Source organism: Streptomyces sp. NPDC058246, assembly GCF_042881985.1.
GTDB lineage: Bacteria > Actinomycetota > Actinomycetes > Streptomycetales > Streptomycetaceae > Streptomyces.
The window spans coordinates 1-55614 of the sequence record NZ_JBHVWZ010000047.1; the positions used below are offsets into that span (position 1 = coordinate 1).

The following is a 55614-nucleotide window of genomic DNA, read 5'->3' on the forward strand; positions in this document are numbered from 1 at the left end:
GTAATTGGACCCTCCCCCCCCCGTTTCGCCCCGGTTGTTTCTTGTCCGAGGGGGCGGCCCGGGGGGGCCCCCCCCGGACGCCCTCGTTCCCACGGATCCAGACGTCCTCGTTCCCACGGATCCAGACGTCCTCGTTCCCATGGATCCAGACGTCCCCGTTCCCATGGATCCAGAGGTTCCTGGTCCTGGCGTCACGGTGACGAACACGTTCCGCGGCTCGGTCCCCGCGTACTCGTGGGCGAGCTCGGCGATCCGCCGGCAGCGCCTGCTTCACCCGCGTATCCATGATCGCGAGCGTACATACTAGTAGGTACAACCTCAAGGGCGCTAAGGGCGCTTAGCGTGCTGAGCCCCGATGCAGGGCAATGGGGCAACTGCCGCTGTGACGGGCTGCTCAATCCCGGTCGTCGTTCACCAGCGGCGTGAGGACCAGCATGGTGACGTCGTCACGAATGTCCGTGCAGAACCGGACGAGGTCCTCCCAGACGCCCTCGATGAGGGCCTCCGCCGTCTCCTCGTCGAACTTGGGCAGTCGGTCTGCCAGGGGGTAGAAGGCGCCGGACTCGTCCCGGCTCTCGGTCACCCCGTCGGACGCCAGGAAGAGCCGGTCACCGCGTTCGAGCTGGACGGTGCGCCTCTGGGGAGGGGACAGACCGATGAGCCCCAGTCCCAGCGGAGCTCCCGGTTCGAGGTGGAGTTCGAGGGCTTCCGCACCGCGCAGGAGCAGCGGAAGCGGATGCCCGCAGGACACCAGTCGCACCGCATCGGCGCCGGGTGAGAACTCCAGGAGTACGGCGGTGGCGAACATCTCGGGATGCTCCGTATCCGCGGAGTCCACGACCAGCCGGCGATCGAGTCGGGCCGCAGCCGCTTCCAGGTCGCGCTCATCCAGCACGGCCTCCCGGAACGCGCCGAGGAGCGAGGCGACCGTCCCGACCGCGGACAGCCCGTGCCCCTGCACATCGCCCATCACCGCCCGTACACCGTAGGGCCCGTCACGAACCTCGAAGAAGTCGCCGCCGACCAGCGACTCGCGCTGCGCGGCCTGGTACAGACCGGCACAGCGCACCGGGCCGACGCGCTCGGGCAGGGGTGGCAGGACGGCGAGCTGGGCGGCCTCCGCGACGGTCCGCACCGTGACCAGGTGCGCGTCCCGTCGGCTGCGCACCAGGGACACGAACACGCTCAGCACAGCGATGAAGCCGATGGTCAGCAGGTCGGTGTTGCCCGGCCGGTTCAGTTGCAGCTCAGGGATGTTCAGCAGCGCGACGACGATACAGCCGAACACGCCCGTCATCACAGGCCCGTAGGAGAGCACCGCCAGGGACGGAATGGCGCCCAGCAGGAAACCGATCTCCACCGGCGGGTGACTCACGAGTTCGATCGTGCACACCGCCACCAGCAGCGTGGGCGGCAGCACCCACACCCAGTGCGGGGGCGGCGAACCGCGCAGCCAGCCACGTTGCTCATTGTCCCGACGCCCGGAGGCGGCCCTGCCGGCCATAACGCTCCTCCCTACACCACCACGCTCCTCCGTTCGCCCCGCCCGCGCATTCCGGTCCGCTCGCCGACAACAACGCGTCATCGCAATGATCACGGTCGGTCAGCCCGGAGAGCTGTACGTTGGCATGCGGCCCGCGTGCGCATCCCTCCGCGGGCGCGGGGGCGCTCGGTGGAAGGTGATCCGGTGACTGCGATGGCCGGCTGGGAGTGGGACGACACCCTCTTCTCGGGGGCCGCCCCCTACTACCAGCGCGGGAGGCTCCCGTACGCCCCCGGGCTGGCGGACGTACTCGCCGAGGCTCTGCGGCCCGACGGCCTAGGGCGCCTCGTCGACGTGGGATGCGGACCGGGCACCGTCGGTCTGAGCCTGGCGCACTTGTTCCGGGAGATCGTCGGGGTGGACCCGGACGGCGGGATGATCGATGAGGCCAGGCGTCGCGCCGCCGAGGCGGGAGTGACCGCGAAAGCCCGGTGGGTGCGGATCCGGGCCGAGGATCTGCCCGCGGCTCTGGGCACGTTCACCGTGGCGACCTTCGGCCAGTCCTTTCACTGGATGGATCGCGACCTGGTGGCGGCGACCGTCAGGGACATGCTCCGGCCCGGCGGGGCACTGGTGCACATCTCGGACCTGAAGACCGAGCGCCGGACCGTCGACGGTCTCCCGCATCCCGCGGTGCCCTACGCGGCGATGGACGAGCTCGTCAGGCACTACCTGGGGCCGGTCCGGCGAGCCGGCCGCGGCGTGCTGCCGCACGGAACACCCGGTGGTGAGGCCGAGGTGCTCACCCGGGCGGGGTTCTCCGGTCCCCAGCGCCATGTCGTGCCCGGCGGCCGGCCGCTCGAACGCACGCCGGACGACGTCGCCGCGTGGCTGTTCTCGATGTCGTCCTCGGCCCCGCATCTGTTCGGCGCGCGCCGCGAGGACTTCGAGGCGGACCTGCGTCGCCTCCTGTGGGAGGCGTCCCCGTCGGGCCTGTTCTCCGAACGCCTTCCGAGCACCGAGGTGTTCATCTGGTGGAGTGGGCCGCACCGTGCCTCATGAGCGTCGGCCCGCTCTTCGCCCAGGAGCTGGGCGGCCGCGGCCCCCTGTCACCAGCCCGTGAGCAGCAGATGGTTGAGCAGCAACGCGAGAGTGGCCTGCGCGGTGAGCCAGGCGCGGGGCCGGGGGAGGAACGCGGACGCCGCCAGCAGCCACATCGCGAACGGCAGCCAGATGCGTTCCGTCTCCGCCTTGCTCATGCCGGAGAGGTCGGCGATGAGCAGCGCGAGCAGGGCGGCGAGGACGAGGAGGGCCAGTCGGGGTTCGGAGGCCGGGGTGCGCAGGGCCGGTCGGGGTTCGGAGGCCGGGGTGCGCAGGGCCTGTCGGGGTTCGGAGGCAGGGGTGCGCAGGCAGGTACGGATGCCCTTGCGGACGGGAGCCGCGCAAGCCCTGCGTAGACCCGCAACCGTGGCCGGGCCCACGATCAGTGCCGTACAGGCGAGATTCGCCCACACCCAGTAGCTGTACGGGCGGATGCCGCCGACCCCTTCGTAGTAGCGGGTGACCAACAGCCGATACGCCTCCCACCAGTTGAAGCCGGCCAGGGTGAACACGGCGGGGATCACGGCGAGACCGGCGAGGAGGTAGGGGAGGGGGCGGAGCCGACTGGAGCCGAGCAGCAGCACGGCGGCGGCGATGACCGCGAACAGCGTCAGGCCGTACGAGAGATACGCGGTGAGGCCGAAGAGGAGCCCGGAGACGAATCCGGTCGCCCCGGACCCGTGCCCGGTGACCGCCAGCGCGAGGAACGCCACGGCCCAGGCGGCGACCGCGGCGAAGTAGCCGTCCGCGGACGTGCCCACCCACACCGCGGCCGGGGCGAGGACGAGGAAGGGCGCGGCACGGCGAGCGAGAGCCTCTCCGGACAGCGCGCGCACAGCGACGAGCACCGCGACCGGCGCCGTCGCCCCGACGGTGATGCACCAGACGCCCGCCCAGCCTCCGCCGCCCAGCCCGATCCGGTCGAGGAGGACGAAGGTGACGGTGGCGGCGGGGGGATGCCCGGCGATGTGCGCAGGCCAGGGGGCGGGGGAGTGGGCCACGATGTGGTGGGTGAAGTCCCGCAGCGTGCCCGGGAGGTCGTGGAAGCGGCTGATGACCCGGAGGTACTCGTTCGGGGTCGTCAGCCGCCCGGCGATCCCGCGCTGCCAGCCGTCGACCAGCGCGAGCGAGAACGTCCAGGCCAGGGCGGTACCCCAGGCACTGAACAGCAGAGCCCGCCAGGGCAGGCGCGCGGCGAGGACAGGCCCGTACGCCACGACGGCGACGGCCAGCGCGATCGCGGCCGGTGTGCCCGGACCGACGTGCGGCTCCCACTGGGCGAACACGGGGGGCCAGCGGACGAAGAGTGAGTGGTCGCTGTGTTGGATGCCGTTGCCGACCAGGACGGCCACGACGACGAGCAGGGCGGCGGCCAGGGCCGCGGAAAGATCGCGGAGAAGATCGCGGTTCACACCGGCACGCTAGGCCGCGGGAGGCCCTGCGGAGCCGCCGCAGGTGTGGACGTCAGCGTTTCGTCATGGTTCACGGACCCTTTCGGGGGGTGTCCCCGTCCTACGGTCGGGTCATGCCACGCTCTCCCTCCTCCCCGGCGTTCTGGCGCAGCCCGCTGCGCGGCCCCTGGTTCACCTCCGTGCTCGGCGTCGTGCTGCTCGGCGGGATCACCATCCTGTTCGTGACCGGTCTCGTGTCGTACGCCGCCTACAACCCGGGCCTCTCGCCGGTGAACGACATGACCCCGGACAAGGGCCTCCTCGGCTTCTACCTCTTCTCCTGGCCGACCGACCCGACCTGGCTGTACCGCCTCACGCAGGGCGTCCACGTCACGCTCGGCATCGTGCTGATCCCCGTACTACTGGCGAAGTTGTGGTCGGTGGTGCCCAAGCTGTTCACCCTGCCGCCCGCACGGTCGCTCGCGCACGCGCTGGAGCGGATCTCGCTGCTCCTGCTGGTCGGGGGCGCGCTGTTCGAGTTCACCACCGGCGTACTCAACATCCAGCTCGACTACATCTTCCCCGGCTCGTTCTACCCGCTGCACTTCTACGGGGCCTGGGTGTTCTTCGCCGCCTTCGTGGCGCACGCGGTGCTGCGGGTCCCGGCGGCGGTGCGCAACCTGCGCCATCTGCGGGACGAAGGAGCCGACGAAAAGCAGGACGACGAAGGGAAGCTGTTGTCGCCCGACCCGGTCGAGCCCACGGTCTCGCGCCGTGGCGCTCTCGGTGTGGTGGGCGGCGGGTCGCTGCTCCTGCTCGCCACGACGGCGGGCCGGAGCTTCGACGGCCCGCTGCGCGAGACAGCCGTACTCGCGCCGCACGGCGGCCCCGAACCGGGCACCGGGCCCAGCGGCTTCCAGATCAACAAGACGGCCGCGTCGCGCGGGATCGACGTGACGGAGACGAGCGACGAGGCGTGGCGGCTGACGGTCCGGGCGGCCGGGCGGACGGTCCGGTTGAGCCGGACCGATCTGCTCCAACTCCCGCTCCACAGTGCCGCGTTGCCCATCGCCTGCGTCGAAGGCTGGTCGACCTCCGACCAGTGGTGGCGGGGCGTGCGACTGCGGGATCTGGCCCGGCTCGTCGGATACGAGGAGGCCACGGCGCCCGACGTACTGGTGGAGTCGCTCCAGCGGCACGGCGCGTTCCGCCGGGCCGCGCTGCGTGACAACCAAGTGCGTGACCCGCGTTCCCTGCTCGCCCTGTTCGTCAACGGTGAGCCCCTGACCCCCGATCACGGCTACCCGGCGCGGATCATCGTCCCCGCCGCACCCGGTGTCCTCAACACCAAGTGGGTGGCCCGGATGACGTTCGGAGACCTGTGATGCCACGCGACTCTCGGAGCCCTCTGCGCCGCGACCACCGGAACCTCCTGCGACGCGACTACCGGAAACTTCTCGGCAGCCCGCTGCAACTCCTGCTGCTCGCCTGTTCGTTCGCGCTCGCGGGATACGCGGGGGTGCGGCTGCTCGCGGACGACTGGTTCGGGGTGGCGCTGTGGTTCGTGGGTGCGGCGGTGCTGCACGACCTGGTGCTGGTGCCGTTGTACGCGGGGGCGGACCAGGTCCTCACGCGGGCGCTCGGCGCGGCAGGCCGCCGGGAGTGGATTCTCTTCGTCCGTGTCCCGGCGGCGCTCTCAGGTCTGCTCCTGCTGATGTGGTTCCCGCTGATCACCGGTCAGGTGGCGGACGAATACCGGTCCGCCACCGGCCTCTCCGGTCACGGGTTCCTGGCCCGCTGGCTGCTGATCACGGCGGTGCTCTTCGGAGGTTCGGCGGTGCTGCTCGTGCTGCGGTCGAGGCGATCTCCGCGATCGCGGCGGTTGCGCAGGGCGACGAAGGAGCGGCCGCCGGTCATCCACTGATCGACCGGGCGCCAGCCCGCGCGCGCCGCGTGCCGGAGCAGGGCCGGTGTGCCCAGGCGGGCCCAGGGGAAGTCGGGGCCCGCGGCGCCGCGGGCGTCGGTGACCCGGACGATATGGACGCTGACACGTTCGTCGACGTCCACGTCCGGGAGCGTCTCGGCGATCAACAGCCCTTCGGGCGCGATGAGTTGGCTCATCCGGCGCAGCAGGGCGGCCGGGTCGCCGCCGATGCCGACATTGCCGTCGAGGAGGAGTGCGGTGTCCCAGCGGCCCTCCGCCGGGAGCGGTTCGAACACGGAGCGCCGCAGCGCCTGGCCGCCGAGCCGCACGGTGTGTTCGACGGCGGCCTCGCTGACGTCGACCCCGAGTACGGGCCGCCCCCGGGCCGCGAGCTCGGCGACGAGCCGCCCCGGCCCGCACCCCACGTCGAGCACGGCCCCCTCACAGCGCCCCAGCACCATCAGGTCCACCGCGTCGGCACGCGCGCACCACCGCTCCACTTCCAGGGGCAGCAGCCAGCCGTCGGCCCGCCGCAGGAAGAGCGGGCCGCGCCCGGCGCCCAAGGCGTCGGAGTAGGGATCGACGGACCATGGGCGCGCCGTCTCGCGCGGGGTGCTTGGCCCGGGGGATGCGGGTTGGCGTGGGGTGCTTGGTCCGGGGAGTGCCTTCTTGCGTGCGGCGCTTGGTCCGGGGGGTGCCGTCTGGTGTGCCGCGCTTGGTCCGGGAGATGCCGTCTGGTGTGCGGTGCTCGCTCTCGGCGGCGGGGTTTCGTGCGTGGTGCTCGCTCTCGGCGGCGGGGTTTCGTGCGTGGTGCTCGCGCTCGGCGACGCGGATTCGTACGTCTTGCTCGCGCTCGGCGACGCGGATTCGTACGTCGTGCTCGCCGCCGGCAACGCGGATTCGTACGTCATGCCCGCCCCCGGCGGTGCGCTCGCGCAGGCGGTACTCACCCCGTGCGGCGTGGTCTCGTGTGCGGCGCTCATCGGCCGGCCGCAGCCCTGAGGCGGCTCAGCTCGGCGGCGAAACGGGTACCGGGCGCGGCCGCGGCGACCGCCTCCGCGTCGACGGCGGTGTCGACGTCCCGGAGGCGTGGCAGATCGCTCACGCGCAGACCGGCGGCGACGAGTCGCGCACGCTGCACCGCGCCCGTCGTGGGCGTCGACATCGGCACGCCCTGGAGCAGCTGGGGATCGGGGTCCGCGAGCCCCAGCGCCCAGAAGCCGCCGTCCTCGGCCGGCCCGAAGTACGCCTCGCAGTCGGCGAAGTCCACACCGAGGAGCTCGGGTGTCACCTGCGGCGTGTCCATGCCGATGAGCAGTGCGGGCCCGTCGCAGCCCGCGAAGGCGGCGGCCAGCCGCTCGTCGAGCCCTCCCGAACTCTGCGGTACGACCTCGAAGCCGGGCGGCAGCCAGGGACCAGGCACCCCGTCGAGGACCAGTACACGGCGCCTCGCCGGCGTCGCCGCCACCGTCCGCAGCGTGTCCACGAGGGCCGCCTCGGCGAGCAGCGCCGCTTGTCGGGGCGTGAACGGCGGGGTGAGCCGGGTCTTCACCCGCCCCGGCAGCGGTTCCTTGGCGATGACGAGGAGAGTCGTCACTGGGTGGTTCCTCCCTGGGAGGGGGTGCGCCGAGCGGCGAGGGGGTGGGACGACGCGGCGGGCGGCTCGGCCAGTACGCGGCGCATGTCCCGTACCGCCTGCCAGGTGCCTCGCCAGGTGCCGGTGACCTTGGAGGCACCGCTGCGTGGCAGGTAGGGCACGTCGTGCTCGGTGATGCGCCAGCCGGCGTCGGCAGCGCGCACGACCATCTGGAGCGGATAGCCACTGCGGCGGTCCGTGAGCCCGAGGGCGAGCAGCGGTTCCCGGCGGGCGGCGCGCAGCGGCCCGAGGTCGTGGAGGCGCAGGCCGGTGCGGTGGCGGAGCATCCGGGACAGGGCGACGTTGCCCGCCCGGGCATGCGCGGGCCAGGCGCCCCGCCCCTGCGGGCGGCGCCGACCGAGCACGAGGTCGGCCCCGCCGTCACGCACCTCGCGCACGAAGGGCACGAGCTGGGCCGGGTCCAGCGAGGCGTCGCAGTCGCAGAAGCACACGATGGCCGCGGTGGCGGCGCCGAGCCCCGCGTGGCAGGCGGCGCCGAACCCGCGCCGCGGCTCGCGCACGACGGTCGCGCCGAGGCCGCGGGCCAGTTCCGCCGAGCCGTCCGTGGAGCCGTTGTCCACGACCAGCGCGCGCCAGCCGGACGGGATGCGGGCGAGCACCCAGGGCAGGGCCTCGGCCTCGTTCAGACAGGGGAGGACCACGTCGACTTCCGGGTCCGTTGGGGGAGAGGTCGTCACGGCTTTCACCCTACGAACGCGAAAGGGAAATATCGGACTTCAGGTCCTTACGAAACACGGACGTCGAGGCGGGAGCGCGGCGCGGACATGAGGCCGGTGGGAGGCTGGACCCATGCATGAGCCGTACGAATCCCCAGGTGCCGGACCTGTCCCGAGCGAGTACGAGGACACGACACGTGTCCTCGTCGTCGACGACGACCCCACGGTCGCCGAGGTCGTCTCCGGCTACCTCGACCGCGCCGGGTACGTCGTGGACCGTGTCGCGGACGGACCCGCCGCGCTCGCCCGCGCCGCCGCGCACTGGCCGGACCTGGTGGTACTGGACCTGATGCTGCCCGGGATGGACGGGCTGGAGGTGTGCCGCAGGATGCGCAGCCGTGGGCCCGTGCCCGTCATCATGCTCACCGCGCGCGGGGACGAGGACGACCGCATCCTGGGCCTGGAGGTCGGCGCCGACGACTACGTCACGAAGCCGTTCAGCCCCCGCGAGTTGGTCCTCAGGGTGGAGTCGGTCCTGCGTCGCGCCCGGCCCGCCACCGGTGCCCGTACCCTCCACCTGGCCGGCCTCGCCGTCGACCCCGCCGCCCGCCGGGCCACCAAGAACGGCGAGGAACTCGCCCTCACCATCCGCGAGTTCGACCTCCTCGCCTTCTTCCTCCGCAACCCGGGTCGGGCGTACAGCCGCGAAGACCTGATGCGCGAGGTGTGGGGCTGGGACTTCGGTGACCTGTCGACGGTCACGGTTCACGTACGCCGCCTGCGCGGCAAGGTCGAGGACGACCCGGCGCGACCCCGCCTGATCCAGACGGTGTGGGGCGTCGGCTACCGCTTCGAGGAGCCGCCGGCCGGCGAGGAGTCCGTGCATCGCGAGGTCGCGCTCGGCGAGGAGCCCGCTCATCGCGGGGAAGCCGTGTCCCGCGAGCAGGCCGCGCCCGGAGAGGGTTCGGCGCAGAGCGGGGAAGCCAGGCACCGCGGGGAGGCCGCGCACGGGCAAGCCGCGCCCGGAGAGGGGTTCGCGCTGCGTGGTGAGGCCGCACCCGGCGAGGGGTTCGCGCGGCGCGGGGAAGCCGTGCGTCGCGGAGACGCCGTCCAACGCGGGGGAGCGGTCTGATCATGCGCGACATGTTGCTCATCGCCCTGTACGCCTTCCTCGGCGCCGTCGCGGCCGGACTGCTCGGCGCCGGTGCGCTCAGGCTGATCCGGCGGCGCTCGCTGACCGCCTCCCTCGCCGTCGTCGCCGCCGTGGCGGTCACCGCGATGCTCGCGGGGACGTTGGCCGTGGCGTGGGCGATGTTCCTCTCCTCGCACGACCTGAGCGTCGTCACGACCGTGGTGGCCATGGCGGCCGTGGTGTCCCTGGCCACCGCGCTGTTGCTGGGCCGTTGGGTCGTCGCCCGCAGCCGCGCACTCACCCTCGCCGCACGCTCCTTCGGGGACGGCGGCGACTTCGCGGCCCCCGACGGTCCAGCCACCGCCGAACTCGCCGCACTGGGACGCGAGTTGGCGGCGACCAGCGCGAAGCTCACCGAATCCCGCGAGCGCGAACGCGCCTTGGAGACCTCGCGACGCGAACTCGTCGCCTGGATCTCGCACGACCTGCGCACCCCGCTGGCCGGGCTGCGCGCCATGTCGGAGGCCCTGGAGGACGGGGTCGCCGCCGACCCGGACCGCTACCTCCGCCAGATCCGCACGGAGGTCGAGCGCCTCAACGACATGGTCGGCGACCTGTTCGAGCTCTCCCGGATACACGCCGGGACGCTGGCCCTGTCTCCCTCCCGCATCTCCGTCTACGACCTCGTGGGCGACGCCCTCGCGGGCGCGGACCCGCTGGCCCGCGAACACGGCGTCCGGCTGGTCGGCGACCGCATCGAGCCGGTGCCGGTCGAGGTGGACGGCAAGGAGATGAGTCGAGTCCTGGGCAATCTGCTCGTCAACGCGATCCGCCGTACTCCCGCCGACGGCACGGTCGCGGTCGCCGCCGAGCGGTCCGACGAGGGTGTCGTCCTGTCCGTCACCGATGGCTGCGGCGGCATCCCCGAGGAGGATCTCCCGCGCGTCTTCGACACCGGCTGGCGCGGCACGCACGCGCGCACGCCGCCCGCCGGAGCGGGCCTCGGCCTCGCGATCGTCCGCGGCATCGTCGAGGCCCACCAGGGTCAGGCCGCCGTACACAACGTCCCCGGCGGCTGCCGCTTCGAGGTCACGCTTCCTACGGCGGGGGCGTGAGCGGAGGCTCCGATGGTCGGGGACTCCGGCTTCGCCGGACAGCTACGGGGCATGGCGAGGTAGGGCTGGGCGGCCGACGCGGAGGCTCCGGCGGCTGGGCCTCAGGCCGGGGGCCGGCGGGCCGGCTTGGCTGCTTCGGCTCCGCCGACCGGCCTGCACTTAAACGGCGACGCGATACGAGGACCGGGTGAGCACCCAGGATTCGGACGTTGGGCGCCACGCACCGAGCAGCCCCGCGTCACTCCCTGCTCGGCCCGGCCGTCCCCCGTGTCAGTCCCTGCTCGGCCCGGCCGTACTCCCGCGTCACCCTGCTTGGCCCGGCCGTACTCCCGCGTCACCCTGTTTGGCCTGGCCGTACTCCCGCGTCACCCTGCTCGGTCCGGCCGTACCCCGCGTCTCCCCCTGCTCGGCCCAGCCGTACCCCCGCGTCACTCCCTGCTCAGCCCCGCCGTACCCCCGCGCAGCCCCGACTCACTCCCCGCGCAGCCTCGCCGTCGCGAACTCTCGCATCCCCTCCGCGAATCCGACCTCGGCCTTCCAGCCCAGCTCGGCGCGCAGTCGTGAAGAGTCCGCGGTGATGTGGCGTACGTCCCCGAGCCGGTACTCGCCGGTCACGACGGGCTCGGGGCCGCCGTAAGCGGAGGCCAGCGCACGCGCCATCTCGCCGACCGTGTGAGGCTCGCCGCTCCCGGTGTTGTAGGCGCTCAGCGCCCCCACCTCCCGCGGCTCGGCTTCCAGGGCCGCCACATTGGCCGCCGCCACGTCACGTACGTGCACGAAGTCCCGTCGCTGGCCGCCGTCCTCGAAGACGCGCGGCGCCTCGCCCCGGGCGAGCGCGGACCGGAAGAACGAGGCGACCCCCGCGTACGGGGTGTCGCGCGGCATCCCCGGTCCGTACACGTTGTGGTAGCGCAGCGACACGGCCGAACCGCCCGTCGACCGGGCCCACGCCGCCGCCAGATGCTCCTGGGCCAACTTCGTCGTCGCGTACACGTTCCGCGGGTCGACCGGAGCGTCCTCACCGACCAGTCCCGGTGTCAGATCCTCACCGCACCGGGGGCACCGGGGCTCGAAACGCCCCGCATCCAGATCGCTGAGCGCCCGGGGCCCGGGCCGCACCACGCCGTGCCACTCGCACTCGTACCGCCCCTCCCCGTACACCACCATGGACCCGGCGAGCACGAGCCGCCGCACCCCCGCGTCGACCATGGCGGTGAGCAGCACCGCCGTACCGAGGTCGTTTCGTGACACATACTCGACGGCGTCGCCGAAACCCGTCCCCAGCCCCACCATCGCCGCCTGATGGCACACGGCGTCCACGCCCGGCAGCGCGGATGCGACCGCCTCGGCATCCCGCACATCCAGGCCGTCGCGCAGGTCGAACACGACCGCCTCGTGCCCGCGGGCGGTCAGTGCCTCGACGACATGGGACCCGATGAACCCGGCACCGCCGGTGACCAGTACTCGCATACGCCCACGCTAGGACCGTGACCGCATCACACGTCAGCACCGAGCCCGCCATGTCACGGGTCCGTAAGACCCGGAGGGCTCCGGCAGCGCGGCGGCCGTCTACCGGGGCGTACCCGAGTACGGCTTCACCACGGACGGCTGCAGGGCGTCAGGGCATTGCCGGAGAGCGGCAGAGTTCAGCTGAAGCTTGCTGCCGGAAACCCCTGTTCAGGTCTGGCCGCCCAGTGTCTACGGTTGCCTGGGCGGTCTTCGGGAGGCTGAGCCGGGCCCGCCGGTCGTGACGGCGGTCTGAGACGCCTACGGGGGAACGATGGTCTACGTGGTGATGGCGGCGGCAGCCGTGGTGTCGATTCTGGCGATCGCGATGGCGGTGCTCGCACGCCGGGAGCGACGGCGGATGTCTTCCAGTCCGGAAGCCCATCGGATCGAGGCGAGGGCCACCTGGGGCCTACGCGATGCGCGCCGTCGGGCTCACGCCTATCACCATTTCGCCGATGTCAACGGCATCAGCGCCATGCGCGATCGCGACTCCCGCTAGCGTTCAGTACGCGATGGGGCCCGCCCGTCCGGCGGTTGTCCCGTAGGAGTGTGTGTCGTCCGGCGAGGGCGGCGGTTGTGAAGGCCGCCGATGCCGAGCATCGGCGCGCACAGCCGCGGCCTTTCGGACGAGGGCTGATACGGGAACTGCGTATCGCCGCAGGTGATGGAGCGTCTATTTTGTGGCTCATGCACCAGGACCGAGGACGCGACCGTCGCCCGGCTCGTCGCGTGGGGTCTGCGCGTGCTCCGTACCAGGCACCGGCCTTGGTGGTCGAAGGGGCCGATGTCGTGATCGTCGGGTACTTCTCCGCCAAACAGAAGGACTTCGCCGCGCACATGGACTCCGCGGCCGCGGAGATGGCGGCGCACGGCGCTCGGGTCGTGGGGCGGCTCGTGCAGCGGCGCGGGGTCTCGGACGGCGGCGTCAAGAAGATGGCCCTGCCGTATTCATCGCGGACGCTCGTCAGCTACGGGAAGGTCCGTGAAGTGGCCGCGGCCTGTGAACGCACCCATGCTGACGCGGCGGTCTTCCTGACGCCATTGACGGGGCGTCAGCGGCGAGTGCTGACCGCGGTGCTCGGCTGCCCCGCCGTGAGTCTCGCCGAAGCCCTGACAGTCCACTGACCCCTACAAGTGGCTGCCTGGGCTGACCGCTTAGGCCGGCCGCCTGGACTGACCGCTAAGAGTGGCGGCCTGGCCTGAGCGCTACGAGTCGCGTCTTGCACCGACCGCTACGAGTGGCCGCCCGGAGCGGATGGCTGCCGCAGCCCAATATTCGTTGATCCCCGTTGCGCGGGGTGTCGCACGGCCTCGGCTGATCCCCCGCTTCACTTCGGCGCCCCTGCCGAACCCGTGGACGAGGGCTTGGCGCCGTAGCGCGGGCCGCGCTGCTGATCGGTACTGTCGGAAGTGATCGCCACTCGTTCCCGGCTCCCGGCTCCCGGCTCCCGGTTCCTGGACCCGGGTCGGGGAGGGGAAGGAGGCAGGGTGTCGTGACCGTGATCTCCGTGAAGTCCGCGCGGGTGAGGGACGGGCTCACGCTTCCGTATGCCGAAGCGGGCTATCCCGGTGGCACGCCGGTCGTCTTCGTGCATGGCCTCGCCGACTCTTGGTGGTCCTTCGAACCCCTTCTGAGGCGTCTCCCGGCATCGTTGCACGGCTACGCGCTCTCCCAGCGCGGCCATGGCGACGCCGACCGTCCTCCCGACGGCTACACGCCCGAGGACTTCGCCTCCGATCTGGTGGCCTTTCTCGACGCCGTCGGCATCCGACGCACCCTGCTGGTCGGGTCCTCCAGCGGTGGCGTGGCCGCCCGCATGGTCGCGGGCAGCCATCCGGACCGGATCTCGGGGCTGGTGCTGATCGGCGTTCCTGGCACGCTCACCGACAAGCCGGCGGTGACCGGATTGCAGGAGAGGGTCCAGGGCCTCTCCGACCCCGTCCCCCGTGCCTTCGTCGAGGAGCTCATGAACGGCATGGCGGCCGGTCCAGTCGCCAGGGGACTCATGGAGACCATGATCGACGAACACCTCAAGGTCCCCGCGTACGTCTGGCAAGAGACGCTGCGTGGCTTGCTGGAGGCCGACCTCCGTGCGACTCTGGCCGGCATTTTGGTGCCCACACTGCTCCTCTGGGGTGAACAGGACGACATCCTGCCCCGCAGCGACCAGCAGACCATCCTCGACGCCATCCACGGAGCACGCCTCCTCACCTACGAAGGATCAGGTCACGGCCTCCACTGGGAAAAGCCCGACCGAGTGGTCGCCGACATCGCTGCCTTCGCCCACCACATCGACCCCCCTGGGGCTCCCGACGCTCCGTGAAGATTGCGCCGCCAGCCGCCAGCCGCCAGCCGCCAGCCGCCGGCCGCCGGCCCGGGATTCGGAGAGGGGCGAGTGCGAGGGTGCGAGCTCAGGGTTCGATGACGAGGCGTTCGACGAGGCCGTCGCGGAGTGTGAACCGGTAGTGCAGATCCACGGTGCCGCCGGGGAAATCGCCTTCGAGGTGGTGCGTGGCTGTGTAGTGCGTGGCGTCGGCCTGCTGAGCGCCGGTGAGCTGGATGGTGTAGGTGAATTCGGTGGCGGACCGGTCCAGCCACCGCTCGATCGCTGCGGTGCCCTCATGGGTTCTGCCGTCGTCGATCACCGTGGCGTCCCCGGTGAACGCCGTGATCGCGGTGGCCGAGTCGTGCTCGAGGTGGGCTTTCAGGTAGCGGATGATCATTTCGGGCAGAGCGTCCGGGGTGATGGTCCGGGGCTCGTTGTCGTGCATGAGGAACCTCGCGTTGGTGTCGGAGTCAGACGGTCGGGGTGGTGCCGCCGTCGATGACGTGCTCGGCTCCCACGATGGCCGAGGCGCGGTCGGAGACCAGGAAGGTCACGAGTTCGGCGACTTCCTCGGGCCGGTTGGGGCGGCCGAGGGGGATGCCTCCCAGGGAGTCCATGAGTCGGGCCAGCGCCGCTTCCTGGGTGATGCCCGCGTCGTGGGCGATCCGGGCGACGAGGTGGTCGGCGGCCGACGTCTGCACGAAGCCGGGGGAGACGGTGTTGACGCGGACGCCGTGCGGGGCGACCTCATTGGCCAGGCCCTTGCTGTACGTGGTCAGGGCGGCTTTCGCGGCGGCGTAGGCCAGGGTTCCGTTCCACAACGGCATGCGGCGCTGGATCGAGGTGACGTGCACGATCACACCCTTGCCCAAGGCGATCATGTGCGGGAGCAGAGCGCGGTCCAGACGGACGGCGGCCAGCAGGTTCACGTTCAGTTCCGTGGCCCAGTCGTCCTCGCCGAGCGCCGCGAATCCGCCGGCCGGTGCCTCGGAGCCACCGAGGGTGTTGACCAGGATGTCGACGCCTCCCATGCGGGTGTCCGCCTCGGCGACGACATGGTCGGCGCCGGCGGCGGTGGACAGGTCCGCGGCGATGAACGTCTTCTCCTCGACGTCGTCGGGGCGGCTGCGGGCGGTGACGAGTACCGTCGCGCCGGCCTGGGCGAGGCGTCGGGCGATGGCGGCACCGGTGCCCTTGGTGCCGCCGGTGACCAGGGCGCGTCGGCCTTCGAGGGACTCGCTGATGGGTGTGGTCACGGTGTGTTCCGTTCCCGGGTGCGGGCCGGGAAGGCCAGCTCCGCTCCCGTCCTTACTGCTAAAATAGAAGCTACTGACTTCGACTTTAGCAGTAACTGAGGGGATGGTCGCCGTGGCAAGCCGGATCAGGATGGAGGACCGGGAGTGCCCGCTGTCCACGACGGTGGAACACGTCGGTGAGTGGTGGACACTGCTGATCCTCCACGACGCCTTCGACGGCTACACCCGCTTCGACCAGTTCCAGGAGAACCTCGGCATCTCCTCCAGCATGCTCACCACCCGGCTGAAGACCCTCGTCGCGGACGGTCTGCTGGAGCGTCGGCCCTACCAGGCCAACCCCGTCCGTCATGAGTACGTGCTGACCGAGCTGGGGCGTTCCCTGCGCCCTGTGATCGTCGCCCTGGCCGCCTGGGGCAACTCCCGCCTCGCCCCCGCGGAGCGGAGCATGATCCTCGTGGACACGGACAGCGGCGCGGAGGTCGAGCCCGTCGTCGTCGACGCCAGGACGGGCCGCCGACTCGACGACAGCGCCACATACGTCTTCACGGCAGGCCCCGCGGCGAGCGCTGCCATGCGCAACCGCTATGCGACCCGACCGGAAATCGCGGCGGAAGGCGGGTAAGGCACGCGCCATCCCGGCGGAAGGCGCGTAAGGCGCGCGCTGTCAGCCCTGCGCGACGGCCCCCGTTCGTCACGCGCCGGATCTCACCGCCCGAGAGGTGCGGGGGAACTGCCCACGCACCGGGCCGGGGCACATGGCGGGGGAGTGGGCCGGATTCACGCGGTGATGACGGCGGCGCCGGTACGGCCGCCGTCGACGTCAACCACCGTCCCGTGCACAAAGGCGGCTTCGTCGCTTGCCAGCCAGACGGCGGCGTGCGCGATGGCGTCCGGGCCGCCCACGTCGCCGGCAGGGGTCCCCTTCATCATGGCCTCACCGGGGTGAGGCTCGCTCTGCCCGGCGGTGCGGGTGACGATCACGCCTGGCGAGATCGCGTTCACTCGCACCCCCGACGGTCCGAATTCCGCGGCCCACGCCCGGGTGAGAGTCTCCACCGCGCCCTTGGTGGAGCTGTAGAGAGCGCCGATCGGGATGCCCAGACGTGCGACCCAGGAGCCCAGATTGATGATGGCTCCGCCGCCGGCCTGCGCCATGGCCGGAGCGACGGCGGCGGTCAGGAAGAACGGCGCTTTGACATTGACCGCGTAGACCCGGTCGAAGGTCTCCTCGTCCGTGGCGGTGGTGGTGGCGCCCGGGTAGATGCCGGCGTTGTTGACCAGGATGTCGATCCGGCCGCCCAGCGTTTCACGTGCCCGCTCGGCCAGGTCCTGGGAGGCCCGCGCGCTGCCGTCGAGGTCTGCCTCCACGAAATCGGCACGGCCGTCGGCGGCCTGAATCCCCGCAACGACCTGCGCCCCGCGCTCTCGGTGGCGCCCCGACACGACGACGTGGGCTCCTTCGGCAGCGAAGGCTTCCGCGATCGCCCGTCCGATATTGCTCGTCGATCCCGTGACGAGTGCGGTCTTGTCCTGCAGTCGTCCACTCATGGCGTTCCCTCTTGTTCTGGCTCTCCGAGGCCGGGCGAAGCCGCCCGGCTCTTGCCCGCACGGCTCAATGGCCTGAACCGTGAGGTCGACTGTGCTCCGATGAAAATGGACTAGCAAGTCCAATCGTGGGCGGCTGTGCACTGCCCCTGAGGCATGTACCGGGCCGTCTGCGAGGGTGCAGCCGTAGTGTGGACCTGCCGGTCCAGTTGAGGAGAGAGTGATGCCGCAAGCGTCTACCGCGAAAGGGCGGGCCACGCAGGCTCGCATCGTCGAGGGCGCCGCCGAGGTGCTCCGCGAGAGGGGCGTCGCGTTCGCGACACTCGATGACATCCGCGTCCGCACCGGCACCAGCAAGAGCCAGCTCTTCCACTACTTCCCCGGCGGCAAGGACGAACTACTGCTGGCGGTGGCCCAGTTCGAGGCGGACCGCGTCCTGGACGACCAGCAGCCGCACCTGGGATGTCTGGACTCCTGGGAGTCGTGGTACCGGTGGCGGGACGTGGTGGTGGAACGCTACGAACTCCAGGGCGACCAATGCCCGTTGGGATCCCTGTTCCTGCAAGTCGGGCGGTCCGCACCGGGCGCGAGGGCGATCGTGGTCGAGCTCATGCGCCACTGGCAGGAGTCCCTCGCGCACGGCATCCGCGCCCTCCGGGACCGCGGGCTGGTCTCGCCGTCCCTCGATGTCGACGAGACGGCCGCCGCGCTGCTCGCCGGAGTCCAGGGAGGTGTCTCGATCATGATGTCCACGGGCAACTCCACCCACCTCAAGGCCGCGCTCGACGCCGGGATCGCCTACCTCCGTGCGACGACGGCGAGTACTGCCTGACCGTCAACCAGCACGAGCGTCGATCATCTCGTGCCGTTCACCGAAGTGCGAGGCAGCGGGGCATCGGCAGGGGCGGCGAAGGGGCGGGAAGCGCAATCCGGTCGATCAGGACGACTTGTGCGCCCCCATCGCGGTGTCCGCGGTGATCTGCCGTCCGAGCCCGGCCGGGACCCGAGCGCGTGGGGAGTGCCCGCGCCAGTACGCCGCGCTCGTCCAGCCGGGGCAACGCGAAGCCCCGGCTGGACGGGGGAGACCAGCCGGGGCCGTGAGTGGTGGCGTGCGGAGGGCGGTCGCCTCTCGGCGGAAGGCTCCATGGGGCTTCAGCCGAACGATCGTCCCCATGGGCTATAGGTGAGGCCCGGGGACACTGTCCCCTCCGCAGCCACGTATAGGTGAACGGTCAACCGTCTGGGGTTGTTCCCGGCACGGCTCGACGGCCGCTGTGAGCTGAGGCACGCTCCCTTGCGGAGGACTCAGTCGAGGAAGTCGGCGATGAGGGCGGCGAATTCGTCGGGGGTGGCCAGGCGGACGCCGAGGGATTCGGCCTTGGCGCGCTTGGATCCCGCGCCCTCTCCGGCGACAACCAGGGACGTCTTCTTCGAGACACTGGAGGACGAGCGGCCACCGGCGCGCTCGATGAGCTCGTTCATCTGGTTGCGGCTGAGTTTCTCCAGCGTTCCGGCCATCGCGCCGGTGACCACGACAGTCATCCCGGCCAGCGGCCCACCCGTCGTCTCCGCGCCGTCCGCGCCGCCGTCGGCGTCGCCCGGAGTGGCCGGCGGGGTGGCGCCGGGCTCGGTCATGTTCACTCCGGCGTCGGCGAGTTTGTCGATCAGCGGGGCGAGTTCGGTGAGCTCGGCGACGATGGACGGCGCCTTCTCGGTACCGATGCCCTCGACCTGCTGCATCGTTTCGGCGTCGGCCGCGCGGATGGTGTCCATGGTGGCGAAATACCGGGCGATGCGGCGGGACATCGAGCGACCGGTGCCGCGCACCCCGAGCGCGCACAGCACCCGCGACAGCGGTCGGCCCTTCGCCGTGTCGATGGCCGTGAGGAGATTGTCGGTGCTGGTCTCACCCATCCGTTCCAGACCGAGCAACTGGTCACGGGTGAGGGCGAACAGGTCGGCGAGATCGGCGACCAGCCCGGACTCCACGAGCTGGACGACGCGGGTGTGGCCGAGTCCCTCGATGTCCAGCTGGTCGCGCCCGGCGGCGTAGGACAGTGAGGCGACCAGGTGGCAATTGCGGCCGTTCTCGCAGCGCCAGCGCTGCTCGCCGGTGTCGATGGCGGCGCCGCAACGCGGGCACACCTCGGGGAAGTCGATCGGCTTCTCGTCGCCGGTGCGCAGGTGCGCGACGGGAGCTTCGATCCGGGGGATGACGTCGCCGGCGCGGTGGACCATGACGTGGTCGCCCAGGCGCAGGTCGCGGCGGGTGATGTCGGCCGGGTTGTGCAGGGTGGCGTACGTGATGGTGGAGCCGTCGATCTCGACGGGCTCGAGGACGGCGCGCGGGGCGATGATGCCGGTGCGGCCCACATTCCATTCGACTTCCAACAGCCGGGTGATCTTCTCGACGGCCGGCAGCTTGTAGGCGATCGCCCAGCGCGGGGCACGTGAACCGGCCCCCGCGGCCCGCTGGTCGCCGGCCAGGTCGGCTTTGATGACGATCCCGTCGATCCCGAACGGCAGCTGCGCCCGCAGCGCGGCAATCTCCTGAACCCGCGCCAAAACCTGCTCGGCTGATTCAGCGGTGGTTCCGGGCACGGCAGTGCTGCCGGTGGTGTTCACCCCCAGCTCGGAGGCCTGGGTCATCAGGTCGCTGTGCGCGCACTCGCGCAGTCGCGCTGCGAGCGCCACGTCGGTGTCGGGCCGCGGAATCAGGCCGTAACCGAAGAACGTCATCGGCACCGTGTAGGCGCGGTCCTTGGCGCGTAGGGTGCCCGCCGCGGCGTTGCGCGGATTCGCGAACGGCTGCCCACCATGTGCGGTGCGCACCTCGTTGGCGTGCTCGAACTGCGCGGTGGTCATGAGGACTTCGCCGCGCACCTCCACCGTGAGCTGCTCGGCCAGCTCCTGCGGCAGGCCCTCGATGGTGCCGATCGCGTGCGAGACGTCCTCCCCGGCCGTCCCGTCGCCGCGCGTGATCAGTCTCGTGAGGCGGCCGTCGGTGTAGCGGGCGGCGATCGCCAGTCCGTCGAGCTTCGGCTCGACACTGAATCTCTCCGCATCGTGGCCGATGCGCCGGGCCAACGAGGCGGTCCACGCGGTGAACTCCTCGGGCGAGAACACGTTGTCCAGACTCAGCATCGCCACCGTGTGCGGCACATCGCCCTCCACGGCGCCGCCCGCGACCTTCCCCGTCGGCGAATCCGACAGCACCTGATCGGGATGCTCGGCCTCCCACGCCGCGATCCCGCGCACCAGACGGTCGTAGCCGTCGTCGTCCAGCACCGACGTGCCGCCCGCGTAGTAGGCGGCCGATGCCTTCACCGCGTCCTCGACCGCCTGCGCATAAGCGGCGGCATCCACGATCACTGCAACAGGTGTTGTCATGCCTGCCATCCTGCCTGCCACCACTGACAACGCCGCCGCGCGCGGTTCACCGCCGCGTGGGTCCTGCGGCCCCGGTGGGCGGGGGAGCGAACCTCCGTGTCCGTGCCCGGTCGACCGGTCAGCTGATGCCCGGCACCGGGCCGTACAGTCGCGCGACACACGGGTTGACCGCGGTGCGGTGGTCAGGGGCAGCAGGGCGCTGAAGGTCGCGGTGGTGACCGTGTCGCTCAGGTGCCTAGGAGCAGACGGCTGGTCTGCGGGCTTCGGTGACAGAGTGAGAGGTGGCGTCATCGTCCTCCCAGGTCTCCTCGGAATGCTGGGTCCGGTCGGTCACGGAGCTGCTGCGGAGGGCTTGTTCCGCTGCCATGAGCGCGCTCGCCGTCCTGGGAGGGCCGGTACTCTCGCTCGCGGCGGTCATCAGGCGTGCGGCCACGGAGGCGCTGGTCCGGGGCGGGATCACCAGCAGGTCCCAGCGGCCCGCGGTGTAGGACAGCAGCAGGATTTCGTGGGGATCCAGCTCTCGCGTGAACCGATCAATCTTCACCAGATGGCCGTTGACGGCCACGCTGCTCGGAATGGCGGTCCAGTACGTCGGGTTGACAGCGATCCGGGTGATCCGTCCCCACAAGGGATCCAGTACGTCGGCCAGAGCGGACAGTTCGTGTACGAGGTTCCGGGATCGAGGCCACCAGGCGCCGTCCAGGAGCCTTCGAGTGGTGCTGACGGGTTTCAGCGCGAGGCGGGCTGTCGGAGCTCTGAAGGGCACCATCCGCGGCGGGGCATGGTCGGTGGTCGCGGACATCGCGCGAACCTGTCTCCCGGCGGCTGCGGTGGGCAGCGGCCCGGTGTCGTCACTCGCCGAGAACGACACCGGCATGGGCACCGGTGCGCGAAATACTCTCGATCCCTCCACGCTACTCCCCAGGCCCGTCCAGCGGACCCGGGCGCGGCACCGTTCCTGACGCTGCGAGGCCAGTGGTCCGCTCGACGCGAGTGCCTACCAGGCGGCATTACAGGGCCGGCCCGCCCAGGGTCACTTCAGTCGTCGTTCCTCTGCCGACCGTCATGTGCTGAGGACTGACTGGTCACCAGCCAGGACCGTGCCGACTCGGCCGTGCGGGTGGTGTCCACGGTCAGTTGGAGACGGGTACCGCCATCGCCGCCCGCAGGGTAGCTGCGCTGCTCGGTGGCCGCGAAGCAATGCCGGAGAACCTCTGCGACCCGACGGGCGGCGTCGGGGGACGCGGCGACGATGCGTACCTCGGCATGCCCGTCAAGGGGGGTTTCCAACGGCTCCATGGTGACCTCGTTCGTCAGGCCGACGGGTTGGTGCGCGGTGAATCCGTCGCCCCACACCGACGGCTGAATCCGTCGCTTCACACCGACCGCCCCTGGTGAGGAGATCGGCACATGTCTCGTCGTGACGAGATCGGCACACCTCTCGTCGGCTCACGTGCCTCCCGCGGGATGGCACGGAGGGCGCCTGTCACAGGCCTTGCGCCGGAATCGGCGCATGGCCTGTGACGGCTCTGGCGGGGCCCTGAGCGGGAGTGCGGGGGGCGTCATGGCCGCCTTCGGAGTCCCAGACCGTCTCCCGGGTCGAGTCCCAGTCGGCCTCGGCAGCGATCCGGAAGAGCTCGGCCTCTTGGAGCAGGCCGCTCGCGGTGAGACTTCGGGACGGATCCGTGGCCATGGTCATCAGCCGGGCGGCTGTGGCGTCGCTGGTCTCTGGCGGGATCACCAGCAGGTCCCAGCGGCCCGCGGTGTAGGAGAACAGGAGCAGCTTGTGCGGGTCCTGCTCGGCGTCGAACCAGCCGACCTTCACCACATGGCCCTGGACGGGGATCCTGCGCGGGATCACCGGCCAGAATGTGGGGTTCACTGTGACATGGGTGATCCGCCCCCACAGCGAGTCCAGAACCGCGGTGAGCGCGGGGAGTTCTGCTGCCAGATCGCGCGAGCGTGGCCACCACGCGCCGTCGATCAAGGCGGGGGCCGTACCGGTCGGGGTCAGCTGGAGGCGGAGCAGCGGCGAAGAAGAAGATGAGGTCCGGTCTTCGACCGCGGGCTTGTGGAACGTGGTTGCGGTCATGACGCGGACCCTGCCCCGGGCCGGCCTGGGCCGACCCGGTGTCGTGAATCGCCAGGGACGGCACCGGCATCGAAACCGGTGTGCGAAATGCCCTCGGTATCTCCAGGCTACTCCTGGCCCGAGCTCTACGGACTTTTGTCGTGGCCGGAGTTCAACGGCACGCCGGACGCGCGGTCGTACGGTGCCCGCCGTCAGCGCATGCGACGCCTCCCGGCGCGCCGGGACCATCGGAGGGAGGCGATGGCCAGATCGGCCGCGAAGAGCACGATGCCGACGATCAACAGGTAGCGCAAACCCTCAGCTGCCACGCCGATGATTCCCAGCACCATGGCCACGATGACGAGGAGCAGGAAGAGCACCACGACCCGGACGCCTCCCTAGGACAGAACTGGACCGGACACGATCGCTCAGCGGCGCGCGAGTTGGCGTTCGCCGTTCGCGCCGGGCTGGTAGGTCATGCCGTAGTGCTGGAAGATCGCTTTCTCCTGCTCGGCGGGCAGGACGTCGTCCGTGCCGATCCACGGGGATTTTTTCACCAGGCTCTTGGCGTAAGGGACCTTGAGGTAGCTCGGCCCGAGTATCGCCTTGTCGAGCGGGACGAAAACCAGACGCTGGCGGGTGGGGAGCCCGGTCCGGACGGTGGCCACGGCCGGTTCGTCGGTGGTGGTGTCCACATAGATCGCTTCGAGGGCCCCGATCTTGCGCCCCTTCAGATCCACGACGTCGTGGTTGCGCCACTCGCGGATATCGGCTGCCTCGATCATGCCCTCTCCCTTCCGAGCGGGCGCCGCTCGGTGCCAACCGTCCCGCGGAATGTCGCGACGCATGCGCCAACGGCTCCGGCGTGACACGCCGGAGCCGCCCTTCCGGGCGGTTGCACGTGAGAGTGAACCAACCCGAAATCAACAGTACTACGATCTCGGCGGCTCGGGAATGCGCAGGTAGGTAGTGATCAGATTTTCATCTGTCGGAAGTAAGCGCAAGCGACTGCCGGATTATATTCGCGGTTTTCGAGAGGTGGGGCGGTGCTCTTTTTGTGTCCGTTCCGTGGACGTTTACCTTCGGTGTCGGCATGTAGAGCGTGAGTGAATATCCGTCTGTATGAATCGCGCTCCGAAGCTTCCCAACTTCTCTGCGCCGCCGCGGGGTCCGGCCGGAAAGGCATGGTCATTTTCGCCGACCTCGTGCAGGTGGCGAGTGCCATCCGGCCCATTAAGTATTTCTATGGATTTCGCGATCCGTTCGTCGGATCGACGTAATCGCTCGAATGAATCATGTTCCGTTCTCTTTCCTGAGTAATATGCCAGCCGCAGAATCAAGCGATTCTGTGCGGACGAGAACCGCCAAGAGCATCCCTTCAAAGGAGTTGGCCCCCTCGATGACACTGAATATCCCTGCCGCGCCTCTACGGCGCACATTGTCGGTTTGGACCGCGGCGCTACTTGCCGTGGTGATCTCCGCTGTCGTTGTCGCTGTGACACCGACACAGGCAAGTGCCCTGGCCACGTTTGTGGATCTGGGTAGGGCGGACAGCTTCGCGGTACTGGCCGGTGCGGCAACCACCAACACCGGCCCCTCGGTGATCACCGGAGATGTCGGAGTGTCTCCGGGCACGTCCATCAGCGGATACGGGCCGCCCGCCGTGGTGAACGGGACCCAGCACTCTGCGGACACCGAGGCTCAGGACGCCCAGACCGACCTGATCGCGGCGTACGACGACGCCGCCGGACAGGCCTCCGACGGCGCCCTTCCCCCGGACGCCGGTAGCCAGACGCTGGTTCCGGGCGTCTACACCGCCTCCTCCACTCTCGGACTCACCGGCACCCTCACCCTGGACGCCCAGAACAACCCCGACGCCGTCTGGGTGTTCCAGATCGGTTCGAGTCTGACGACGGCGTCCTCCAGCGAGGTGCGCCTCACCAATGGCGCCTCGCCGTGCAATGTGTTCTGGCAGGTCGGAAGTTCGGCCACCCTCGGCACCAGCACCACCTTCGTGGGCAACATCCTGGCCATGACCTCGATCACTGTCACCACGAGCGCGACCATCGAGGGGCGGGCGCTGGCCCGTAACGGTGCCGTGACGCTGGACACCAACACGATCACCAGGCCGCAGTGCGCGACTGGCACCACCGGTGGGACCACGGGCGGTACCACGACGGGCGGCACCACCGGTACCACGACGACCGGTACCACGGGTGGGACCACGACCGGTGGCACCACGACCGGTGGCACCACGGGTACTACGACGGCCGGCACCACGGGCACCACGACCGCCGGCACGACGGGCACCACGACGGCCGGCACGACGGGCGGCACCACCGGTACCACGACGACCGGTACCACGGGTGGGACCACGACCGGTGGCACCACGGGCACCACGACGGCCGGCACCACGGGCGGGACCACGGGCACCACGACGAGTGGCACGACCGGCGGAACCACCGGTGGAACGACTGGCGGGACCACCGGTGGAACGACTGGCGGGACCACCGGTGGAACGACTGGCGGGACCACCGGTGGAACGACTGGCGGGACCACCGGCGGAACCACCGGCGGAACGACCGGCGGAACGACTGGCGGGACCACCGGCGGCACGACTGGCGGGACCACCGGAGGCACGACCGGCGGGACCACCGGTGGAAATGGCCACGGCTACGGCTGCAAGCCCGATCATCACAAGGGGTATGGCGACAGCGGCTATGGCAACAGCAGCTATGGCGACAAGCCCGGCAAGGGCTACGGCTATGGCGATGGCTACGGCTGTGATCCTGCCTAGCGCGACGGCCGGCGCGGCACGGAGCGATTCCCGCACGACCTGCGGGTTCGCGAAGGCCTAGCTGAATCACGCGTGCGGCCCCCGACGGCGTGTGTGCTCGGGGGCCGCCGCCCACGTGAGTGAGTAGGACGGGCGGCGCGCGGCACGGAGCGTCATCGATTCCGTCGCGAGCCGCCGGCGACAGCTCAGGAGAAGCAGGTGAGAGAAATCGAGACGGACAGGCCTCACGGGGCCGTGCGGGCCGACGTCGTATCAGCGGATACCGACGAATCGGACCGGACCGGCGCTGGGCCGACCGCACCGAACGGGGGCGGGAGACCCCACGAGTTCCAGGGGCCCTCCGAGTTCCAGGGGCCCTCCGAGCCGCCCCTCGCCCTGAAGGCCGGAGTTCGAGTCGCCGTGGTCCTCTGTCTGGCGACCGCCCTGGCGCACGTGCTCCTGGTATTCCTGCACGTGGCACCACCGAACCCCCTCTCCCGGCAGTACAGCAGGCAGGTCAACGCCTGGGTCTTCCCGCTGTTCGAGCAGGACTGGCGGCTCTTCGCCCCGGACCCGGAGTCGGTCAACCGGCAGATTTCGGCGAGGACCATGCACACGGCCCCGGACGACACCGTCCAGGTCAGCGACTGGTTCGATCTGACCACCGTCGACACGGCCGCGGTGAAGCACAACCCCTTTCCGAGCCACACGGCGCAGAACATGCTGCGCCGGGCCTGGACTTCCTATCTCGAAACGCACGGCGGCGACGACCAGCCCCACTCGCAGCGCGCTCTGATGATCCAGCACTACCTGCGCAACATCGCGGCGGAGCGCGTCGCCGCCCATCGTCACGGCAGATTCGAGTCCATCCAGCTGCGGGTGATCGCCCGGCCCATCGGCGCGCCCGCCGCAGCGCGCGGCCCCCGCCCCGCCGCCGCACCGAAGCCCGCCGACACCCGTTACCTGCCCTGGTGGAAGGTGGCCCCCCATGCAACAGGCTGAGCAGACCTCTGTCGCGGCACCCTCGCCGTCGCGACGCCGCACCGAGCGGGCGGAGGCTTCCGGACCGCAGCGAGTGCCCGAACGCATCGGTACGCTCCTCACCCTCCTGTTGGAGCAGCCGATCTCCCTGTACGCCGCTGCGGTCCTGCGCATCGGGTACGGACTTCTCTACCTCGCCTTCCTGCTGCGCGAGTTTCCGCACCGCGACGAGATCTGGGGTCCCGGCTCACCGTGGACGCCCGAGCTGGCGAGGCAACTGTTCGACCAGACGGGATGGGCCAGCATCCTCACCCTGTCCGACAGCCGGGCGTACTTCGAGGCCTGTTACGCGCTGGCCGTCGTCACCTCCGCACTGTTCATGCTGGGCTGGCGGACCAGAGCGGTGTCCGTTCTGTTCGCGGTCGTCGTCGCGTCGTTCCATGCCAGGGCGATCTTCATGACCGACGGAGGAGACAACCTCATCCTCCTCATGGCCGTGTACCTCGCCTTCACCGCATGCGGCCGTCGCTGGTCCCTGGACGCGCGCAGAACCCGGCTCCGATCCTGCGCGGGCGCTACGACGAGCATGCCGGTGGACCGTGGAACGAGCGGACTGCGGCATCAACTCCGTACTTCCCGGCGGAGCCTGACGGCCGTGCTGCACAACTGCGGAATGTTCGTGATCGCGGCACAGGTCTGCTTTCTCTACGGGTCCGCGGGTCTGTACAAGGTGCAGGGCGGCTCGTGGGACAACGGGACCGCTCTCCACTACGTCCTGAACCTCGACCTGTTTCGGCCCTGGCCCGAGCTCTCCCTCATGGTGGCCGAGCACGACGTACTGATCGCCATCGCCTGCTACCTGACGGTGCTGCTGCAGGTCGCCTTTCCGTTCGTGCTGTTCGGAAAGCTCAAGTTCCCGGTCCTGGCCATGCTGTTGGGCATGCACGCGGGTATCGCGGTACTCATGGGACTGCCCCTCTTCTCCGGCGCGATGATCGTCGCGGACGCCGTGTTCCTGCCGGACCGCTTCTACCGGGCCGTGGGACGAATGTGGCGGCGCGCCGTCCGGAGGGCGGACGACAGGGACGCAGGATCTCCGGTCGGCGGAGAATCCGTACTCGTGCCGCCCCAGCCCGCGGCGTCCAGCCCCCGCGCCGTATCGGCTCCCGGCAGGGGAGGGCGGGTGTGAGCCGCCCTCGTCGACCCCTTCGGGTGCCGGCCGGAACGGTGGGGACGTCCAGCTTCGGTCGGACGCGCTGGGCCGCTGGGTGCGCTGGGCCGCCGGGCGCCCATAGCCGAGACTGGACCCGCGGCTCCAGCGAGATGCGCTCCCCGGCCGGGTGGCGGTTCCGCGCGCGCTTTCGGGTGACCTCACAGCCTGTCGCCGGGGCCGAGTGGTCCGGCGTAGCTGAGCATCGCAGTCGGCCAGGGCTCGCTGCCCGTACCGTCGCCGCCGGGAGTTCGTCGTGCACATCCTGCTCGTGGCCAGCGCGTTCAACAGCCTCACGCAGCGCGTCCATGCCGAACTGCGGGACCGCGGGCACACCGTCGCGGTGGAGCTCGCCCTGCCGGACCGGTCCTTGCCGGAGGCCGTCCGTCGTCACGCGCCGCAACTCGTCCTCGCTCCGATGCTGAAGACGGCGATCCCCCGAGAGGTCTGGGCCGCGTACCCCTGCTTCATCGTCCACCCAGGGCCCTGCGGGGACCGCGGGCCGTCCTCTCTCGACTGGGCGATCCAGGAGGGCGTCGGCCGGTGGGGTGTGACGGTCCTTCAGGCCGATGAGGAGATGGACGCGGGGGACGTGTGGGCGTCCGTTCCGTGTGCGGTCCCGCCGGTCTCCAAGAGCGACCTGTACCGCAATGAGGTCGCAGACGCCGCGCTGTCCGCGGTCATGCTGGCCGTGGAGCGCTTCGCGTCGGGGACCCATACGCCGCGCAAGCAGGTGGCGGCGCCCGCGGGAGACACCCTGGTCCGCACCCGCCCGTACCTCGACCAGAGCGTCCGGCGGATCGACTGGGAAGCGGACGGCACGCAGACCGTCCTGCGCAAGCTGCGCGCTGCGTCCTCGCAGCCTGGCGTCCTGGATGTGGTGATGGGCGCTGAGTGGTACCTGCACGGCGGCCATGCCGAGGGCACCCTGCGCGGCACTCCGGGGGAGTTGCTGGCCACCAGAGCCGAGGCGATCTGCCGGGCGACGAAGGACGGTGCCGTCTGGATCCCGGAGTTGAGGCCTCGGCGCGATCGGGGCGGGCCGCCCACGTTCAAACTGCCCGCCGTGCGGGCCCTGGGTGACCGGCTGCCTGCTCTGCCGGAGCTCGCCGCGCCGCGTTCTCCGGACGCGCGGCGGCGTACCTGGACGGACATCGATTACCGGGAGGAAGAGAGCGTCGGTCTCCTCTCGTTCTCGTTCCCCGGCGGAGCGATGAGTACCACGCAGTGCCGACGCCTGCTGGACGCGTACCAGAAGGCGTGCGCGCGTCCCACGTCGGTGCTGGTGCTGGGTGGCCCGCGGGACTTCTTCTCCAACGGGATCCATCTCAACGTCATCGAGGCGGCCGAGAATCCCGCTGCCGAGTCCTGGGCCAACATCAACGCGATCGACGACCTCGTCGAGGCGATCCTGACGACCACGGACAGGCTGGTGGTCTCCGCCGTCGCGGGCAACGCCGCGGCGGGCGGCCTGATGCTCGCCCTGGCCGCCGACGAGGTGTGGTGCCGCACGGGATGCGTGCTGAACCCGCACTACCGCCTCATCGGCCTGTACGGCTCGGAATACTGGACCTACACGCTGCCCCGCCGCGTGGGCGCGGCGGCGGCCGACCGGCTCATGCGCGAGGCCCTGCCGCTGAGTGCCATGAGCGCCCGGCGCCTCGGACTCGTCGACCGGGTGGTCGACCGAGGTCCGCAGGACTTCGCCGCCGAGGTCGGCCGGATGGCGGCCCGGCTGGCGTCGTCGCCGGGAACACGCTCACGGATCGCCGCGAAGAAGGCGGAACTGGACCGTCAGGAGCGAGTCTTGCCGCTTGCCGCCTTCCGCCGGCGGGAACTGGCCCGGATGCGCCCGACGTTCGACGACCCCGACGCCCCGTACCACGCACTGCGCCGCGCATTCGTGCACAAGGAGAGACCGCCGCGCACGCCGCCACACCTCGACCTCGCCGCGACGGCGAGGACCGCTGCCCGGTAGTCGGCTGCCCTCATCTCAGTGCGAGGACGATGACCGCGCCGATGCCGCCGAGACACAGGGCTGTAGCGGCAGACAGCAGACCGCCGTCGCGCCAGCGGAACGGGCGGTCCAGGGCCAAGCGGCCGGGGCCGATGGCGGCCACGGCGAGTGCGACCACGGCGATGGAGAGCGGGTACTCGATGCCACCGTTGGTCTGCCACAGGCCGTTTTGCGAGGTGACCACCATGGCATTGATCATGTCCCCGATCACGACAGCGGCTGCCAGCGGAGTCAGCAGGCCCACGGCCAGACCGAGCCCTCCGACGAGCTCCGAGGCTCCCGCGAGGCCGGCGAAGAACTCGCCGGGGTGATAACCAAGGGTGGCGAACCCCTTGCCGGCGGCACTGAGCCCGGGACCGCCGAACAGGCCGAAGAGCTTCTGCGCGCCGTGGCACGCCAGCAGCAGGCCCGTAGTGGCGCGCAGCAGGAGCAGGCCGACGTCGGCCGCGGTCACGGATTTCCGTGGGGGAGGCAGGTCCCCCCGCGGCTCCTCTGCCGGACGGGAAACTGCGGGGATCGTCCGGACTCGCTCGGGGGTGAGTCTCATGGTGGGCTCCTTTCAGCACTGGCTACCGGCTACGGCTACCGGCGGATGCCGGGCGTGGGCCGGATCGCCCCCCTGGACACCCCACGGGACTCACCCCTGGCCCGACATCCGCCGGGCGGTGGCGATTCGCCGTCGGGAGTCTCACCGGGCTCAGTGATCACACTCGGTGAAGATGCCGATGTCGGCGGCAGTAGGGGTCTTCCGCCGCCCGCAGTGGCTCCGAGAGGGTCGTCGGCGCCTGTGACACACTGCCCGGAGATCACGCTGCGTGATCTCAGGCGTGGCATGTTCCCAGCATGTCTTCTGTACATATCAGGACAAAGACGGCGTTACCACTAGTAGTGGCACTAATCGCTAGCCTGGAAGACGTGAACGGCGAGGTGCAACGGCGCCGAGACCTGGCTGATTTCCTCAAGGCCCGGCGGGGCCAGGTTGTGCGCGCGGACCTCGGACTGCCCCCGGTCGGCGGCAGAAGGACCTCCGGGCTTCGCCGTGAGGAGGTCGCCTATCTGTCCCATGTCAGCGTCACCTGGTACACGTGGCTGGAACAGGGGCGGGAGATCAAGCCGTCCCGGCAGGTGCTCGACGCGATCGCACGTACCTTCCGGCTGTCCGTCGCCGAACATACCTACATACTCGCGCTGGCGGGCTACTCGGCGCCCCAGTCCGAGGCCGAGCAGGTGCCCGCGCCACTCCCCGAGCACGTCCAGCGGTTGCTCGACGCACTCTCGGACTTCCCGGCTTATGCGACCACACCGGACTGGCACATCTCGGGGTGGAACAGAACGTATGCCGCCCTGTATCCGAACGTGACCACCGTCCGGCCCCTGGATCGGAACCTGCTGTGGCTGGTGTTCACCGACCCGTATCTGCGCGAGCTGATTCCGGACTGGGAAGCCAGCAGTCGCCGTCTCCTCGCCGAATTCAGAGCCGAGGCCGGCCCGAGGCTGGGCGAACCGCCCTACTCCCACTTGATCGGGCGACTCCTTGAGACCGGCGAACCCTTCCGCGCCGACTGGAGCAGCCGCGACATCGAAGTCTTCACCTCGCGTGAGCGCGTCTTCCGTCATCCGGTCGCGGGCTACCTGCACGTCGAGCAACACCGCTTGGCACCCTCGGACCGCCCTGATGTGCACGTGGTGATCTATACGCCCGTGCTCACCACGGACACTGCCGCACGGCTGCGTCGGTTGACCGAGGGCAACGCCTCGCGCCCGGCCTCGTCGGGCTGACCCGCCGCTCTGGGCGGTGTCAGGGATGCCCGAGTTCAACGACGGGAAGGGATTGCGCTCGCGGTGGTAGAGCCACTACCAGTCTCCGACCTTGCATCGGGCTCCTCGCGGGCGCAGCGTTGAGATATGTGAAAAGGGAACTAAATGGACATGAGTGATGTCGGCCGTCAAGTCGTCGGACGTCACCCGTCCAAGGCGGGCGGCAGGCAAGCAGCCTGACGTCGCGTCACCCGGCTCACGCCTGATTCAGAGTCAGATTCGAACCTTCCAGGAGACTAATCATGCGTTATCTCAAATGGCCTCTCGCTGCCATGGCAGGACTTGCGATCGTCGTGGGTGGTACCGCCGCGTCCGCCGTCGCCGCGCCGAACTCGCCGGCACGCGCAGTCCAGTACGACCACCCCCACCACAGCAGCTTCGACAACTACGGCCACGGCTCATACGGCCACGGCTCGTACGGCCACGGTTCCTTCGACCACAGCTTCTACGGCGACCGCGGCGGCGGCCACCACGGAGGCGGCCACGACGGAGGAGGCCACCACGGCGGCTACTAGTAGCTCGTCAGTTCAGCCATGAGCCATGAGCCAAGGCCGGCAGGATGACGAGTTCCGGCCCAAGTGCGGACCTCCGCATGTCCGTTCGGGGAGAAGCTGCCCAGTATCAGGTGCAGCTTCTCCCCGGACGACTTCTGGTGTCGGGGCTGATCAGGGATGCTCCTGCGGGGCTGCCGGCATGGATTGCCGACGTCGCGGAGGCGCTCCTGGTTTTCGATCACGAGGCGACTGTCTTCGCGCGGCTCGCCAACAGGTCCCGCAGCCGGGTGAGTCGCTCGATCTCCGCGTCGAGTGCGGCGATGCGCTGGTCGACGACGGTCGCGCCGATCACCCCGGCTTCGCGCGCTCCGGGCTGCACGGTACCGCAGCGTGGTGGCGGGTCCGTGGCGAGTGCGGGAAGGCGGTCGGCGACGCTGCTCAGGTCCTCGACGGTGAGTCCGAGAGCGAGGAGTTCGCGGATGACGCGGAGCAGGGCGAGTTCGTCGGGGCCGTAGTCCCGCTGCCCCGACCGCGTGCGGTGTGGCGGTGGCAGCAGCCCGCGCTGTTCGTGGAACCGCAGCGCCCTGGGCGTCGCGCCCACGGCTGCTGCGGCGTCACCGATCCGCATGTCGTACGCCTCCGGTGCTGAGCGGCAGTGGCGGTGGCGGCGGCAGCCGTCAGGCACGTTCCGTCAACTCCACGACGACCGTGCCGAAAAGCCGCCCCCCTGTCAGGTCCTGCAACGCCTGCGGGGCGCGTTCGATGCCCGCGATCCGCGTCACAGGAAACTGGGTCTCGCCGGATCGCAGCCGGCCGCCGAGCCCTTCGGGCACGGCAGCGAGCCGCACTTCGCGGCTGGTCCGGGGCAGTACGGCAGGCACGGTCATGGGCGGCCCCCAGAGGGAGTGGGCGGAAGCGTGGCAGTACGTCGTCAGGTGCGCGGCCCCTGACACTCGCCGAGCGCGGAGCAAGGGGGGAGGGGGCAGGGCGTCAAGCCGTACCAGGCGCGCAGACGCCAACCCCTGACCCGCACGTCAGGGTCAACTCCCCGCGGAGGCGCGATCGATACGTCACTTGCGCACGACGCGAGCTGGGCGGCTGGGCGACGCCCGGTGCCGGCCGGTCCGCCGGTTCAGCGGCCGAGGGCGACGACCAGGAGGGTGCGGGCGGGCACGGTGCCGACGAGGCGGCAGCGGTGGGGGACGTCCCCGCGGTGGTGGGCGCTCTGGCCCGCCCGGAGACGGATCGGCTCCTGGTCGCGCAGTTCCAGGTCGACCTCGCCTTCGAGTACGTAGATGAAGTCCTCCCCGGTGTGTTCGAACCAGCCGCGTTCGCCCTGCCCGGGCGTGAAGTGCTGTTCGTACGCCTCCATGACGTCGCTCTGGCCTCCGGGGATGAGGACGTGGGCGAACTGCCCTGTGCCTTCGGTGACCCGGATGACCTGGGGATCCTCCTCGTGGGCGACGGTGTCGGCGGTGCTGGAGGGGCGCAGGAAGATGCCCGGGGGCAGACCGAGCGCCTCGGCGATCTTGTAGATGGAGGCGAGGCTCGGGGTGGTCAGGCCTCGTTCCAGCTGGCTCAGGAACGGCTGGGACAGGCCCGAGCGGGAGGCGAGTTCGGCCATCGGCACGCCGAGCCGGCGGCGGTGCCCCCGGATCACGGATCCGACGGCCAGGGCTTCGGGGGTGGGGTCCGGTCGGCGCACGGCACGACGGTAGCGCAGCCGGCGGCATCGGCTGGAGGGGATCAGGGGGCTCGGCCATGTTTCATGACGCCGACACGCTGCGGCAATAAACCACGCGAATTATTGACCTCGTCAATACTCCGGTTGGAAGGGGAGCCGCCCCATGGCTCGCGCAACACCGTCGGCTCGTCCGACACGGCCCCCGGACGAGCGTCCGACGCGCCGCCCCAGGGACAAGGGGGTGCTCCGCGTGCCCCGGGCCGGGCGTGGCAGGGCGCTCGGGTCCGCGGGGGCGCCGCTGGTCTCGGCGGGTCTCGTACTCGCGCTCTGGTGGGCGGCCGCCCGCGGCGGCGTGCTCGGCGCGGGCCTGGTCCCCACGCCGTGGCAGACGCTGCGGGCCGCGCACACAATGTGGGCCGACGGCACGATGGCCCAGGACCTGCGCGCCAGCCTGGCGCGAGCCGGACAGGGCTTCGCGGCCGGGGCGTCGGCGGGTGTCGCGGTCGGGTTCCTGACCGGTCACCATCCCCGGGTGGCGGCGCTGGTGAACCCGGTGATGTCGTTCCTGCGGCCGATCCCGGCCATCGCGCTCGTGCCGCTGGTCACCGCCTGGTTCGGGATCGGCGAGCGGGCCAAGCATCTGGTCATCGCGTACGCCGTCTTCCTCGCCGTGTGGCTGTACGTCCACGACGGGGTGGCGCGGGTGCCCGCCGACTATCTGCGTGCCGCCCGCACGCTCGGCGTACCGGCGTGGCGACGGCTGACCGAGGTGCTGCTGCCGGCCGCGGCACCCGCGGTCGTCGCCGCGCTGCGCTACGGCGCCGGGCTGGCCTTCCTGGCCCTGGTCGCCGCCGAGTTGGGCGGTGCCCAGAGCGGTATCGCCTACCGCTTGCAGGTGGACGGGCAGTTTCTGCGCACCGACCACATGTTCGTCGGTCTGATCGAACTCGGACTGCTCGGCCTCCTCGCCGACGCGCTCGTCAGCAGGGTCGGAAGCCGCCTCGTCCACTGGAGCGGCAGTGCATGAGTCCGACATCCGTCTCGTCCGCTGGAGCGGCAGTGCATGAGTCCCGTCATCCGTCCCGTCCGCCGGAGCAGCTCATGAGCGCCGTCATCCGGCTGGAAAATGTCGAGGTCTGCTACGACGGCTCGCGCGCCGTCGCCCCGACCGACCTGGAGTTCGCGGACGGCTCCTTCACCTCGCTGCTCGGACCGACCGGTTGCGGCAAGTCCACCCTGCTCAACGCGATCGCCGGGTTCGTGACGCCGAGCTCCGGGCGCGTCCTGATGGGCGGCGCACCGGTCACCGGCCCGGGCCCCGATCGGGGAGTGGTGTTTCAGCACTACGCGCTGCTGCCGTGGTTCACCGCGCGCGGGAACGTGGAGTTCGCGCTGAAACGGTTCGGGTTGCCCCGTAAGGAGCGCCGCGAGCGTGCGGCGGAGTCGCTGGACGCGGTCGGTCTCGCCGACGCCGCCGAGAAGTACCCGTCGCAGCTCTCCGGTGGCATGCGGCAACGCGTGGCGCTGGCACGGGCGTTGGCCGCCGAGCCGGAGGTGCTGCTCATGGACGAACCGTTCGGCGCACTCGACGCCATCACCCGGGCCCGGATGCAGCAGCTGCTCCGGGAACTGTGGCAACGCACCCGCACCACCGTCGTCTTCGTCACCCACGACGTGGAGGAGGCACTCGCCCTGTCCCAGCGGGTCATCGTAATGGCCGCCGGTCCGGGACGCGTGATCGCCGACCACCAGGTCGCGGACCGTCCGGAGCCGCAGCCGGGGGAGCCCCGTCTGCATCCCCTGCACCCGCGCATCGTCGCTCAGCTCGGCACCGAGTAGCGGCTCGGGCCCTCACGCCCTCCGGGAGGACCCCGGGCCCGGCCTCGTACCCCTCCGAGTCCAACCTCGTACCCCTCCGAGTCCAACCTCGTACCCCCTCCGAGTCCAACCTCGTACCCCCTCCGGGCCCAGCCTCGTACCCCTCCGAGCCCGATGGCCTCGTGCCCCCTTCGCCCTCCCCGCCCCGTACGCCGGACCTCTCACCCCGACTTGAGGAATCGCCCATGTCCAGAACCCCGTTGAAACCCGTCGCGGCCGCTGTCGTCGCCGTACTCGCCCTCGCCACCCTGCTCACGGCCTGTGGCGGCGGCCCTGCGGCCAGGAGCGCGTCGAGCAGCACCACCGCGGTCACCGTCGCAGGCAGCGACTACCTCGGTGGCGCCCCCGTGTACACCGCCACCGCGGGCAAGCTGTGGGCCGGCAACGGCCTCACACCCAGGCTCCAGTCCTTCAGCACCGGCCGCGACGCGCTCAACGCCGTGCTCGGCGGACAGGCGCAGTACGGAGTGGTGGGCGATCTGCCCGCAGTCTCCGCCGTCCTCGGCGGACGGAACATCAAGATCCTCGCCGCCCTCTCCGGCTTCACCGACTGGCGCCTGCTGACCACCAAGTCGGCCGCTATCACGTCCTTCGCCGACCTCAAGGGCAGGAGGATCGGTCTGCCCGAGGGCACCAACGTCCAGTACGCGCTGAGCGGCATGCTCTCCAGGGCGGGTCTGAAGCCCGGCGACGTCACCCTGGTCAACCTCGCCCCGAACCAGGTCACCCCGTCGCTCGCCCGCGGCGACATCGACGCCGGGCTCACCTTCCCCAGCTTCTACGACACCACCAAGACCACCCTCGGCACCAAGTACCGCGAACTGCGCTACGACGGCTACACCTGTCGCACGCTGCTGATCGCCGGCCCCGGCGCCGACACCGCCACCTCGACGGCCGCCCTGCGCACGCTCACCGCCGCGACCAAGGCCATCGCCGACAAGCCGGCCGCTGCCCGCGAGGCGGTCGTCGCCCAGTCCGGCGGCGCCGTGCAGCCGGCATTCGTCAACGGCCACTTCACCTCGTACGACTACGCGGTGACCCTCGACAAGCCGCTCCTCCAACTCCTCCTGGCCGAGGGCGCCTGGGCGAAGTCGACCCAGAAGCTGTCGGGAACGCCGGACCGCGCCACGTTCCTCGAGCACATCGACCGCGAACCACTCCAGAACGCCGCCCCCGCGGCCGTGACTCTCCCCACCTCCTGAAGGACCTCACCATGACAACGGTCGACCAGAACACCCTGCGCCGCCGTGGCACCGGCCTGCGCGCCCACGACCCCGCCCGCAGTCACGGCGGCTACACCCTCTTCACGCCCATCGCCGGCCCTGGAGACGTCCACCTCGTCGACATCCACGGCGAACTCGCGCACCAGTGGCGGCTGCCCCATCCGCCCGGCCGGCACGCCCAACTCCTCCCCGACGGAACGCTGTTCTACCAGGGCAAGCAGACCGGCACCGCCCCCCTCTTCCCCATCTGGGACGTCTACCACGGCGGCATCTTCCAACTCGTCGCCCCGGACGGCGCCGTACTGCGCGAAGCCCGTCACCCGTACCACCACCACGACGCGAGCCTGCTGTCCAACGGCAATCTGATCCTGCTCGCCGTCGAACCGGTCCCGCCCGCGGTCGCGGCCCGCATTCCGGGCGGGATACCCGGCTCGGAAGCCCCTGACGGCCGTATCTGGGGGGACGTCGTCTACGAGATGACCTGGACCGGCGACATCCTCTGGCGCTGGGCGTCCTTCGAGCACCTGGACATCGAGAACACTCCGCTCAACCGCCACTTCGCCCGGGAACACTGGCCGATGGCCAACACCGTCAACGAACTGCGGGACGGCAGCATCATGGTCGGCTTCCGCAGTGCATCCACCGCCGTCGTCATCGACCGTGCCACCTCCCAGGTCACCTGGCGGCTGGGCCCGGACGTCCTGGCGCAGCAGCACTACCCCCACGAGCTGGAGAGCGGCACGATCCTCGTCTTCGACAACGGCTCGTACCGCGACGACACCTCGGTCCCCTACTCCCGGGTGATCGAGGTCGACCGCGACAGCCAGAAGATCGTCTGGAGCTACGAGGACAACCCGCCCCAGAATTTCTACAGCCCCTACATGTCCAGCGCCCAACGCCTCCCGAACGGCAACACCTTCATCGCCGAGGGCTCCTTCGGCCGCCTCTTCGAGGTCACGCCCGACAGCGACGTGGTCTGGGAGTACGTCGTCCCGTACTTCGGCGCCTTCGGCACGGGTGTCGGCCTGGAATCCTCCCGAGGCGCCCAGAACGCCGTCTTCCGCGCCTACCGGTACGGACCCGAGTACGTGCCCTGGCTGCGGCCGACACGGGCCTGAGGGCCGCGCGTCGGCTCGGGCGCCGAGGGAAAACCCGGTCGGCGGGCTCGATCAGCGGCGACGCGGGCTCGTCCGCACCGGGGAGGAGGGCGTTCAGGACGTGCTCTTCCCCCGCTGCCCGGTCATGTGGCGTCGTGGAAGACGAGCCCGAGGGTGTGGCGATGGCCCGAGCGGATGGTGCTCACGCCGTGGCGCATGGGTCCGGTGGACCAGCCGCGTCGGGAGGCGACGGGCCGGTCGCGGGTGGTGAAGACCAGGCCGTGGCCCTGGGGGAGGGTGATCGAGGTTCCGCGGGACTGGGCGCGGGGCCGCTGCTCGGTCATGATGAACTCGCCGCCGCTGTAGTCGACTCCGGGCGCGTTGAGTCCGATGACGACCTGGAGGGGGAACACGGCGTCGCCGAACACGTCGCGGTGCAGGGCGTTCCAGTCCCCGGCGCCGTAGCGGAGCAGGATCTGCGCGGACTTGGTCTGCCCGGCCTGATGGCAGTGCGCGAGCCAGTCCTCCAGAGTGTCCGGCCAGGGGGAGGGCCGGCCGAGTCTGGTGGCCCAGTCGCGGGCGATGGGCAGCAGGTGCGGATAGAAGGCCTCGCGCAACTGCCGTACGGAGTCGGGCAGGTCGTGGGTGAAGTAGCGGTACTGGCCGGAGCCGAAACGGTGGCGGGCCATGTCGACCGTGTTGCGGAAGCAGTGGTCCTGGTCGTAGAGGGCAGCGATCGCGGTGCACTCGTCGGGGGTGAGCAACTGGCCGGTCAGGGCGCTGCCGTACGCGTCGGCCTCGTCGGTGAGCGCGTCCCAGTTCGCGGCGTCGACCCGCTCGGCGATCGTGCCCTCGAGGTGGTGGGTGTGGGTCATCGTGCCCTCCTGGGCGATGGGTGTCGCAGGGCCCCGTGCGGTCTGGTGGCGCCCGGGCGAGTCGCGGGAACGGGGCGGGTCATACGGCCTGGTCGAGGTCCTCGAAGTCGAGCAGCCGCCTCTTGGCTTCCGGGCCCGCGGCGCATCGGTCAGTGCGCCACCGCTGCCGAGTAGGCGGTGGCAGCGGTCAGTGGTGTGCTCGCGCCGACCGCGGTGCCCAAGGCGCGCGAGGCCGAGCGCGGGAGCCCAAGTGCGGGAGCCCGAGTGCGGGACCCGGACTCGGTCCGCGACCTGCGCGTAGGCCCTGCGGTGGGGGCCGGTTCAGCCGAGTGGGAGCTGGGCCGGCAGCGCGCCTTCGAGGACGAGGAGCCGCTCCTTGCGCTCCACGCCGCCTGCGTAGCCCTTGAGGGTGCCGTCCGTTCCGATGACGCGATGGCATGGCCGTACGACCAGCAGCGGGTTCTGCCCGACGGCGACGCCGAGGTTCTTGACCTCGGCGCGGGGGACGCCGAGCAGCTCGGCGAGCTTGCCGTAGGTGGTCGTGCTGCCGTACGGAACGGCCTCCAGCGCTTTCCACACCCGCTGCTGGAAGTCGTCGCCGCGGGTGGTGAACTCGATGTCGAAGGCGGTGAGTTCATTGGCGAAGTAGGCGAGCAGCTGCCGTTCGATCTCAGCGAAGGCGTTCGGGGAGTAGGTCCACTCGTCTCGCACCCTGGCCCGATTGCGCTGCCCGGTCATGGACAGGGAGGCCAGCGCGGTACCGCCCTTCGCGGTCCGCGATGCCTCGCCGACCAGCAGCAATTCGCCCAGCGGGCTGGGAAGTGTCGCGTAGAGGGTGTTCATGGCACTTCTCCTTTCACCCCCATGCTGCGGGCGCGCCACACCATGTGCTGGCGGGATTCGGACGTCACACTGCGGGTCCGACAGGGCCCACTGTCCGGCCGGTGTACCGACGGGTTCCATCGCCCAAGGGCTCGGGGCGACATCGGACAGCCTCTGGACGGTGTCCCGGGTGGCGAGGCGCATCGGGTCCTCGTGCAGCACGTGGTGCTGGAGATCGGCGGCGCGGGCCGGGCGGGGGTGTCCTGGGAAGGTCTCGTCGATGACGAGGTCGAAGTCGCACGCCAGCAGGGCGGGCAGGCCGGTGTCCGGTTCCTTTACTGACGTGGGGTGATGTGGGAACGATGAAGAGAGGTAATCGAGTCTCCGAAGGACGGGACACCACAGGCATGGACATCGACGCGCTCCGCAAGGACACTCCGGGCACCGCGCACCGCGTGCACCTCAACAACGCGGGGGCCGGTCTGCTCTCCCGGCAGACCCTCGAGGCGATGACCGCCCATCTGGAACTCGAAGCGGCCATCGGCGGCTACGAGGCAGCCGGCCGGCAGCGGGACATGATCGACGCCACCTACGCCGACATCGCCCGACTGGTGGGCGGTCGGGCCGCCGAGATCGCGTTGTTCGACAACTCCACCCACGCGTGGAACGCCGCCTTCTACTCCCTGACCTTCAAGCCCGGCGACCGCATCCTGACGGGCCGCGCCGAGTACGGCAGCAGCGTGCTGGCCTACCTGCAGGTGGCCCGGCGCACCGGCGCCGAGGTCGTCGTGGTCCCCGACGACGCGTACGGACAGCTCGACACCGCGGCGCTGGCCGACCTGATCGACGAGCGCACCAAGCTGGTCGGCGTCACCCACATCCCCACCAGCGGGGGCCTGATCAACCCGGCGGCCGAGATCGGCCGGATCACACGAGCGGCGGGCGTGCCCTTCCTGCTGGACGCCACGCAGTCCGTGGGGCAGTTCCCCGTCGACGTCGCCGAGATCGGCTGCGACATGCTCACCGCCACCGGCCGCAAGTTCCTGCGCGGACCGCGCGGAACCGGGTTCCTGTGGGTGCGTCCGGAGGCTCTGGAGTACCTGGACCCGTTCGTCACGGAGATCGAGGCGGCGACCTGGGACGGTGAGCGCGGGTTCAGCTGGCACGACGGCGCGCGGCGCTTCAGGACGTGGGAGGTGAGCTACTCCAACGTCCTGGGACTGGACGCGGCCGTACGCCAGGCACTGGACCTGGGCCTGGACCAGATCGGCGAGCGAGCCCTCGCGCTCGGCGGGTACCTGCGCGACCGGCTCGAGGCGCTGCCCGGAGTCACCACCTACGACCTGGGCCGGGACCGGTGCGCCATCGTGACGGCCAAGGTCGACGCCCTGCTCGCGGCAGACGTCGCCGCGGCGCTCGCACAGCGAGGCATCAACGTCACCACGACCACGCCTGAGCACACCCAGTTCGACACCGAGAACCGGGGCGTCCACCCCTTGGTGCGCCTCTCCCCGCACTACTACAACACCGAGTCCGAACTCGACCGGGCCGTCGAGGTGTTCGCCGAACTCGCGCACACGGCCGGCTGACCGAGGACCATGTCCGGCCGACCGCAGCTGCTTGCCGGAGGCCCTGTCGACATGCCCGGACGGCGGGGTGCGGGCCAGGTCCGGCCGCGGCTACAGCCGTCCGGCCTCGGCGAGGGCCAGTAGGTCGCTCGCGGCCTCCTGGGCACGAGTTCGGATGGCGGCCGGGCTGGGGGCCGGTCCGCCGAGCAGGGCGGTGTCCACGATCTCCGCCTGGAGGAGGGCGGAGAAGAGGTGTGCGGCCCGAGAGGGGTCGCCGACCTTGGCGCGGAGGTCCGCCGGCCAGTGGGACAGATGTCGGGTGAACAGGTCTATGCGGTTCCCGAGAATCTCCTGCTGGTAGCGGCGGCCGAGCTCGGGGAAGCGCTGCGCGTCCCGGGCCACCACCCTGAACAGCGCCAACTGCTGCTCGGACAGGATGTGTTGGAGGAGTTCGCAGCCCGCTTCCGTCAGGCCCTCCAGTGGCGGCAGGCCCAGCCATTCCGGATCGGCGCTCTGCGCGGAGGTGTCGCAGGCCTCCTGGATGACGGCGACGAACAGGTCGTCCTTGCTGTCGAAGTGCCGGTACAGGGTGGTGATGGAGACGCCCGCACTGGCGGCGATCCGGTTGACCGAGCTTCCGCCGTACCCCTCTTCGAGAAAGGCCGCGAGCGAGGCGTTGATGATCGCCTCGCGCTTGCGGGCCATCAGGCGTGCTTTGGGGTCGTTCTCCGCCCAGGTGCGCACGATCTTCCTCCGGTCTTGCGTCGACTTGACAGAGCATACGACAGCAACCACTATCGTGTCATGCGAAAGTGATTGCTTTTGTATGGAGTGCGGATTCTCGTATGGGATGAGGGAGAGGCAGATGTCGAACACGGACACCCCGCGCGTGTTGGTCCTCGGAGCCACCGGTCGCGTCGGAGCGGCGGTCGTGAAGATCCTGGAGGCGACACCCGGCCAGGTGGTCCCGGTGCGTGCTTCACGCAGCGAGTCGACCGTCGAGCAGTGGATCAAGGAGGGGAAGGAAGCGGTCCGCATCGACCTCGATGACCCCGACACCTTCCCCGGCGCGCTACAAGGCATCGACCGGGTCTTCCTGATGACCGGCTACACGTCGGCGATGACCCAGCAGACCAAGACGCTGGTGGACGCAGCCGAGGACGCCGACGTGAGCTTCCTCGTGCACTTGGGTGTGTTCAGCGACGGACGGTCCACCGACCCGCACTTCGCGTGGCACGAACTGGTGGAGCGCTACATCGCGGGCTCCAAGGTGGCCTGGGCGAATGTGCATCCGCATGTGTTCATGGAGAACCTCCTCGGCATCAACCGGCTGCGCGACGGCCAGATGGTGTGGCCGATGGGCGACAAGCAGGTCGGCTGGATCGCCGGAGAAGACATCGCGGCGGTCGTGGCCAAGGTCCTGGCGGAAGGCCCCGAGACGCACGCGGGCAAGGACTACTACCTGTCCGCCGATCTCCTTGGTGGTGCCGAGGTGGCCGAGGTCCTCTCCGGCGTCCTCGGGCGGGAGATCCCCGCGCTGCTCCTGACCCCGGACGATCTGCAGCGCATGATCGACGCGGGACTGGACACGGCGCCCGCCACCATGGACGCCGGGTACGCGGCCAGCACGCTGATCTGGGCGCGACAGACCTACGAGGGCCGCTTCGACTACTCCGCCGTCACCACCAGCGCGGTCCAGGACCTGCTGGGCCGGGAACCCGTCCATCTCGACTCGTGGACCACCGCACACCGCCAGGAACTGCTCGAACAGCTCTCATGACCTCCATGGAGCGCTCAAGCCGGCGGCAGCGGCCGAGGGTGCGTTCCGGGCGTCCCCAGACAGCCTTCCGACTTCCGCCTACCAACGTGTGCGTTCCGCCTTCCGCCTTCCGTGTTCCGACTTTCGCCTTCCCACCCAGCTGCCCGGCCACCGGTGACCGGATCGGTCCGCTGCCGGACCCGATGAGGCCTGTCGCCGCACCGCCCGCACGGACAAGCTTGGGGCATGACCCGAGCACTGATCGTCATCGATGTCCAGGAGTCCTTCCGCGCCCGCCCATTGTGGGAGACCACCTCCGACCTGAAGATCGCCGACCAGGTGAACCGCCTGGTCCGGCTCTCCCGGCAGGCCGGGGACCTGGTGGTGTGGGTACTGCACTCCGAGCCGGGCAGCGGCGATGTCTTCGACCCGGCCCTCGGCCACGTTCGCCTGATGGAGGAGCTGGAGCGAGCCGACGGGGAACCGCTGATCCACAAGACCTCGCACAACGCCTTCACCACCACCAACCTGCAACAGCTCCTCACCGAGCGCGGTATCCGCGAGCTCACCGTCTGCGGCATCCGCACCGAGCAGTGCGTGGAAACCACGACCCGCGTCGCCGGCGACCTCGGCTACCAGGTCACCTTCGTCGTCGACGCGACCGCGACCAATCCGATCCCGCACCGCGACGCCCCCGCCGACCAGAGCGTCGCCGAGCTGCTGGCCGACCCGCGCACACTTCCGGCCGAAGAGGTCATCAGGCGCACCGAGTACGCCCTCGCCGGACGCTTCGCCACCATCGCCACGGTCGACCAGCTGGAGGCCGCGGCAGACCGTCTGGCACGATGACCGAATCGTGAGCCACGTCGTCTTCTTCCTGGTGCCCGGAGTCCACCTGCTGGACCTGGCCGGCCCCGCGCAGGTCTTCTCCACGGCCGCCGACTTCGGGCACCCCTACACGCTCGCCTACGTCGCCGAGCAGCCACAGATCTCCACCGCCCAGGGGCTGCCGCTGGTGGCCGGGCTCGACTGGCCGGAGCTCGGGCCGGAGGATCTGATCGTGGTTCCCGGCTGGCGGTCGGCCGCTCTGACCCACGGCCCTGCCATCGGTGCCGTCTCCCGCCAAGTCCTCCGGGATCACCACGCCAGAGGCGGGATGGTGGCCAGCGTCTGCGCCGGTGCCGAGGCGCTGGGCCAGGCCGGCCTGCTCGACGGCCGCCGCTGCACCACCCACCATGACGTGCAGGACGAGCTGGCCCTGCGCCACCCCAGGGCGATGGTCGTCCGTGACGTCCTGTTCACCACCGACGACCGGGTGGTCACCTCGGCCGGCATCGCCAGCGGCATCGACCTGGCCCTGCACCTCGTCGCGGCCCGGCACGGGCCGGCCGTCGCCGCCCAGGTGGCCCGGGACATGGTCGTCTACGCCCGCCGCAACGGCCATGAGCCGCAGGCCAGCGCGATGCTCCGGCACCGGTCCCACCTCGACGACACCGTGCACCGCGCCCAGGACCTCATCGACGCCCGGTTCGACCAATCCCTCCCGCTGTCCGGCCTGGCCGTGGCCGTCGGCGTGAGCGAACGCACCCTCACCCGCCTCTTCAGCCGTGCCACCGGACTCACCCCACTGCGCTACCAGCAGACCCTGCGCCTCGAGCGCGCCCAGCACCTCATCAGCCACGGCGCGACGATCGACGCCGCCGCCCGCTCAGTCGGCTTCGAGGACCCGCGCATGCTGCGCCGCCTCCGCGCCCGAACGGCCTGACCGCGGCAGAGAACCGAACGTCCCCCGGACGGCTCGATCCGCCGACAGGGGAAACGGGAGCATCCGCGGACAAGAGACAACGGCAGCGTCCGCGGACAAGAGGCAAGGGCAGCATCCGCGGACAAGAGGCAAGGGCAGCATCCGCGGACAGGGACAACGGCAGCATCCGCCGACAGGCGCGGGGTCAGCATCCGCCGACACAGACGGGGGCATCGCGTCCGTACGCACTCACGTCGTCGCCCGTACCGGCCGTCGTAGGAGATAGGCAGCGGCGCTCGAGATCAGGACGGCCATGCACGCGATGAACACCAGCCCTGCGCCCTCCAGGCCGATCGGACCCGTCAGGAGACCCACCCCGATCACCGGCACCGAGATGCCCGCGTACGCCACCACGAACAGCGCGGAGATCACCGCCGCGCGCCGGTCCGGGGGAGAAGCCTCGGCCACCGCGGAGAGCGCCCCCCGAAAGGTCAGCCCCTGCCCGCCCCCGCCGACGATCGCGCTCAGCACGACGAGCGACAGCAGATCCCACCGCAGTGCGCCCGCGAGCAGCGCCAGCGCCGCGAGGAGTCCGGCACAGCCCAATGGCAACGATCGCGCCCCCCCGATCCGGCCGACGGCCAGCTGCCCGGCGGTCGAGGCGAAGAAGGCCAGTGCGACGACCAGTCCGCTCACGGCGTGGTTGTCCACGTGCAGGGAGTGCGCGAGGAACGCCGGACTGACCGACGTGAACACGCCGAACAGTGCGAAGCCCACCATCGAGGCGGTCGCGGCGGGCACGAACACCGCCCGCACCTGGATGGGCAGGCCGGGCCGCTGAGGCCGTACGGTGCTCAGCGGCCGCGGCTCCCGCACGGTCTCCGGAAGCCTGAGCAGGACGGCGGCCGAGCCGACCACCAGTACGAGATGCACGGCGAACGGCAGGTAGAGCGGCCAGGCGGCGTACTGCGCGAGCAATCCGGCCAGCAGTGGACCGAATCCCAGCCCGCCGATATTGGCGGCTGTAGCCACGAACGTGGCCCGGGAGGCGCCGCCGTTCGGGGCCAAGTCCATCACGTACGCCGTGGCGGCCCCGGTGAACAGGCCGGCAGAAAGTCCCGACAGCAACCGCCCCGCGTACAGCCAGCCCAGCCCGGTGGCGCACAGGAAGCAGACGGCGCTCGCCGCCGCGAATCCCAGGCCCGACAGAAGCACCGGCCGCCTGCCCACGGCGTCCGAGGCGTTGCCCACCAGCAGCAGCACGCCGATGACCCCGAAGGCGTACACGGCGTACACGACGGTCACCGTCAGTTCGGAGAACCCGAACTTCTCCTGATAGAGGCCGTAGAGAGGGGTCGGCAGCGTAGTGCCGGCCATGCACACGGCGAACACCGCCCCGCTGAGCAAACACTGGTGCCACCCTCGGCGATCACCGTCCATGTCGCCGACGGTAATCCCGCACGCCACACCCCGCTCGGCTCGGCGTGCCCGGCGAGCCGCCGATTCGGGAGAGCGAGGATGCCGACGAGACAGCAGAACCATCATCCCGGCCTCGCTCCACTCGGCGAGCCCCTCATGCGCCGTGGGGCCCCGAACAGCAGGTTGCCCCAGGCGGCACGCCGCCTGGGGCAACCCGAGCCGGCCACGGGCACCGGCGCCTCGTCCTCGCCTACTCGTAGCCGAGGACCTTGAAGTCCTTACTGACGAAGATGTGGTGCGGCCAGTTGACGCTGATGTTGTGGACCTCGTACTCGCCGTTGCTCAGCTGCACGACACGGTCATTGATGCCTCCGGGGACGATGGCCTGCGCGGCCTTCGTCGCCTTGTCCGCTGTCGTCCCGCTGACGATCGTCCCCTCTCCCTCGGTGTAGTCCGGAATCTGACCGACGGACTTGGCCGGCGACGGCGTGCCCTGCTGGAAGGGGATCACCCCTGCCGCCTTGGCTGCCGCGGCTCCGCCGTCGCCCCCGGGTTGCACGATCACCTGCGTGGCCGCGATGGTCGCGCTGTCGACCGTGCCCAGGACGAGGACGCTCGCGCCCTTCTTCACGGCCTTCTCCGAGGCGTGGTGGGTTCCCTTCTTGTAGGTCGTGGAGGACGCCTCGGTGACGGTCACCTCCACACCCGTTGCCGTGGAAAAGGTGAAGCCCGACGCGGACTTGGTGTCGACGATGCCCGTGGCACCCCCCGCGGCGGGGTCGGACCGGGCCCCGCCACCGGCGGGCAGGGAAGCGGTGGGGGTCGCGGCGGTGGCCGAAAGGGGCGTCGCGGACGACGAGGCAAACGCCCCGGCGGACGTGCCGGCGAGTCCGGCCACCGCACATGTCAGCCCGGCGGCCACGATCCATCCGCCCTTCTTCTTCGACAGCAACCGCCGTGCGTGTGGCCGGCGTGCTTGAACGGCCGTGGTCGCCGGGTCCGCCCCGGCCGGCGAGTGGCTTGTCGGTTCGTTGTCATTCATGGTGACACTCCTCGCGCTTGGCAACGCCACACAGCTTGCGGGCCGTTCATACGAGAACGCTGTGGCTGAGGTGAAGAACTCCTAACAAAGTGACAGGGCTGACCAGACGTGGAAGAGCGGCCTGACTCCCCGGCTGAACTCCGAGTCGGCGCGAGAACGCGCCGGACAGCGACGGGTGAGTTCGTCGGTACGCGCGCCCACCACGTCCTCGCACGGGAGGCGTTCCAGGCCGGAAAGAGCTCCAGGCCGGAACGAGGAGTGAGGGCCAGGACGTCGGGGCTCCGGCAATCGCTCCGTGAATGCGCTGCCGCACACGGATCTCATGTGCGCCGACCGGCCTTTGACGGACCGTGAGCGGCGGAGTGCTCGGCCGGCGACGGGCTCTTCACCCGGTCGCAGGCGTCTGTGTCCGCTGTCGGCGGGCATCCGAAGGGTGACCGATGCGGGGAGAACCTCATGCTGACAGTGCAATCCGACGAGGCGTCGCTCGCCGATGCCCGTGATCTGGTGCGGGCCTTCCTCACCACGCATTGCGCGGCCGTGGACAGCGACGCGGTGCGGGTCGTGGTGAGTGAACTGGTGACGAACGCGATGCGGCACACGGACGGTCCGTGGTCGGTGACGGCCGATCTCGGGTCCGGCGTCCTCACGGTCGATGTCACGGACACGAGTACGGAGCCGTTGCGTTGCCGTCCGGTCGCATGGGACGGCGGTGGCGGTGGAGGGCTGCACCTGGTGCACGGTCTCGCCGGCCAGGTCCGGGTGACCACGACGGCGGTCGGGAAGACGGTGACGGCGATGTGGCCCCTGGTTCCTCGCCAACAGCGCCCTTGACCGGCCCCGCTCGGGCAACTCCTACGGAAGAGACCCGAGCCTCCGACGGGGATGGGTGATCGGGCAGCGGGCGCCTGGAAGAGCCCGGACGGGCTGTGCCACCGCCCCCGCAGGAAGTGAGCCGTCCGTGGTTGATCCAGTGAGCCGGTGGCGACAGCCGCGGCCCAGCCCGCGCAGGCACGTTCGCCGAAGCGGCGCCGCTCGCCGGACTGCGGGGGGACGAGCAGCGGCCCGAGCTTCCGTCCTGCTGGACGGCGAGGGCATACCTCCTGGTACAAACGGGCATCCTGCTCCGCTGCGGCTAGCCGGGTCGGCGGACCTGTACGCCTGATGAGGTGGGCTGAGGCGCGTGGGGAGCGGTCGCCGTTCGTCGGGATGCCTGCGGCGGCGGAGGGCGGGTACACGGGCCGTGTACGAGCGGCACAGGACGGCATGGACGGGTGTGAGATCGGTGGCGGTCAAGGCGATGGGCTGGGCCCACTCCTTTCCCGTATCAGGAGGGGTGCGGGCGGGACGGCAGTGGACACGCAGGCATCTGGAGTCCCTGACGTGGACCGCCGCCGAGCCGGACACGGTGGACGCCGTCGTCCTGACCGTGTCCGAACTGCTCACCAACGCCCACGTCCACGCGCACAGCGACGCGTACCTGGTTCTCACCTGGGACGGCGACTGCCTGCACGTGAGCGTCCACGACGAGGACCCGACGCTGCCGCAGCAGCGCGACCCGGAGGCGGGCGCGGTGTCCGGCCGCGGAGTGGGGATCGTCCGGATGCTCGCCGACGAGTGGGAGACGACGTGCCAGCGGCACGGCAAGACGGTGACGGCCTGCTTTCGCCCCACCCGACGCTGACCGGCACGGCGCGTGGACCCCGCTTCAGGCGTACGCCGCGAACACACTCCGTCCACGCAGGGCGGTCGGAGGGTAAGTGGCCCAGCTCATATGGCACTGAAGGAGCGTCACCGACACCATGGTCCTCGTCACCGGCAGGCTGAAGGGATCAAGAATGTTCCGCAAGGTGCTGGTCGCCAACCGTGGTGAGATCGCGATTCGCGCGTTTCGCGCCGGCTATGAAGTGGGCGCGCGAACCGTCGCCGTCTTCCCGCACGAGGACCGCAATTCGCTGCACCGGCTGAAGGCGGACGAGGCCTACGAGATCGGTGAGCCGGGACACCCGGTCCGCGCCTACCTCTCCGTCGAGGAGATCGTCCGCGCGGCGCGTCGGGCCGGTGCGGACGCGGTCTACCCGGGCTACGGGTTCCTGTCCGAGAACCCCGACCTGGCGCGCGCCTGCGAGGAGGCCGGCATCACGTTCGTCGGGCCCAGCGCGGACACGCTCGAGCTGACCGGGAACAAGGCGCGCGCGGTGGCCGCCGCGCGCGCGGCCGGCGTACCGGTGCTCGGCTCTTCGGCGCCGTCCGACGACGTGGACGAACTGCTCCGCGCCGCCGAGGACGTCGGTTTTCCCCTGTTCGTCAAGGCGGTCGCCGGTGGCGGAGGACGCGGCATGCGCCGCGTCGAGGACCCCGCCACGCTCCGCGAGTCCATCGAAGCCGCGGCCCGCGAGGCCGCCTCCGCCTTCGGCGACTCCACCGTCTTCCTGGAGAGGGCCGTCGTCGATCCCCGCCATATCGAGGTGCAGATCCTCGCCGACGGGCAAGGCAACGTCATCCACCTGTTCGAGCGTGACTGCTCGGTGCAGCGCCGCCACCAGAAGGTGATCGAGCTGGCGCCCGCGCCGAACCTCGACCCGGCGCTGCGCGAGCGGATCTGCGCCGACGCGGTGACGTTCGCCCGGCAGATCGGCTACCGCAACGCGGGAACCGTGGAGTTCCTGCTCGACCCCGCCGGAAACCACGTCTTCATCGAGATGAACCCGCGCATCCAGGTCGAGCACACAGTGACCGAGGAGGTCACCGACGTCGACCTCGTACAGGCGCAACTGCGGATCGCCGCCGGGGAGACGCTGGCCGACCTGGGCCTCGCCCAGGAGACCATCACCTTGCGTGGCGCCGCACTGCAATGCCGGATCACCACCGAGGACCCGGCCAACGGCTTCCGCCCCGACACCGGCAGGATCAGTGCCTACCGCTCACCCGGCGGATCGGGCATCCGGCTGGATGGCGGCACCACCCATGCCGGTACGGAGATCAGCGCGCACTTCGACTCCATGCTGGTCAAACTCACCTGCCGGGGGCGGGACTTCAAGACCGCGATCGGCCGCGCCCGGCGTGCGGTGGCCGAATTCCGCATCCGGGGCGTTGCCACGAACATCCCGTTCCTGCAAGCCGTCCTCGACGACCCGGACTTCCAGGCGGGAAGGGTCACGACCTCGTTCATCGAGGAGCGGCCGCACCTGCTCACCGCACGGCACTCCGCGGACCGCGGCACCAAGCTGCTCACCTACCTCGCCGACGTCACGGTGAACAAGCCGCACGGCGAGCGACCCGAGTCGATCGAGCCCCTCACCAAACTGCCGCCCCTGCCCGACGGCGAACCGGCAGCCGGCTCCCGCCAGCGGCTCGCCCAGCTCGGCCCCGAGGGCTTCGCCCGATGGCTGCGCGAGGCACCCAGCATCGGCGTCACCGACACCACGTTCCGTGACGCCCACCAGTCACTGCTCGCCACCCGGGTCCGCACCAAGGACCTGCTCGCCGTCGCCCCCGCGGTGGCGCGGACCCTGCCGCAGCTGCTGTCGCTGGAGTGCTGGGGTGGTGCCACGTACGACGTCGCCCTGCGCTTCCTCGCGGAGGACCCCTGGGAGCGGCTGGCCGCACTTCGTGCAGCCGTCCCCAACATCTGCCTGCAGATGCTTCTGCGCGGCCGTAACACCGTCGGCTACACGCCCTATCCGACCGAGGTGACCGACGCCTTCGTAGAGGAGGCGGCGGCCACCGGCATCGACATCTTCCGCGTCTTCGACGCCCTCAACGACGTCGAGCAGATGCGACCCGCCATCGATGCCGTACGACAGACCGGAACGGCGGTCGCCGAGGTCGCCCTCTGTTACACCGCCGACCTGTCCGACCCGTCCGAGCGGCTGTACACCCTGGACTACTACCTCCGCCTGGCCGAACAGATCGTGGCCGCCGGCGCCCACGTCCTGGCCATCAAGGACATGGCAGGGCTGCTCCGCGCCCCGGCCGCGGCGACGCTCGTGGCGGCACTGCGCCGAGAGTTCGACCTGCCGGTGCACGTCCACACCCATGACACCGCGGGCGGCCAGCTCGCCACGTATCTCGCCGCGATCCAGGCCGGCGCGGACGCGGTGGACGGCGCGGTGGCGTCCATGGCGGGCACCACGTCGCAGCCGTCGCTGTCGGCGATCGTGGCCGCCACCGACTACTCCGAACGACCGACCGGGCTGGACCTCAAGGCAGTCGGGGACCTGGAGCCGTACTGGGAGAGCGTCCGCAAGATCTACGCACCGTTCGAGGCGGGCCTGGCCTCGCCGACCGGGCGGGTCTACCACCATGAGATCCCCGGTGGGCAGCTCTCCAACCTGCGCACTCAGGCGATCGCCCTCGGCCTCGGCGACCGCTTCGAGGAGATCGAGGCGATGTACGCCGCCGCCGACCGCATCCTCGGACGTCTGGTGAAGGTCACCCCGTCCTCCAAGGTGGTCGGCGACCTTGCCCTGCACCTGGTCGGCGCCGGGGTGGCGCCGGAGGAATTCGAGGCGACGCCGGACAAGTTCGACATCCCCGACTCCGTCATCGGCTTCCTGCGCGGCGAGTTGGGCAATCCGCCCGGCGGATGGCCTGAGCCGTTCCGCACCAAGGCGCTGGCCGGCCGCGCCGACCCCAAGCCCCCGCAGGAACTGACCCCCGACGACCGTACCGGACTGGCGAAGGACCGCCGCGGAACGCTCAACCGCCTCCTCTTCGCAGGACCGACGCGCGACTACGAGACACACCGTCAGACCTATGGCGACACCAGCGTGCTGGACAGCAAGGACTTCTTCTACGGGCTGCGCCCGGGGAAGGAGTACGCCGTCGACCTCGAGCCCGGGGTGCGTCTCCTCATCGAACTGCAGGCCATCGGCGAGGCCGACGAACGCGGTATGCGCACCGTGATGTCCACCCTGAACGGCCAACTCCGGCCGATCCAGGTGCGCGACACCGCGGCCGCCTCCGACGTCCCGCCGACCGAGAAGGCCGACCGGGCCAACCCGGGCCACGTGGCCGCACCGTTCGCCGGAGTGGTCACGCTCGCGGTCGCCGAGGGCGACGAGGTGGCGGCGGGTGCCGTGATGGCCACCATCGAGGCGATGAAGATGGAGGCCGCGATCACCGCCCCGAAGGCCGGAAAGGTGTCCCGGCTGGCCATCAACAAGATCCAGCAGGTGGAGGGCGGCGATCTCCTGGTCGAGATCGCCTAGGCCGTCGTGTCCGCAGGCCATTGACCAGCCGAAGAGGGTGGGGCCTGCGGCAACCAGCCGCGTCAGGAGCCGATCGCGACGTCGCTCCACAGCGCTTTTTCCCCCGCCCAGCCGCTCACGGCGGAGACGCGGCGCCGACCAAGGCACCGCTGCTTTCCCCCGCCGTGAGCGGCGGACAGGTCCTAGCCTCGGCGGGCGACCCAGGTGGCCTGGCTGGACGGGTCGTCGAGGTCGACGGTCACGCCGGACCACTTGTCGTCCGGGCCGTGGTGGCCGTCGTACCGGCCGGTGTGTCCGAAGTTCCAGTGGATGAAGAAGACGACGTCGTCTCCGTGGACGGCGCCGTCGATGTCCCCGCTGTCACCGCCCACGGAGGCGAATCCGGTGAAGTGGCCGGCGCCGTCGGGAGTGCCCAGGAACAGGCTGACGTGGGAGACGTTGCTCTGGTCCATGATCCACTTGCCGTCGAAGCTGCCCGCCGGCAACGCGGCGGGTGTCGCGGACGCCCGTCCCGCCTCCCGCCCGTCGAGAGGGGTTGCGTCCGCCGTGGAGACGGTGAAGGCCAGCACGGCGGCCGAGATGGCGACCACCGCTCCCACTCTGCGCATCAGTCCGGATGTCATGAAAGCCCTCCTCGGAAGTCCTCGGGCACCCAGCATGCGAGGCGGGGCATACAGGACACCCACAGAGTGCGCAGCGATCACATACAGCGCACGCACACGGCACGTACAGGCCGTGTACGTCGTGGCGCCACGGGCGTGGCGCATCTGCGTCGGTCCGTTGGGGTGACCGGACGCAGGTCAGTGGATCGGCGGCGGCGGCGGTGCTGTCACGCTGAGTGCCGGGGATCGGGATTCATGGCCGTCAGGGGGACCGTGGAGTTTCGGTTGCTGGGGCCGTTGGAGGTACGGGACGGCGGGGGCGGGGTCATGGCCCTGCGCGCGGCACGCCAACGGGCCCTGCTGGCGGGGTTGTTGCTCTCGGCCAACCAGGTCGTGAGCGTGCACCGGCTCATCGACGTCGTATGGGGCCAGGCCTCACCCGCCTCGGCCGTGGCCAACCTGCGGACGCACGTGGCCGGGCTGCGCCGGCTGCTGTCCGCCTCGGACGGCGAGGCGGAGCCGCTCGGCGGGTCCGTACGGCTGGGCACGCGGCCCGGCGGTTACCAGCTGACGGTGCTCCCCGGCGAGCTGGACCTGACCGTCTTCGACGACTTGGTCGCACGGGGCAGACAGGCTCTGCGGCAGCGGCGGCCCGCGGAGGCGGCACCCTACTTCGGACGAGCGCTGGAGCTGTGGCGTGGTCCGCCGCTGGAGAACGTGGTGCTGCACGGCCCCGGAGAGGCCGACCTGGCCCGGCTGGAGGAGGCCCGGCCTGCCGTGGTGGAGGACTGGCTGCGTGCGAGGCTGGCGTGCGGGGAGCACGCCGAGGTGATCGGCGAACTGCGCGCCCTGGTGGTGGAACAGCCGCTGAGAGAGCGGCTGTGGGCGTTGCTCATGCTCGCCCTGCACCGGACCGGGCGCAGGGCCGACGCCCTCGGCGCCTACGACCAGGCGCGGGCACGGCTCGTCGACGAGCTGGGCCTGGACCCGGGACGGGAACTGTCGGCACTCCACGAGCGGATCCTCAGCGGCGACCCGGGTCTCAGTGGCGATCCCGCTCGCAGCGGGGGCTCAGGCCTCAGCGGGGATTCGGGCCCCAGCGGGGGCTCGGCTCTCACCACCGGGCCGGTCGGAGCGGCCGGGTGGGAGTGATACGCGGGATCGGCGTCGTCCCTGCCGGGAGCTACGTCCCGGAGGTGGGTCTACGGCATTGCAGGTGAGGGCATCGCGAGCCGGCGTCAGCGGTCGGCGATGTCCTCGCGGAGGCCGTCGGAGAATTCCCACCACGACAAGGGAAGCCAGTCACCGTTGACGAAGGCGTCGACAGTCGCGCCTCGACCGCGGACCGTCACGGTCGTTCCCGGCGGGTAGGTGGTGCCGGAGAGCCCTGGTACGGGAACAAGCAGGGTTCCCAGTCGCTGCGCGGACACGTTTCGTCCTCCGAATCTCATTCCTGGCATGGCGCCGGTTGATATTCCTCCTGAGATTACCGGGTTGTCCTATCGAGCAGGCCGGAGAATCATGAGAGATGGGTCACGCGGAGAAAGCGGGGCGGGAGCGTGGCAGAAGGATACGTGCGTCGCAAAGCGGAGGTGGCAGTAATGAAGGCCGTCGTTTACAAGGGTCCGTTCGACGTTGCGATCGAAGATGTTGAAAAGCCCAGCATTCAGCATCCGAATGATGTGATCGTACGGATCACGTCCACCGCGATATGCGGCTCCGACCTGCACATGTACGAAGGCCGCACCGCTGCCGAGCCCGGCATCGTCTTCGGGCACGAGAACATGGGAGTCATCGAGGATGTCGGCGACGGCGTCACCGGGCTCAGCGAGGGCGACCGCGTGGTCATGCCCTTCAATGTCGCCTGCGGGTTCTGCACCAACTGCGTAGAGGGATTCACCGGTTACTGTCTGACCGTCAACCCCGGTTTCGCGGGCGGAGCTTACGGCTATGTCGCCATGGGACCGTGGAAGGGCGGCCAGGCGGAATACCTGCGCGTTCCCTACGCGGACTTCAACTGCCTGAAGCTGCCGGCCGGAAACGAGCACGAGAGTGATTTCATCCTGCTCGCCGATATCTTCCCGACGGGCTACCACGGCTGTGAACTCGCCCAGGTCCGCCCCGGCGAGAGTGTCGCGGTGTACGGCGGAGGGCCGGTCGGGCTCATGGCCGCCTATTCGGCACTGCTCCGCGGCGCGAAGAAGGTGTTCGTCGTGGACCGGGTCCCCGAGCGGCTGCAGAAGGCCGAGGAGATAGGCGCGGTTCCGATCAACTTCGCCGAGGGAAACCCGGTCGAGCAGATCAAGGACCAGACCGAGGGAGTCGGCACGGACAAGGGCGTGGACGCCGTCGGCTACCAGGCGACGGCGCACGGCACGGACCGCGAGGAACCGGCGACCGTCCTGAACTCGCTCGTCGGCACCGTCCGCGCCACCGGAGCGCTCGGCATACCCGGCCTCTACGTCCCGTCCGACCCTGGAGGCCCGGACGAGCAGGCCAAACAGGGCATGCTCCTCGTCGCGATCGGCAAGCTCTTCGAGAAGGGCCTGCGGCTGGGTACGGGACAGTGCAACGTGAAGCGCTACAACCGGTACCTGCGAGACATGATCATCGAAGGCAGGGCGACGCCCAGCTTCGTCGTCTCGCATGAACTGCCCCTGGATCAGGCGCCCTCGGCCTACGACAAGTTCGACAAGCGCATCGAGGGCTACACGAAGGTGGTACTGCACCCGTAGCCCTGCAGAACTAGCCAGCGCCGGCCCTGCAGGGCCAGCCCTGCAGAACCGGCCCAGTGGAACCGGAACCGTCGGCTGCGGCGGGGGAGTGCCCCCGCCG

At 70.4% G+C, this 55614-nt stretch carries 56 protein-coding genes and 1 pseudogene; 30 read left to right on the top strand and 27 right to left on the bottom strand.

Annotated features, from left to right (window positions below; all coding sequences use genetic code 11):
- Nucleotides 1–188 precede the first annotated feature (188 nt).
- Both ACFVXA_RS38480 and ACFVXA_RS38485 read right to left on the bottom strand, forming a co-directional pair.
- Nucleotides 189–258: pseudogene (locus ACFVXA_RS38480) on the bottom strand (tautomerase family protein); the annotation flags it as partial.
- A 136-nt stretch (nt 259–394) separates the two neighbouring features.
- Nucleotides 395–1504, bottom strand: a complete 1110-nt coding sequence (locus tag ACFVXA_RS38485) for a PP2C family protein-serine/threonine phosphatase (protein WP_362034104.1) — start codon at nt 1502–1504, stop codon at nt 395–397.
- Nucleotides 1505–1696: 192 nt separating this feature from the next.
- On the opposite strand from ACFVXA_RS38485, the gene ACFVXA_RS38490 reads away from it, so the two are divergent.
- Nucleotides 1697–2545 carry a class I SAM-dependent methyltransferase gene (locus tag ACFVXA_RS38490; RefSeq protein ID WP_390028584.1) on the top strand — a complete coding sequence of 283 codons (849 nt, stop codon included), beginning with the start codon at nt 1697–1699 and terminating at the stop codon, nt 2543–2545.
- A gap of 47 nt (nt 2546–2592) precedes the next feature.
- Here the strand turns inward: ACFVXA_RS38490 and ACFVXA_RS38495 are convergent, their stop codons facing one another.
- Nucleotides 2593–3996: a hypothetical protein gene (locus ACFVXA_RS38495; protein WP_390028569.1), complete on the bottom strand. Its 1404-nt coding sequence runs from the start codon at nt 3994–3996 to the stop codon at nt 2593–2595.
- 113 nt (nt 3997–4109) lie between these two features.
- On the opposite strand from ACFVXA_RS38495, the gene ACFVXA_RS38500 reads away from it, so the two are divergent.
- Entirely contained in the window at nt 4110–5360 is a 1251-nt protein-coding gene (locus tag ACFVXA_RS38500) for a molybdopterin-dependent oxidoreductase (protein ID WP_383911723.1), read from the top strand.
- Nucleotides 5361–5754: 394 nt separating this feature from the next.
- Here ACFVXA_RS38500 and ACFVXA_RS38505 read toward each other — a convergent pair whose 3' ends face one another.
- Nucleotides 5755–6462 (bottom strand): class I SAM-dependent DNA methyltransferase, encoded by a 708-nt coding sequence (locus ACFVXA_RS38505; protein ID WP_390028570.1) that lies wholly within the window; start codon nt 6460–6462, stop codon nt 5755–5757.
- Nucleotides 6463–6673: 211 nt separating this feature from the next.
- On the opposite strand from ACFVXA_RS38505, the gene ACFVXA_RS38510 reads away from it, so the two are divergent.
- A complete protein-coding gene (locus ACFVXA_RS38510; RefSeq protein WP_390028571.1) occupies nt 6674–6901 on the top strand; it encodes a hypothetical protein in 228 nt (75 codons plus the stop codon).
- Here ACFVXA_RS38510 and ACFVXA_RS38515 read toward each other — a convergent pair.
- Both ACFVXA_RS38515 and ACFVXA_RS38520 read right to left on the bottom strand, forming a co-directional pair.
- Entirely contained in the window at nt 6879–7496 is a 618-nt protein-coding gene (locus tag ACFVXA_RS38515) for a DUF2064 domain-containing protein (RefSeq protein ID WP_389470076.1), read from the bottom strand. The two genes, ACFVXA_RS38510 and ACFVXA_RS38515, sit on opposite strands and share 23 nt — an antisense overlap.
- A complete protein-coding gene (locus ACFVXA_RS38520) occupies nt 7493–8242 on the bottom strand; it encodes a glycosyltransferase family 2 protein (RefSeq protein WP_362034122.1) in 750 nt (249 codons plus the stop codon). The genes ACFVXA_RS38515 and ACFVXA_RS38520 overlap by 4 nt, the downstream gene beginning before the upstream one ends.
- Nucleotides 8243–8345: 103 nt before the next feature.
- Between ACFVXA_RS38520 and ACFVXA_RS38525 the strand changes: the two genes are divergently transcribed.
- Entirely contained in the window at nt 8346–9344 is a 999-nt protein-coding gene (locus ACFVXA_RS38525) for a response regulator transcription factor (protein ID WP_384403150.1), read from the top strand.
- A 2-nt stretch (nt 9345–9346) separates the two neighbouring features.
- Complete coding sequence (locus tag ACFVXA_RS38530) at nt 9347–10459, top strand: HAMP domain-containing sensor histidine kinase (RefSeq protein WP_362034125.1); 1113 nt, start codon at nt 9347–9349, stop codon at nt 10457–10459.
- 471 nt (nt 10460–10930) lie between these two features.
- Here ACFVXA_RS38530 and ACFVXA_RS38535 read toward each other — a convergent pair whose 3' ends face one another.
- Nucleotides 10931–11929 carry an NAD-dependent epimerase/dehydratase family protein gene (locus ACFVXA_RS38535; RefSeq protein WP_384021249.1) on the bottom strand — a complete coding sequence of 333 codons (999 nt, stop codon included), beginning with the start codon at nt 11927–11929 and terminating at the stop codon, nt 10931–10933.
- Between the two features lie 310 nt (nt 11930–12239).
- On the opposite strand from ACFVXA_RS38535, the gene ACFVXA_RS38540 reads away from it, so the two are divergent.
- From ACFVXA_RS38540 to ACFVXA_RS38550, 3 genes are all read left to right on the top strand, one after another.
- Nucleotides 12240–12467 carry a hypothetical protein gene (locus ACFVXA_RS38540; RefSeq protein WP_383911735.1) on the top strand — a complete coding sequence of 76 codons (228 nt, stop codon included), beginning with the start codon at nt 12240–12242 and terminating at the stop codon, nt 12465–12467.
- Nucleotides 12468–12757: 290 nt separating this feature from the next.
- A complete protein-coding gene (locus tag ACFVXA_RS38545) occupies nt 12758–13093 on the top strand; it encodes a hypothetical protein (RefSeq protein ID WP_390028572.1) in 336 nt (111 codons plus the stop codon).
- 368 nt (nt 13094–13461) lie between these two features.
- Nucleotides 13462–14292, top strand: a complete 831-nt coding sequence (locus tag ACFVXA_RS38550; protein ID WP_362034137.1) for an alpha/beta hydrolase — start codon at nt 13462–13464, stop codon at nt 14290–14292.
- A gap of 88 nt (nt 14293–14380) precedes the next feature.
- On the opposite strand, the gene ACFVXA_RS38555 is transcribed toward ACFVXA_RS38550, so the two are convergent.
- Nucleotides 14381–14740, bottom strand: coding sequence for a nuclear transport factor 2 family protein (locus ACFVXA_RS38555; protein ID WP_383911741.1), 360 nt, complete (start codon nt 14738–14740; stop codon nt 14381–14383).
- Between the two features lie 25 nt (nt 14741–14765).
- On the bottom strand, nt 14766–15551 hold the full coding sequence (locus tag ACFVXA_RS38560) for an SDR family oxidoreductase (RefSeq protein WP_383737092.1): 786 nt from the start codon (nt 15549–15551) through the stop codon (nt 14766–14768).
- A 103-nt stretch (nt 15552–15654) separates the two neighbouring features.
- On the opposite strand from ACFVXA_RS38560, the gene ACFVXA_RS38565 reads away from it, so the two are divergent.
- A complete protein-coding gene (locus ACFVXA_RS38565; protein ID WP_389748066.1) occupies nt 15655–16173 on the top strand; it encodes a winged helix-turn-helix transcriptional regulator in 519 nt (172 codons plus the stop codon).
- A 155-nt stretch (nt 16174–16328) separates the two neighbouring features.
- Here the strand turns inward: ACFVXA_RS38565 and ACFVXA_RS38570 are convergent, their stop codons facing one another.
- Nucleotides 16329–17099: an SDR family NAD(P)-dependent oxidoreductase gene (locus ACFVXA_RS38570; protein WP_383737086.1), complete on the bottom strand. Its 771-nt coding sequence runs from the start codon at nt 17097–17099 to the stop codon at nt 16329–16331.
- Between the two features lie 220 nt (nt 17100–17319).
- Here ACFVXA_RS38570 and ACFVXA_RS38575 point away from each other — a divergent pair, with 220 nt between their 5' ends.
- Nucleotides 17320–17928, top strand: a complete 609-nt coding sequence (locus tag ACFVXA_RS38575) for a TetR/AcrR family transcriptional regulator (protein ID WP_362022536.1) — start codon at nt 17320–17322, stop codon at nt 17926–17928.
- Nucleotides 17929–18401: 473 nt separating this feature from the next.
- Here ACFVXA_RS38575 and ligA read toward each other — a convergent pair whose 3' ends face one another.
- The 6 genes from ligA to ACFVXA_RS38605 all read right to left on the bottom strand — a co-directional run bounded on the left by ligA (nt 18402) and on the right by ACFVXA_RS38605 (nt 23342).
- Nucleotides 18402–20495 (bottom strand): NAD-dependent DNA ligase LigA, encoded by a 2094-nt coding sequence (gene ligA / locus ACFVXA_RS38580; RefSeq protein WP_390028573.1) that lies wholly within the window; start codon nt 20493–20495, stop codon nt 18402–18404.
- A gap of 226 nt (nt 20496–20721) precedes the next feature.
- A complete protein-coding gene (locus ACFVXA_RS38585; protein ID WP_383737080.1) occupies nt 20722–21288 on the bottom strand; it encodes a DUF5994 family protein in 567 nt (188 codons plus the stop codon).
- A gap of 236 nt (nt 21289–21524) precedes the next feature.
- Complete coding sequence (locus ACFVXA_RS38590) at nt 21525–21785, bottom strand: hypothetical protein (protein WP_389748099.1); 261 nt, start codon at nt 21783–21785, stop codon at nt 21525–21527.
- Between the two features lie 187 nt (nt 21786–21972).
- Nucleotides 21973–22578, bottom strand: coding sequence for a DUF5994 family protein (locus ACFVXA_RS38595; protein WP_383911753.1), 606 nt, complete (start codon nt 22576–22578; stop codon nt 21973–21975).
- Nucleotides 22579–22769: 191 nt separating this feature from the next.
- Nucleotides 22770–22940, bottom strand: coding sequence for a hypothetical protein (locus ACFVXA_RS38600; RefSeq protein WP_362022547.1), 171 nt, complete (start codon nt 22938–22940; stop codon nt 22770–22772).
- A 45-nt stretch (nt 22941–22985) separates the two neighbouring features.
- Complete coding sequence (locus ACFVXA_RS38605) at nt 22986–23342, bottom strand: PRC-barrel domain-containing protein (RefSeq protein WP_383737071.1); 357 nt, start codon at nt 23340–23342, stop codon at nt 22986–22988.
- A gap of 746 nt (nt 23343–24088) precedes the next feature.
- On the opposite strand from ACFVXA_RS38605, the gene ACFVXA_RS38610 reads away from it, so the two are divergent.
- From ACFVXA_RS38610 to ACFVXA_RS38625, 4 genes are all read left to right on the top strand, one after another.
- The gene (locus tag ACFVXA_RS38610) at nt 24089–25354 is read left to right on the top strand and encodes an ice-binding family protein (protein WP_390028574.1); all 1266 of its coding nucleotides are present in this window, start codon (nt 24089–24091) and stop codon (nt 25352–25354) included.
- A gap of 432 nt (nt 25355–25786) precedes the next feature.
- Nucleotides 25787–26335 carry a DUF5819 family protein gene (locus ACFVXA_RS38615; RefSeq protein ID WP_383911503.1) on the top strand — a complete coding sequence of 183 codons (549 nt, stop codon included), beginning with the start codon at nt 25787–25789 and terminating at the stop codon, nt 26333–26335.
- Nucleotides 26322–27503 (top strand): HTTM domain-containing protein, encoded by a 1182-nt coding sequence (locus ACFVXA_RS38620; RefSeq protein WP_384403125.1) that lies wholly within the window; start codon nt 26322–26324, stop codon nt 27501–27503. Before ACFVXA_RS38615 ends, ACFVXA_RS38620 begins: the two co-directional genes overlap by 14 nt.
- 277 nt (nt 27504–27780) lie before the next feature.
- Nucleotides 27781–29502 carry an enoyl-CoA hydratase-related protein gene (locus ACFVXA_RS38625; protein ID WP_390028575.1) on the top strand — a complete coding sequence of 574 codons (1722 nt, stop codon included), beginning with the start codon at nt 27781–27783 and terminating at the stop codon, nt 29500–29502.
- Between the two features lie 10 nt (nt 29503–29512).
- Here ACFVXA_RS38625 and ACFVXA_RS38630 read toward each other — a convergent pair whose 3' ends face one another.
- Nucleotides 29513–30088, bottom strand: coding sequence for a DoxX family protein (locus tag ACFVXA_RS38630; protein ID WP_384403119.1), 576 nt, complete (start codon nt 30086–30088; stop codon nt 29513–29515).
- A gap of 296 nt (nt 30089–30384) precedes the next feature.
- Between ACFVXA_RS38630 and ACFVXA_RS38635 the strand changes: the two genes are divergently transcribed.
- Nucleotides 30385–31320 (top strand): helix-turn-helix transcriptional regulator, encoded by a 936-nt coding sequence (locus ACFVXA_RS38635; protein ID WP_390028576.1) that lies wholly within the window; start codon nt 30385–30387, stop codon nt 31318–31320.
- 311 nt (nt 31321–31631) lie between these two features.
- Nucleotides 31632–31874 (top strand): hypothetical protein, encoded by a 243-nt coding sequence (locus ACFVXA_RS38640; RefSeq protein WP_390028577.1) that lies wholly within the window; start codon nt 31632–31634, stop codon nt 31872–31874.
- Nucleotides 31875–32091: 217 nt separating this feature from the next.
- On the opposite strand, the gene ACFVXA_RS38645 is transcribed toward ACFVXA_RS38640, so the two are convergent.
- The 3 genes from ACFVXA_RS38645 to ACFVXA_RS38655 all read right to left on the bottom strand — a co-directional run bounded on the left by ACFVXA_RS38645 (nt 32092) and on the right by ACFVXA_RS38655 (nt 33558).
- Nucleotides 32092–32481: a MerR family transcriptional regulator gene (locus tag ACFVXA_RS38645; protein ID WP_390028585.1), complete on the bottom strand. Its 390-nt coding sequence runs from the start codon at nt 32479–32481 to the stop codon at nt 32092–32094.
- A 49-nt stretch (nt 32482–32530) separates the two neighbouring features.
- On the bottom strand, nt 32531–32740 hold the full coding sequence (locus ACFVXA_RS38650) for a hypothetical protein (protein WP_390028578.1): 210 nt from the start codon (nt 32738–32740) through the stop codon (nt 32531–32533).
- A 245-nt stretch (nt 32741–32985) separates the two neighbouring features.
- Nucleotides 32986–33558, bottom strand: a complete 573-nt coding sequence (locus ACFVXA_RS38655) for an XRE family transcriptional regulator (RefSeq protein WP_362022571.1) — start codon at nt 33556–33558, stop codon at nt 32986–32988.
- Nucleotides 33559–33778: 220 nt separating this feature from the next.
- On the opposite strand from ACFVXA_RS38655, the gene ACFVXA_RS38660 reads away from it, so the two are divergent.
- The 4 genes from ACFVXA_RS38660 (at nt 33779) to ACFVXA_RS38675 (ending at nt 37756) form a co-directional block, all read left to right on the top strand.
- Complete coding sequence (locus ACFVXA_RS38660; RefSeq protein WP_384021291.1) at nt 33779–34564, top strand: ABC transporter permease; 786 nt, start codon at nt 33779–33781, stop codon at nt 34562–34564.
- Nucleotides 34565–34638: 74 nt separating this feature from the next.
- Nucleotides 34639–35376: an ABC transporter ATP-binding protein gene (locus tag ACFVXA_RS38665; protein ID WP_384403107.1), complete on the top strand. Its 738-nt coding sequence runs from the start codon at nt 34639–34641 to the stop codon at nt 35374–35376.
- Nucleotides 35377–35600: 224 nt separating this feature from the next.
- Nucleotides 35601–36617, top strand: a complete 1017-nt coding sequence (locus ACFVXA_RS38670; RefSeq protein WP_384403104.1) for an ABC transporter substrate-binding protein — start codon at nt 35601–35603, stop codon at nt 36615–36617.
- A gap of 11 nt (nt 36618–36628) precedes the next feature.
- Nucleotides 36629–37756, top strand: coding sequence for an aryl-sulfate sulfotransferase (locus ACFVXA_RS38675; RefSeq protein WP_383737041.1), 1128 nt, complete (start codon nt 36629–36631; stop codon nt 37754–37756).
- A gap of 122 nt (nt 37757–37878) precedes the next feature.
- On the opposite strand, the gene ACFVXA_RS38680 is transcribed toward ACFVXA_RS38675, so the two are convergent.
- Nucleotides 37879–38610 (bottom strand): 2OG-Fe(II) oxygenase, encoded by a 732-nt coding sequence (locus ACFVXA_RS38680; protein ID WP_389748045.1) that lies wholly within the window; start codon nt 38608–38610, stop codon nt 37879–37881.
- Between the two features lie 321 nt (nt 38611–38931).
- Complete coding sequence (locus ACFVXA_RS38685) at nt 38932–39453, bottom strand: methylated-DNA--[protein]-cysteine S-methyltransferase (protein WP_362022583.1); 522 nt, start codon at nt 39451–39453, stop codon at nt 38932–38934.
- Nucleotides 39454–39645: 192 nt separating this feature from the next.
- On the opposite strand from ACFVXA_RS38685, the gene ACFVXA_RS38690 reads away from it, so the two are divergent.
- Both ACFVXA_RS38690 and ACFVXA_RS38695 read left to right on the top strand, forming a co-directional pair.
- Nucleotides 39646–39774, top strand: coding sequence for a hypothetical protein (locus ACFVXA_RS38690; RefSeq protein ID WP_383911485.1), 129 nt, complete (start codon nt 39646–39648; stop codon nt 39772–39774).
- A 65-nt stretch (nt 39775–39839) separates the two neighbouring features.
- Nucleotides 39840–41021 (top strand): aminotransferase class V-fold PLP-dependent enzyme, encoded by a 1182-nt coding sequence (locus tag ACFVXA_RS38695; protein ID WP_389748043.1) that lies wholly within the window; start codon nt 39840–39842, stop codon nt 41019–41021.
- Between the two features lie 90 nt (nt 41022–41111).
- Here ACFVXA_RS38695 and ACFVXA_RS38700 read toward each other — a convergent pair whose 3' ends face one another.
- Nucleotides 41112–41744: a TetR/AcrR family transcriptional regulator gene (locus tag ACFVXA_RS38700; RefSeq protein WP_390028579.1), complete on the bottom strand. Its 633-nt coding sequence runs from the start codon at nt 41742–41744 to the stop codon at nt 41112–41114.
- Nucleotides 41745–41865: 121 nt separating this feature from the next.
- On the opposite strand from ACFVXA_RS38700, the gene ACFVXA_RS38705 reads away from it, so the two are divergent.
- From ACFVXA_RS38705 to ACFVXA_RS38715, 3 genes are all read left to right on the top strand, one after another.
- The gene (locus ACFVXA_RS38705; protein WP_390028580.1) at nt 41866–42780 is read left to right on the top strand and encodes an NmrA family NAD(P)-binding protein; all 915 of its coding nucleotides are present in this window, start codon (nt 41866–41868) and stop codon (nt 42778–42780) included.
- Nucleotides 42781–43005: 225 nt separating this feature from the next.
- A complete protein-coding gene (locus ACFVXA_RS38710; protein ID WP_362022594.1) occupies nt 43006–43608 on the top strand; it encodes an isochorismatase family protein in 603 nt (200 codons plus the stop codon).
- Between the two features lie 7 nt (nt 43609–43615).
- Nucleotides 43616–44524, top strand: coding sequence for a GlxA family transcriptional regulator (locus ACFVXA_RS38715; RefSeq protein ID WP_390028581.1), 909 nt, complete (start codon nt 43616–43618; stop codon nt 44522–44524).
- 228 nt (nt 44525–44752) lie between these two features.
- Here ACFVXA_RS38715 and ACFVXA_RS38720 read toward each other — a convergent pair whose 3' ends face one another.
- Both ACFVXA_RS38720 and ACFVXA_RS38725 read right to left on the bottom strand, forming a co-directional pair.
- Entirely contained in the window at nt 44753–45943 is a 1191-nt protein-coding gene (locus ACFVXA_RS38720; protein ID WP_390028582.1) for an MFS transporter, read from the bottom strand.
- A gap of 229 nt (nt 45944–46172) precedes the next feature.
- Nucleotides 46173–46964: a hypothetical protein gene (locus tag ACFVXA_RS38725; RefSeq protein WP_390028583.1), complete on the bottom strand. Its 792-nt coding sequence runs from the start codon at nt 46962–46964 to the stop codon at nt 46173–46175.
- A 456-nt stretch (nt 46965–47420) separates the two neighbouring features.
- On the opposite strand from ACFVXA_RS38725, the gene ACFVXA_RS38730 reads away from it, so the two are divergent.
- The 3 genes from ACFVXA_RS38730 to ACFVXA_RS38740 all read left to right on the top strand — a co-directional run bounded on the left by ACFVXA_RS38730 (nt 47421) and on the right by ACFVXA_RS38740 (nt 52177).
- Nucleotides 47421–47798 (top strand): ATP-binding protein, encoded by a 378-nt coding sequence (locus ACFVXA_RS38730; protein WP_362022605.1) that lies wholly within the window; start codon nt 47421–47423, stop codon nt 47796–47798.
- 451 nt (nt 47799–48249) lie between these two features.
- Complete coding sequence (locus ACFVXA_RS38735) at nt 48250–48648, top strand: ATP-binding protein (RefSeq protein WP_383911508.1); 399 nt, start codon at nt 48250–48252, stop codon at nt 48646–48648.
- Nucleotides 48649–48802: 154 nt separating this feature from the next.
- A complete protein-coding gene (locus tag ACFVXA_RS38740; RefSeq protein ID WP_390028586.1) occupies nt 48803–52177 on the top strand; it encodes a pyruvate carboxylase in 3375 nt (1124 codons plus the stop codon).
- A gap of 182 nt (nt 52178–52359) precedes the next feature.
- On the opposite strand, the gene ACFVXA_RS38745 is transcribed toward ACFVXA_RS38740, so the two are convergent.
- Entirely contained in the window at nt 52360–52800 is a 441-nt protein-coding gene (locus ACFVXA_RS38745) for a hypothetical protein (protein ID WP_384021308.1), read from the bottom strand.
- Nucleotides 52801–53034: 234 nt separating this feature from the next.
- Between ACFVXA_RS38745 and ACFVXA_RS38750 the strand changes: the two genes are divergently transcribed.
- Nucleotides 53035–53931, top strand: coding sequence for a BTAD domain-containing putative transcriptional regulator (locus tag ACFVXA_RS38750; RefSeq protein WP_384021311.1), 897 nt, complete (start codon nt 53035–53037; stop codon nt 53929–53931).
- A gap of 86 nt (nt 53932–54017) precedes the next feature.
- Here ACFVXA_RS38750 and ACFVXA_RS38755 read toward each other — a convergent pair whose 3' ends face one another.
- Nucleotides 54018–54209: a hypothetical protein gene (locus tag ACFVXA_RS38755; RefSeq protein ID WP_030190387.1), complete on the bottom strand. Its 192-nt coding sequence runs from the start codon at nt 54207–54209 to the stop codon at nt 54018–54020.
- A gap of 171 nt (nt 54210–54380) precedes the next feature.
- On the opposite strand from ACFVXA_RS38755, the gene ACFVXA_RS38760 reads away from it, so the two are divergent.
- Nucleotides 54381–55514 carry a glutathione-independent formaldehyde dehydrogenase gene (locus tag ACFVXA_RS38760; RefSeq protein WP_383737021.1) on the top strand — a complete coding sequence of 378 codons (1134 nt, stop codon included), beginning with the start codon at nt 54381–54383 and terminating at the stop codon, nt 55512–55514.
- Nucleotides 55515–55614: the final 100 nt, after the last annotated feature.

What these genes read in the sequence shown, in the direction of transcription:
- ACFVXA_RS38485 (WP_362034104.1), bottom strand. Translation starts at nt 1,504, where the DNA reads ATGGCCGGCAGGGCCGCCTCCGGGCGTCGGGACAATGAGCAACGTGGC.
- ACFVXA_RS38490 (WP_390028584.1), top strand. Translation starts at nt 1,697, where the DNA reads ATGGCCGGCTGGGAGTGGGACGACACCCTCTTCTCGGGGGCCGCCCCC.
- ACFVXA_RS38500 (WP_383911723.1), top strand. Translation starts at nt 4,110, where the DNA reads ATGCCACGCTCTCCCTCCTCCCCGGCGTTCTGGCGCAGCCCGCTGCGC.
- ACFVXA_RS38525 (WP_384403150.1), top strand. Translation starts at nt 8,346, where the DNA reads ATGCATGAGCCGTACGAATCCCCAGGTGCCGGACCTGTCCCGAGCGAG.
- ACFVXA_RS38530 (WP_362034125.1), top strand. Translation starts at nt 9,347, where the DNA reads ATGCGCGACATGTTGCTCATCGCCCTGTACGCCTTCCTCGGCGCCGTC.
- ACFVXA_RS38535 (WP_384021249.1), bottom strand. Translation starts at nt 11,929, where the DNA reads ATGCGAGTACTGGTCACCGGCGGTGCCGGGTTCATCGGGTCCCATGTC.
- ACFVXA_RS38540 (WP_383911735.1), top strand. Translation starts at nt 12,240, where the DNA reads ATGGTCTACGTGGTGATGGCGGCGGCAGCCGTGGTGTCGATTCTGGCG.
- ACFVXA_RS38555 (WP_383911741.1), bottom strand. Translation starts at nt 14,740, where the DNA reads ATGCACGACAACGAGCCCCGGACCATCACCCCGGACGCTCTGCCCGAA.
- ACFVXA_RS38565 (WP_389748066.1), top strand. Translation starts at nt 15,655, where the DNA reads ATGGTCGCCGTGGCAAGCCGGATCAGGATGGAGGACCGGGAGTGCCCG.
- ACFVXA_RS38570 (WP_383737086.1), bottom strand. Translation starts at nt 17,099, where the DNA reads ATGAGTGGACGACTGCAGGACAAGACCGCACTCGTCACGGGATCGACG.
- ACFVXA_RS38575 (WP_362022536.1), top strand. Translation starts at nt 17,320, where the DNA reads ATGCCGCAAGCGTCTACCGCGAAAGGGCGGGCCACGCAGGCTCGCATC.
- ligA (WP_390028573.1), bottom strand. Translation starts at nt 20,495, where the DNA reads ATGGCAGGCATGACAACACCTGTTGCAGTGATCGTGGATGCCGCCGCT.
- ACFVXA_RS38585 (WP_383737080.1), bottom strand. Translation starts at nt 21,288, where the DNA reads ATGTCCGCGACCACCGACCATGCCCCGCCGCGGATGGTGCCCTTCAGA.
- ACFVXA_RS38590 (WP_389748099.1), bottom strand. Translation starts at nt 21,785, where the DNA reads ATGGAGCCGTTGGAAACCCCCCTTGACGGGCATGCCGAGGTACGCATC.
- ACFVXA_RS38595 (WP_383911753.1), bottom strand. Translation starts at nt 22,578, where the DNA reads ATGACCGCAACCACGTTCCACAAGCCCGCGGTCGAAGACCGGACCTCA.
- ACFVXA_RS38605 (WP_383737071.1), bottom strand. Translation starts at nt 23,342, where the DNA reads ATGATCGAGGCAGCCGATATCCGCGAGTGGCGCAACCACGACGTCGTG.
- ACFVXA_RS38620 (WP_384403125.1), top strand. Translation starts at nt 26,322, where the DNA reads ATGCAACAGGCTGAGCAGACCTCTGTCGCGGCACCCTCGCCGTCGCGA.
- ACFVXA_RS38630 (WP_384403119.1), bottom strand. Translation starts at nt 30,088, where the DNA reads ATGAGACTCACCCCCGAGCGAGTCCGGACGATCCCCGCAGTTTCCCGT.
- ACFVXA_RS38635 (WP_390028576.1), top strand. Translation starts at nt 30,385, where the DNA reads ATGTCTTCTGTACATATCAGGACAAAGACGGCGTTACCACTAGTAGTG.
- ACFVXA_RS38640 (WP_390028577.1), top strand. Translation starts at nt 31,632, where the DNA reads ATGGCAGGACTTGCGATCGTCGTGGGTGGTACCGCCGCGTCCGCCGTC.
- ACFVXA_RS38645 (WP_390028585.1), bottom strand. Translation starts at nt 32,481, where the DNA reads ATGCGGATCGGTGACGCCGCAGCAGCCGTGGGCGCGACGCCCAGGGCG.
- ACFVXA_RS38650 (WP_390028578.1), bottom strand. Translation starts at nt 32,740, where the DNA reads ATGACCGTGCCTGCCGTACTGCCCCGGACCAGCCGCGAAGTGCGGCTC.
- ACFVXA_RS38665 (WP_384403107.1), top strand. Translation starts at nt 34,639, where the DNA reads ATGAGCGCCGTCATCCGGCTGGAAAATGTCGAGGTCTGCTACGACGGC.
- ACFVXA_RS38670 (WP_384403104.1), top strand. Translation starts at nt 35,601, where the DNA reads ATGTCCAGAACCCCGTTGAAACCCGTCGCGGCCGCTGTCGTCGCCGTA.
- ACFVXA_RS38675 (WP_383737041.1), top strand. Translation starts at nt 36,629, where the DNA reads ATGACAACGGTCGACCAGAACACCCTGCGCCGCCGTGGCACCGGCCTG.
- ACFVXA_RS38680 (WP_389748045.1), bottom strand. Translation starts at nt 38,610, where the DNA reads ATGACCCACACCCACCACCTCGAGGGCACGATCGCCGAGCGGGTCGAC.
- ACFVXA_RS38685 (WP_362022583.1), bottom strand. Translation starts at nt 39,453, where the DNA reads ATGAACACCCTCTACGCGACACTTCCCAGCCCGCTGGGCGAATTGCTG.
- ACFVXA_RS38695 (WP_389748043.1), top strand. Translation starts at nt 39,840, where the DNA reads ATGGACATCGACGCGCTCCGCAAGGACACTCCGGGCACCGCGCACCGC.
- ACFVXA_RS38705 (WP_390028580.1), top strand. Translation starts at nt 41,866, where the DNA reads ATGTCGAACACGGACACCCCGCGCGTGTTGGTCCTCGGAGCCACCGGT.
- ACFVXA_RS38710 (WP_362022594.1), top strand. Translation starts at nt 43,006, where the DNA reads ATGACCCGAGCACTGATCGTCATCGATGTCCAGGAGTCCTTCCGCGCC.
- ACFVXA_RS38720 (WP_390028582.1), bottom strand. Translation starts at nt 45,943, where the DNA reads ATGGACGGTGATCGCCGAGGGTGGCACCAGTGTTTGCTCAGCGGGGCG.
- ACFVXA_RS38725 (WP_390028583.1), bottom strand. Translation starts at nt 46,964, where the DNA reads ATGAATGACAACGAACCGACAAGCCACTCGCCGGCCGGGGCGGACCCG.
- ACFVXA_RS38730 (WP_362022605.1), top strand. Translation starts at nt 47,421, where the DNA reads ATGCTGACAGTGCAATCCGACGAGGCGTCGCTCGCCGATGCCCGTGAT.
- ACFVXA_RS38740 (WP_390028586.1), top strand. Translation starts at nt 48,803, where the DNA reads ATGTTCCGCAAGGTGCTGGTCGCCAACCGTGGTGAGATCGCGATTCGC.
- ACFVXA_RS38745 (WP_384021308.1), bottom strand. Translation starts at nt 52,800, where the DNA reads ATGACATCCGGACTGATGCGCAGAGTGGGAGCGGTGGTCGCCATCTCG.
- ACFVXA_RS38750 (WP_384021311.1), top strand. Translation starts at nt 53,035, where the DNA reads ATGGCCGTCAGGGGGACCGTGGAGTTTCGGTTGCTGGGGCCGTTGGAG.
- ACFVXA_RS38760 (WP_383737021.1), top strand. Translation starts at nt 54,381, where the DNA reads ATGAAGGCCGTCGTTTACAAGGGTCCGTTCGACGTTGCGATCGAAGAT.